This is a genomic window from Calidifontimicrobium sp. SYSU G02091 (assembly GCF_022631395.1).
Taxonomy (GTDB): domain Bacteria; phylum Pseudomonadota; class Gammaproteobacteria; order Burkholderiales; family Burkholderiaceae_C; genus Calidifontimicrobium; species Calidifontimicrobium sediminis.
Window position 1 is genome coordinate 1 of sequence record NZ_JALBGB010000017.1, and the last position, 55,306, is coordinate 55,306.

A 55,306-nucleotide genomic window follows, 5' to 3' on the forward strand; every position below is an offset into this window, starting at 1 on the left:
GAGCCGACTGCCGAGCCGACTGCCGAGCCGACTGCCGAGCCGACTGCCGAGCCGACTGCCGAGCCGACTGCCGAGCCGACTGCCGAGCCGACTGCCGAGCCGATCGCTGAACCGATCGCTGAACCGATCGCTGAACCGATCGCTGAACCGATCGCTGAACCGATCGCTGAACCGATCGCTGAACCGATCGCTGAAGCGATTGCAGAACCGGTCGCAGAGTCCATCGCGGAGCCAATCGGTGAACCGATCGGCGAGCCGGTCCTCGAGGCCGCGCAGCAAGCCCTCCCGGAACCCCCGGCGCAGCCGTTTGCCGAGTGGACGGCGACCGCCGACGCCCGCCCCGCGAACGAAGCGTCGTCGCCGCCGGTCGAAGCGGCGCTGACGTTCGATGTCGACGCCTCCGAGCCGGAGGTCCAAGGGCCCGGCCCTGCGCCCGACGCCGAGCGCGAGGCGATGGACGCCGACGGCGGCACGTCCCGCGAGCCGACGGGCGACGTCGTCGCACACACCGATGTCGCCGGATCCGAAGGCGCCTGCGCCGCGGCCGTGACGACGACGCTGGAGCCAGCGCGATCCGAGCCGCCGGCGCCAGGCGCCCCGGAGGCCGCCGAGACGCCCACCGAGACGCCCACCGAGACGCCCACCGAGACGCCCACCGAGACGCCCACCGAGACGCCCGCCGAGACGCCCGCCTTCGTGCGCGAGGCCGAGCGCGCGGCGCGCTGGCGCGCGCCGGAGGTCCGCGCGGCGCTGGCAGCTGCGGCGTTCCTGCTGACGGCAGCTGCCGTACTGCAGGGCACGCGCGCCTTTCACGAACCGATCGCGCACCTGTGGCCTGCGGCGCGCACGTGGCTCGAGCCGCTGTGCCGCATCGCCGGCTGCGACGACGGGCCAAGGCGGCGCATCGCCGGCCTGAGCGTCGAGAGCAGTTCGCTCGTCAAGGTCGACGACGGCGGGCATGCGATGCGGCTTTCGCTGGTGCTGCGCAACCGCGATCGCCAGCCGCTGGTGCTGCCGGCGATCGAGCTCACGCTCACCGACGTCTACGGCGGCATCGTCGCGCGCAAGGTGCTCGAGCCGCGCGAGCTCGGCGCGCGCGTCGCCAGCCTCGACGCCGGCGCCGAAATCTCGCTGCAGGCCGTGCTCGACACCGGCGAGCCGCGCGTCGTCGGCTACACGATCGAGATCTTCTACCCCTGAGCGGCCGCCGTCGCCGCTGCCGAAACCGGAGTTGCCATGCCCGCGCTGATCTGTGGCTCGCTCGCCTTCGACACCATCACGAATTTCCACGGCCGCTTCGCGCAGCAGATCCTGCCCGAGCAGGTGCACATCCTCAACGTCTCGTTCCTGGTGCCGACGCTGCGGCGCGAGTACGGCGGCTGCGCGGGCAACATCGCCTACACGCTGGCGCAGCTTGGCGGCGAGCCCGTCGTGATGGCTGCACTCGGCAGCGACGGCAGCGACTACCTCGCCCGGCAGAAGGCACTCGGTGTCGACACCTCGTGCGTGCGCGTCGAGCCCGACCACTACACGGCGCAGGCGATCATCATCACCGACGAGGACAACAACCAGATCACCGCCTTCCACCCCGGCGCGATGGCGCAGGCCCACCTGACGCCGGTGCCCGCGCGCGACGACCTGAAGATCGGCATCATCGCCCCCGACGGGCGCGACGCGATGCTGCAGCACGCCGAGCAGATGCACGCTGCGGGCATTCCGTTCGTGTTCGACCCCGGCCAGGGGCTGCCGATGTTCGACGGCGCCGAGCTGCGCCGCTTCGTCGAGCGCGCGACGTGGGTCGCCGTCAACGACTACGAGGCGCGCATGCTGTGCGAGCGCACCGGCGCCGACCTCGCCGGCCTGTCGCGTTCGCACCTGCAGGGCGTGATCGTCACGCTCGGTGCCGACGGCTGCGAGCTGTGGATCCAGGGCGAGCGCACACACGTCCCGGGCGTGCCGGCCCGCGAGGTCGTCGATCCGACGGGCTGCGGTGACGCGTTCCGCGGCGCGCTGCTGTACGGGCTCGAGCGCGGCTGGCCGCTGGCGCGCTGCGTCGAGCTCGGCAACCGCGTCGGCGCGCTGAAGATCGCGTGCCGCGGCGGCCAGAACCACCGCCTCGACCGTGCGATGTTGCCGCTGTGACGCGAGCGCAGCGCCTTCAGACGCGATCCGCCCCGGCCGATAGCGCAAGCATGATGAGTGCTGAAACGCTGATGTGGGCCACCGCGGCGGCGGTGGGATCGGGCCTGCTCGCAGGCGTGGGCGTCGGTGTCTGGGCACGGCGCCAGATCACGGCGCTGCGTGCGCAGGTCGAACACAGCGAAGCGGCCCGCACGGTGGCCGTCGAGCGGGCGCGTCAGGGGCGCCAGCAGATCGCACAGCTGCAAGAAGAGCTCACTGCAGCCAAGGCGGAACTCGGCACGCGCAAGAGCGAACAGTCGCGTCGCGACGAGGTCGCGCGCCGGCTCGACGAAGAGCCGACGATGGTGCTGCCGCGACGCGAATTGCCGTCTACCGGCTTTGCCGACACGATGCCGCTGGCCTGAGCGCGACAGACGCAGCGGGATCCCGAACACGCCGCGCGGCCAGACCGCGCCAACAAAAAGACCCGGCCAAGGCCGGGTCCGTCGCAGGGGCCAGACGGCTTAGGGCTTGTTCCCGGTCGGGAACGGCCAGGCCGCCGCAGGGCTCAACGTCGTCTTCGCCGCAGGCGTCGGCGCAGGGGCAGGCTTGGCCGGGGCCTTCTTCGCCGCCGCCTTTTTCGCGGGGGCCTTCTTCGCGGCCGCCTTCTTCGCCGGGGCCTTCTTCGCGGCCGCCTTCTTCGCCGGGGCCTTCTTCGCGGCGACCTTCTTGGCCGGGGCCTTCTTCGCGGCGACCTTCTTGGCCGGGGCCTTCTTCGCGGCCGCCTTCTTGGCCGGCGCGGCCTTCTTCATCGCCGGCTTCTTCGCCGGGGCCTTCTTGGCCGGCGCCTTCTTCGCGGCCGCCTTCTTCGCGGGGGCCTTCTTGGCCGTGGCGGCCTTCTTCGCAGTTGCCATTTCGATCTCCTTGATCAAGTTGCGAAAGCTCCGCACCCACATGCGGCGCGGAATTCACCCACGGGCTTGTTCGGCGCCGTCCTGCTCGCGCCGCCGACCCGTTGCGGTGAACGGGGTTGCGGGCCACGCCGGCCACTTCTTTGATGGCCGTGCGTCACCCGCAGGTCTTGATCTTTCACCGGCAGCGAAGCGCAGCCCCTGGGCCGCGCCTCACTCCCACGACAGCGCGCCGCCCGTCTGGTACTCGATGACGCGCGTCTCGAAAAAGTTGCGCTCCTTCTTCAGGTCGATCATCTCGCTCATCCACGGGAACGGGTTCTCCTCGTTCGGGAAGAGCTCCTCCAGGCCGATCTGCGTCGCTCGCCGGTTGGCGATATAGCGCAGGTAGCCTTTGAACATGGACGCATTGAGACCGAGCACGCCGCGCGGCATCGTGTCCTCGGCGTAGCGGTACTCGAGGTCGACCGCCTTCAGGAACAGGGCCTTGATCTCGGCCTTGAACTGCGGCGTCCAAAGGTGCGGGTTCTCGAGCTTGATCGCGTTGATCAGGTCGATGCCGAAGTTGCAGTGCATCGACTCGTCGCGCAGGATGTACTGGTACTGCTCGGCCGCGCCGGTCATCTTGTTCTGCCGCCCCAGCGCGAGGATCTGCGTGAAGCCGACGTAGAAGAACAGCCCCTCCATCAGGCACGCGAACACGATCAGGCTCTTGAGCAGCGTCTGGTCGGCCTCGGGGGTGCCGGTGCGGAAGTTCGGGTCCATGATCGCGTCGATGAACGGGATCAGGAACTCGTCCTTGTCGCGGATCGACGGGATCTCGTGGTAGGCGTTGAAGATCTCGCTCTCGTCGAGCCCCAGCGACTCGACGATGTACTGGTAGGCGTGCGTGTGGATCGCCTCCTCGAACGCCTGGCGCAGCAGGAACTGCCGGCATTCGGGCGCCGTGATGTGGCGGTACGTGCCCAGCACGATGTTGTTGGCCGCCAGCGAGTCGGCCGTGACGAAGAAGCCGAGGTTGCGCTTGACGATGCGGCGCTCGTCCTCGGTCAGGCCGTTCGGGTCCTTCCACGTCGCGATGTCGCGCGACATGTTGATCTCCTGCGGCATCCAGTGGTTCGCGCAGGTGGCGAGGTACTTCTCCCACGCCCACTTGTACTTGAACGGCACCAGCTGGTTGACGTCGGTCTGGCCGTTGATGATGCGCTTGTCGGCGACGTTGACGCGGCGCTGGCTCGCGGCCTGCGCGCTCGGCGCCTTGGGCATCACCGGCATTGCCGCCGGCACTGCGGCAGGCCGCGCCGCGACGGCCGAGGCCAGCGCGGGCATCGGCATCGACGAGGGAGTCAGCAGGGGTGACGGGGTCACGGGCCGCGCGTCGCGAGGCAGGTTCGGCGCAGCGGGGTTCGCGGTTGTCGAGGTGGGGCGAACGTCGTCTTCCCAGACCAGCATGTTGTGTACGTCCTGTGGCGTTGAATTATCGGAGTGTTGCGTGCGAACACCAAGCACTTCTTGACATCGACGACCCGAAGTTGTTGCGGTCGCGCATCGACGCAGCGACGAGCGAAGCCGGCGCTCGATCGCTGCATCGTCGATGACTCATGCGCTCGACCTCACTGGCACGCCTCGCACGTCGGGTCGTCGATCGCGCAGAACTTGACGTCGCTCGCCGGCTCGGCCGCAGCCATCGCCGGATCGTGCCCCGCCTGCGGCACCGCGTTGAGCTGGCGCGTGTTGACGGTGCTCATCTCGACGTGCGTCGCGCTCGTCGTGCGCAGGTAGTACGTCGTCTTCAGGCCGCGCAGCCACGCGAGCTTGTAGGTCTCGTCGAGCTTCTTGCCCGACGCGCCGGCCATGTAGATGTTCAGGCTCTGCGCCTGGTCGATCCACTTCTGCCGCCGCGCCGCCGCCTCGACCAGCCACGCGGGCTCGATCTCGAACGCGGTGGCGTAGAGCTGCTTGAGCTCGCCCGGCACGCGGTCGATCGCGCGCAGCGAACCCTTGTAGTGCTTCAGGTCCATCAGCATCACGTTGTCCCACAGCCCCAGGCGCTTGAGGTCGCGCACCAGGTACTCGTTGACGACCGTGAACTCGCCCGACAGGTTCGACTTGACCGCCAGGTTGCCGAAGCTCGGCTCGATCGACGCGTCGACGCCGATGATGTTGGAGATCGTTGCCGTCGGCGCGATCGCGACGCAGTTGGAGTTGCGCATGCCGTGCTGCGCGATGCGCGCGCGCAGCGCGTCCCAGTCCATCGTCGCCGACGTGTCGACCTCGACGTAGCCGCCGCGCTCCTGCGCCAGCAGCTTGAGCGTGTCCAGCGGCAGGATGCCGCGGTCCCACAGGCTGCCGCGGTAGCTCGAGTAGCGCCCGCGCTCCTCGGCGAGCTCGGTCGACGCCCAGTAGGCGTGGTAGCACACCGCCTCCATCGAGCGGTCGGCGAACTCGACCGCCTCGGCGCTGGCGTACGGGATGCGCAGCTGGTACAGGCAGTCCTGGAAGCCCATGATGCCGAGACCCACCGGCCGGTGGCGCAGGTTGCTGTCGCGCGCCTTCTTGACCGCGTAGTAGTTGATGTCGATGACGTTGTCGAGCATGCGCATCGCCGTGGCCACCGTCTTCTTCAGCTTGGCCTGGTCGATGACCTTGCGGCCGTCGGGGCCGTCCGTCAGGTGCTGCGCGAGGTTGACACTGCCGAGGTTGCACACCGCGATCTCGGTATCCGAGGTGTTCAGCGTGATCTCGGTGCACAGGTTCGAGCTGTGCACGACGCCCACGTGCTGCTGCGGCGAACGCACGTTGCAGGCGTCCTTGAACGTGATCCACGGATGCCCGGTCTCGAACAGCATCGTCAGCATCTTGCGCCACAGGTCCAAGGCCCGCATGCGCTTGTACAGCTTGATCTCGCCGCGGTCGACCTTGGCCTCGTAGTCGAGGTAGGCGCGCTCGAAGTCCTGCCCGAATTTGTCGTGCAGGTCGGGGCAGGTCGAGGGCGAGAACAGCGTCCAGTGGCCGCCCTCGATGACGCGCTTCATGAACAGGTCCGGGATCCAGTTGGCGGTGTTCATGTCGTGCGTGCGCCGGCGGTCGTCGCCGGTGTTCTTTCGCAGCTCGAGGAACTCCTCGATGTCGAGGTGCCAGGTCTCGAGGTACGCGCACACGGCGCCCTTGCGCTTGCCGCCCTGGTTGACGGCGACCGCGGTGTCGTTGACGACCTTCAGGAACGGCACCACGCCCTGGCTCTTGCCGTTGGTGCCCTTGATGTAGCTGCCCAGCGCGCGCACGCGCGTCCAGTCGTTGCCCAGGCCGCCGGCGAACTTGGACAGCAGCGCGTTCTCCTTCAGCGCCTCGTAGATGCCCTCGAGGTCGTCCGAGACGGTGGTCAGGTAGCAGCTCGACAGCTGGCTGCGCCGCGTGCCGCTGTTGAACAGCGTCGGCGTCGAGCTCATGAAGTCGAACGTCGACAGCACGTCGTAGAACTCGATCGCGCGCGCCTCGCGGTCGATCTCGTTGAGCGCCAGGCCCATCGCGACACGCATGAAGAAGGCCTGCGGCAGCTCGATGCGCCGCTCGTCGATGTGCAGGAAGTAGCGGTCGTACAGCGTCTGCAGGCCGAGGTAGTCGAACTGCAGGTCGCGCTCGGGCTTGAGCGCGGCACCCAGCCGCGCGAGGTCGAACTGCAGCAGCCGCTCGTCGAGCAGCTCGGCGGCCACGCCCTTCTTGATGAACTGCGGGAAGTACTCGGGGTAGCGCTCGCCCATCTGCGCCTGCGTCGTCTCCTCGCCGAGGATCTCCTGGCGGATCGTGTGCAGCAACAGGCGCGCCGTGGCGCGGGTGTAGGCGGGCTCGCGCTCGATCAGCGTGCGCGCGGCGAGGATCGCGGCCTTGTGCACCTCGGCCATCGGCACGCCGTCGTACAGGTTGCGCCGTGTCTCGGCGAGGATCGGCTCGGCCTTCACCTCGTCACCGAGCCCCTCGCAGGCCGAGGCGATCAGCGCCTGCAGCTTTGCCTCGTCGAGCGGCACGCGCTGGCCGCGCTCGTCGGTGACGTGCAGCGCCGGTGCCGCCGGCGCCGCGGCCTGCGCCTGCTTCGCGCGCTCCTGCGCACGGCGCTCGCGGTACAGCACGTAGGCGCGCGCGACCTCGTGGTGGCCGCCGCGCATCAGGCCGAGCTCGACCTGGTCCTGCACGTCCTCGATGTGGAACGTGCCGCCGCCCGGGCGCGAGCGCAGCAGCGCGCGCACCACCGTCTCGGTCAGCTCGTCGACCGTCTCGCGCACGCTCGCCGACGCCGCGCCCTGCGTGCCGTGCACCGCGAGGAAGGCCTTCATCAGCGCCACCGCGATCTTGTTCGGCTCGAACGCGACCACCGCGCCGTTGCGGCGGATGATCTGGTAGCCCTGGTAGGCGCTCACCGGGGCAGCGGTGGCGGCAGCGGGGCGGGCGGGGTACGCGGCGGCAGGGCTGTGGGTGACGGTTTGCATGGGACTCCTCGGGTTGGGGCACGCCGGTGACGGCACCGGCGTGCCGCCACGGCGCACGGCCGGAGGACGCCCTTCCCAGGACGTCCTGCAGCGGCCGCAGGTGAACAAACTTGTGGACAACCCGTGCAGTGGCCTGGGACAGCACACACTACATCTGGGGTCATTGAACGTATTAGAACACTACCGGTAGTGTACTGCGCGTGCGGGCTTGCCCCGATGGCGTCGCGCCAGAGACGCGGCGCAGCCCCAGTCAGGCCGCGAGTCTCGGCGGCTCGCGATGCGCGAAGGCGCGGTGCCGCGCGAGTGCATCGCGCAGCGCCGCCCAGTCGAAGCCGGGGCCGGGGTCGGCCTTGCGCCCCGGCGCGACGTGCTCGTGGCCGGCGACGTCGGCGATCGGGTAGCGGCGCGCGAGCGCGGCCAGCAGCGTCACGAGCGAGCGGTACTGTGCGCGTGTGAACGTGTCGCCCTCGAGCCCCTCGAGCTCGACGCCGATCGACCAGTCGTTGCACTGCTCGCGCCCGCGCCAGCACGACACGCCGGCGTGCCAAGCGCGGTCGTCGCACGAGACGAACTGCAGGCGCCGGCCGTCGCGGCGGATCAGGAAGTGCGCCGACACCTGCAGCCCGCGGATGCGCTGGTAGTACGGGTGTGCGTCCCAGTCGAGCCGGTTCGTGAACAGGCGCTCGATCGCGTCGCCGCCGTAGTGTCCGGGCGGCAGGCTGATCGAGTGGACCACCACCAGCGTCACCGCCTCGCCGGGCGGGCGCGGACCGAAGTTCGGCGACGGCACGTGGCGCGCGCCGCCCCACCAGCCGCGCGACCAGCCAAGCTCAGCCGTCGCCACGCTCGCCGCCGGGCTCGGGCACGTCGACGCCGAGCCGCGCCATGCGGTAGCGCATCTGGCGCAGCGTGAGGCCGAGGCTCGCGCCGGCGGCCGTGCGGTTGTAGCGGTGGCGCGCCAGCGCACGCTCGAGGATGTCGCGCTCGACCGCGTCGAGGTGCGCGACGAGGTCGCGCGGCAGCGGCGCATCGGCCGCGCCGGGCGGCAGCGCGGCATCGGCCTCGGGCACGGCGGGCGGCTCGTCGGCCACCTCGGCCAGCGCGATGTCGGGCAGCCCGAGGTCGGCGACGTCGATCACGTCGCCGCCGGCGAGCGCGACCGCGCGGTGCAGCAGGTTCTCGAGCTCGCGCACGTTACCCGGGAACGGATAGCGCGCCAGCCGCTGCAGCGCTGCCGGCGACAGCACGAGCGGCGCACCGACGCCGGCGTCGGCGGCCAGCCGCGCGAGCACGGCCTCGCAGATCGCCGGCAGGTCGTCGAGCCGTTCGCGCAGCGGCGGCACGCGGATCTGGATCACGTTGAGGCGGTAGAACAGGTCCTGCCGGAAGCGGCCGGCCTGCACCTCGGCGGCGAGGTCCTTGTGCGTCGCGCTGACCAGGCGCACGTCGACCGGCGTCTCGGCGGTGGCGCCCACCGGCCGCACCGAGCGCTCCTGAATCGCGCGCAGCAGCTTGCTCTGCATCGCCAGCGGCAGGTCGCCGATCTCGTCGAGGAACAGCGTGCCGCCCTGCGCGGCCTGGAAGAAGCCCTCGCGGTCCTCGGTCGCGCCGGTGAACGCGCCCTTGCGGTAGCCGAAGAACTCGGCCTCGAGCAGCGCCTCGGGGATCGCCCCGCAGTTGACGGCGATGAAGGGCCGCCCGGCGCGCGGGCTGACGTCGTGGATCGCGCGCGCGACGAGTTCCTTGCCGGTGCCCGACTCGCCCTGCACGAGCACCGGCGCCATGCTGCGCGCGACCTTCTCGATCAGCGAGCGCACCTGCTGCATCGCCGTCGAGCGACCGACGAGCCGGCGCAGCCCCGCGGCCGGCGCGGTCGGCGCCCCGCCGGCGGCACGCGCGGCCGGCGTCGCCACCGCCGCCGGCGGTGCCGCACCGAGCCCGAGCGCCGACGCGACGACGGTGCGGAACTGGCGCAGGTCCACCGGCTTCGTCAGGTAGTCGAACGCACCAGCCTTCAGTGCTTCGACGGCGTTCTCGGCCGAGCCGTACGCGGTGATCACGACGGCCTTCTCGCCGCGCGCGTTCGACTCGAGCCAGTGCAGCACGTCGAGGCCGCTGCCGTCGGGCAGCCGCATGTCGGTGATGACGGCGCTGTACGCGCCCGCGCGCAGGCGGCCGAGCGCCTCGTCGACGGTGTCGGCGGTGTCGACCTCATAGCCCTCGCGCACCAGCGTCAGCTCGTAGAGCGTGCGCAGGTCGGGCTCGTCGTCGACGACGAGCAGGCGGTGGCTGGACGGCGTCGCGCTCACTGCGGCACTCCGGGGGCCGCCGGCGGTCGGCCGGCGCATCGCGGAGCAGCGGGGCGCATCGCGGGGCTCATGCGCGCTCGGGTGCCGCGGCGGCACGCATCGTGATCACGAACTCGTTGCGGTGGCGGTGGCCCGCGGGCCGTTGGCGGTAGTCGATCGCGGCGCCGTAGCGCTCGCACAGTTCGCGGCAAATATACAGGCCGAGACCGGTGCCGCGGCTGCGCGTCGAGAAGAACGGCTCGAACAGGTGGCGCTCGACGTCGGGCGCGATCGGCTCGCCGTCGCTGGCCACGACGAGCTCGACCTCGCCCGGCGACGCGCGCGCGAGCCGCAGCACGATCGCCCCGGCCTCGGCGCTCGCGTGGCGGCGTGCGTTGTCGAGCAGGTTGACGAGCACGCGGCGCAGGTGGTCGGGGTCGAACCACACGGGCAGCGGGCCCGCGTCGAGTTCGAGCGCCAGCCGCCCGCCCGCGCCGGGTGCGAGGCCGGCCGTCGTCGCCCAGTCGTGCGCGATCGCCGCGACCTCGGCAGCGGCGTCGACCTCGCGCGGCGTCGCCGCGGCGCCGGCGGCGACCTCGAGCACGTCGTCGACGATGCGCTTCAGGCGCTCGACGTTGTCGGCCACCATCGCCGCCAGCCGCTGCTGGCCCGGCGCCGTGAGGTCCTCGCGCAGCAGCGCGTTGGCCTGCGCGATGGCCGCCAGCGGGTTACGGATCTCGTGCGCGATGCCCGCCGACATGCGCCCCATCGCCGCGAGTTTTTCCTGCCGCGTGCGCGCGACGACGGTGCGCACGTCCTCGATGAACAGCACGCACAGCTCCTCGCTCGCCGGCGACTCGGCGTCGCCCGCCTCGTCGGCGGCCCGGCGGCGCGTGAAGCGCACCCGCAAGCGCAGCATGCGGCTCGCGCCGGCACCGAAGTCGAGCTGCACGTCGCGCCCGCCCTCGGGCCACGGCGCCTCGCGAAACGCCTGCTCGACGGCCTGCGTCAGCGCGCGCCATGCCGGCACGCTGCGCAGCGAGAACGGCGGCGTCGGCGCGAGCCCGTCGGCCACCAGCAGCCGGCGCGCAGCCGGGTTGGCCGTGCGCACGCGCGCACGGCGGTCGATCACGAGCACGCCCTCGCCCATCTCGTCGATCACGAGGCGGTTCAGCTGCGCCTGCTGGCGCGCGATCTCGAGGCTGCCGCGCGCGGTCAGCTCCTCGCGTGCGAGGCGGCCCGCGAGCTCGCCGGCCAGCAGCGTGACGATGAACAGCCCGATGCCGGTCAGCCCGGCCGGCGTCATCGCCGCCGTCAGCTCGACGCCGCCGAGCGTCAGGCGCCAGCCGTTGGCCAGCAGCAGCAGCGTCACCGCCGCCGCGGTGCCCAGCGCCGACAGGCGCGGCGTCAGCACGCCGGCCATCAGCACCGGCAGCACGAGCAGCGCGACGTAGTTCAGGTTCGGCGACGGCTCGAGCAGGTACAGCGTGGAGAACGCGAGCAGGTCCACGCCGATCGTCGCCAGCCACTGTCCGCGGCCCAGGCGCGACGCGCTGCCCGCGTGCGCGTCGCCGCCGCGGCGCGGCCACAGCCACACCGCCAGTGCCTGCAGCGCGTAGGCGCTGCTGAGCACCAGCGGCAGCGCCGCAGTGCGCACGCCGAGCAGGTTGCCGACGACGATCGCCGCCAGCAGCGCGACGCCGAGCGCCGCGCGCGCCGCGAGGAAGGTGCGGTAGATGCGCTGGAACGCCGTCGGGCCGCTGCCGACGATGCGGCGCGCCTGGCGCGACAGGAAGCGGCTGTCGGTCGCGTCGGCGGCGCTCCAGCCGGGTGCGAAGCGCGACTCGGCGTCGTCTTGCGGGCGCGAGTCGGCGGCCATCCCGATGGCTGCGAACCACGACGCGTCGAAGTCGGCGCCGGTGCTCGCGCGGCGGTCGCTCTGCCGGCGGTCGCGCTGGCGCCGGTCGCCCTGCCGGCGGTCCGCCGTGCGGCGGTCGCCGCCGCGCCGCCGCTCGCCGCGGCGGCGCTCGGGCGTCTCGGCGTCGCGCCCGCCGTCAGCCATCGACGCGCGGCCCGGCGTCGCGGTGCGCCTCGCTGCAGTACGCGCGGCCGGCAGCGACCAGGGCTTCGCTGCGTGGCAGGTGCACGCCGCAGTGGGCGCAAGTGATCATGTCTTCGGAACCCCGGCGCCTGGGGGTGGACGAAGGCGATCCGGCGCGCCCGCGGCGGCCGAACATCAGCCACAGCACGAGGCCGACGACGAGTGGGACGACGACGAACTTGGCCATCGCGTCAGCGCCCGCGCATCAGCAGCACTTCGAGCACGAAGCGCGAGCCGACGTAGGCCAGCACGAGCAGGCCGGCACCCACGTACAGCCAGCGCGTCGCGCGGCGGCCGCGCCAGCCCTGCAGCCGGCGCCCGGCGATCAGTGCCGCGAACGTCGCCCAGCCGAGCAGCGAGAACACCGTCTTGTGATCCCAGCGCCACAGCCTCGGCGTGCCGAGCGAGGTCGCCACGCCGAGCAGCAGCGCGAGGCTGAGCACGACGAAGCCGGCGTCGACGAAACGGAACGTCAGCCGCTCCAGCCGCAGCAGCGGCAGCCCCAGCGGCCCGGTGCCGCCGCCCAGCGGCGCCGCCTTCGCGCGCAGCCGCCGCTCGGCGGCGTCGAGCATCAGCGCATGCAGCACGGCGGCGCCGAACAGCCCGTACGAGACGATGCCCAGCAGCCAGTGCAGCGGCAGCCAGCCCGATCCGGCCTGCGGCCGCACCTCGCCCGGGAACGCGGCGGCCAGCGGCACGACGAGCAGCGCGGCCACCGCGAGCAGGCGCCGCACGCCGGGCAGCGGCAGCAGGCGGCTCTCGACCTCGTGCACCCCGATGACGAGCCACACGGTGGCCGACATCGCCGGCGCGAAGCCGAAGCGCGCACCGGACCCCTCGGCGCCGACGCCGGCCACGTCGTAGACCAGCGCCAGCGCATGGAACAGCCAGCCGACGACCAGGCCCACGTTGGGCACGCGCTGCGTCGCGCCACCGGGCGCGAGGGCGACGATGTACGCCAGCGTCGCGACGAAGGCCGGCCACCACGTCCAGACGTTGGCCGCCCCGTCGGAGCCGATCGGTAAAATCATCGACTCAGTTTACTTTCGCGGCATCGCGCGCCCTGCATGGCGCCGCGCGCCCGCCGCCCGCGCCCCGATGGCCTCCGCCCTCACCGACCGCCTGTCGCGCCTGGTCAAGACGATGCGCGGCCAGGCGCGCATCACCGAAAGCAACGTGCAGGACATGCTGCGCGAGGTGCGCATGGCGCTGCTCGAGGCCGACGTCGCGCTGCCGGTCGTGCGCGACTTCATCGCGCGCGTCAAGGACAAGGCGCTCGGGCAGAAAGTCGTCGGCTCGCTGAACCCGGGTCAGGCGCTCGTGGGCATCGTCCACAAGGAGCTCGCCGCGACGATGGGCGACGGCGTCGCCGACCTGAACCTCGCGACGCAGCCGCCGGCGGTGATCCTGATGGCGGGCCTGCAGGGCGCCGGCAAGACGACGACGACCGCCAAGCTCGCCAAGCACCTGATCACCAGGCGCAAGAAGAAGGTGCTCACCGTCTCGGCCGACGTCTACCGCCCGGCGGCGATCGAGCAGCTCAAGACGGTCACGCAGCAAGCCGGCGCCGAGTGGTTCCCGAGCCGGCCCGACCAGCAGCCGCGCGACATCGCGCTCGCCGCGCTCGACCATGCGCGCAAGCACCACTTCGACGTGCTGCTCGTCGACACCGCCGGGCGGCTGGCGATCGACGAGGCGCTGATGGCCGAGATCCGCGACCTGCACGCGGCGCTCAAGCCGGTCGAGACGCTGTTCGTCGTCGACGCGATGCAGGGCCAGGACGCGGTCAACACCGCCAAGGCGTTCAAGGAGGCGCTGCCGCTGACCGGCGTGATCCTGACCAAGCTCGACGGCGACGCACGCGGCGGCGCGGCACTGAGCGTGCGGCAGGTCACCGGCGCACCGATCAAGTTCGCCGGCACGAGCGAGAAGCTCGACGGCCTCGAGGTGTTCGACGCCGAGCGCCACGCCGGGCGCGTGCTCGGCATGGGCGACATCGTCGCGCTCGTCGAGCAGGTGCAGGAAAGCGTCGACCTGAAGGCCGCCGAGAAGCTCGCCGCCAAGGTCAAGGCCGGCGACAGCTTCGACCTCGACGACTTCCTGATGCAGCTGCAGCAGATGAAGAAGATGGGTGGCCTGGGCGGCATGCTCGACAAGCTGCCGACCCAGCTCACCGCGAAGGCCGGCGCCGTCGACATGGACCGCGCCGAGCGCGAGGTGCGACGCATGGAGGGCATCATCCACTCGATGACGCCGCTCGAGCGCCGCAAGCCCGAGCTGATCAAGGCCAGCCGCAAGCGCCGCATCGCCGCCGGCGCAGGCGTTCACGTGCAGGAAGTCAACCGCCTGCTCAACCAGTTCGAGCAGATGCAGGCGATGATGAAGAAGATGAAGGGCGGCGGCCTCATGAAGATGCTCAAGCGCATGGGCGGCATGAAGGGACCCGGCGGCTTCATGCCGCCGGGTTTCGGGCGCTGACACCGTCGCGACGCTCGCTTCGCCATTGCGTCGCGTTCCGTCGGCCGCCGCTGGGATCGCGTTCTCGGCCCTTTGCGGCTGCTCGTGAGTGCCTGCTTGCGGCGGTTGAGGCGTGGCGCATGGCCCGGGCGTGCGTTCTCCGGCCCCGGCTCGCGCGTCACCGTTTGCAAACTGCCGTCGTCGTGCGATCGTCACCGTGTCTTCGTGCGTCGGTTGGGGCGAGCGCGAATCGGGCCTGCGCCCGCACGCCCGGGCCACGCGCCATGCCGATGAACGAGTACTGCCACTGCGAGGCGTGCCCAACACGGTGGACCGCAGGGCGATGGCGATGCCTGCGGGCGCAGGCCCGATTCGCGCTCGCCCCAACCTCGTCAGGCTACAAGCCGCGGCGACAGAACAGACGGTCGCGCGGCACGACGGTGAAGCGCGAGCGTGGGCCGGAGCACGCAGGCACCGCCATCGCCCTGCCGCCACGACCTGAGCAGGCCGAGCTCACGCTCAACCGACGTTCAAGGAACGCAACGGGCCGTAAGCGGCCGCCCGCCACCCACGGCCCGAACCCGAGGCCCGCTCAGCCCAAGAGCGCTTGCGCGAACTCGCGCGCGCTGAACGTCTGCAGGTCTTCGAGCTTCTCGCCGACGCCGATGAAGTAGACCGGCACCGGCCGCTCGCGTGCGATCGCCGCGAGCACGCCGCCCTTGGCGGTGCCGTCGAGCTTGGTGACGACGAGCCCGGTGAGCTGCAGCGCGTCGTCGAACGCCTTGACCTGCGCGAGCGCGTTCTGGCCCGTGTTGCCGTCGACGACCAGCAGCACCTCGTGCGGCGCACCGGCCTGCGCCTTGCCGATCGTGCGCTTGATCTTCTTCAGCTCTTCCATCAGGTGCAGCTGCGTCGGCAGACGCCCCGCGGTGTCGGCGATCACGACGTCGCAGCCGCGTGCCTTGCCGGCGACGACGGCGTCGAACGTGACCGCGGCGGGGTCGCCGCTTTGCTGGCTCACGATCTCGACGCGGTTGCGGTCGGCCCACACGGCGAGCTGCTCGCGCGCTGCGGCGCGGAACGTGTCGGCCGCGGCGAGCAGCACCTTCTGCTCGGCGTCGGCGAGGTGGCGCGTGAGCTTGCCGATCGACGTCGTCTTGCCGGCACCGTTGACGCCGACGACCATGATCACGGTCGGGGTGTGCTCGCCGATCGCCAGCGGCTTCTCGAGCGGGCGCAGCAGGTCGGCGATCGCGTCGACCAGCAGCGCCTTGACCTGCGCCGGGTCGGTGGCCTTCGCGTCCTTGACGCGGCGCTTCAGGTCGGCCAGTAGGAACTCGGTGGCCTTGACGCCGGCATCGGCCATCAGCAGCGCGCTCTCGAGCTCCTCGTACAGCGCATCGTCGATCTGCGTGCCGGTGAAGACCTGCGCGATGCTGTTGCCAGTCTTGCGCAGACCGGCACGCAGGCGGTCGAGCCAGCCGGCGCGCGGCGCAGCGGTGGCGGCGGCCGAAGCCTCGTGGGCCGGGGTGGCGACCGGCGCTTCGGCCGCCGGTGCAGGCACGGTCGCGACGGGCACAGGCTCGACGGCGGCGGACGACGCGGTCTCGGGCGCCGCCGGCGGCGGGGCCTTCTTGCGGAAGAAGCTGAACATCGGAAGCAGGCAGGTGGCGCCGTGCGGGGCCCGGCCGCCGGACGTGGCGCCGCTATAATGTGCGGCTCGGGCGCTTTAGCTCAGTCGGTTAGAGCGACGGAATCATAATCCGCAGGTCCGGGGTTCGAGTCCCTGAAGCGCCACCACATCCCCCCGAAGCCCCGCCGGCCGCTTGGCCGCGGGGCTTCGCTGTTTCTGGCGCCGCGTTCGGTGGCAGCATCGCGGGCATGACGACGGCCGGGGCTGCCCACTGGGAGCACTTCGAGCACGGCGCCGATATCGGCGTGCGCGGCGTCGGCACGACCGCGGCGCAGGCCTTCGAGCAGGCGGCGCTCGCGCTGACCGCGGTGATCACCGACCCCGCGCGCGTCGCGTCGCGCGACGCGGTGGACGTCGCGTGCGAGGCCGCCGACCTCGAGCTGCTGCTCGCGCAGTGGCTCAACGCGCTGGTCTACGAGATGGCGGTGCGCCGCATGCTGTTCGCCCGCTTCGACGTCGTCATCGACGACGGCCCGCCACTGCGGCTGCGCGCGCGCGCGTTCGGCGAGCCGGTCGACGTCGCGCGCCACCGCCCGGCGGTCGAGGTCAAGGGCGCCACCTACACCGCGCTGCGCGTCGCGCGCACGGCCGACGGCGGCTGGCTCGCGCAGACGGTGGTCGACGTCTGAGAGGACGAGGCATGGACACGACAGGGCTGATCCGCCACGGCGAGTGCGACTGGGAGATCCCGGCGCGCGGTGCGATGCACGTGCCGGTGCGCATCTTCGCGAGCGAGGCGCTCGTGCGCGCGATGGACGACAAGGTGCGCGAGCAGGCCGTCAACGTCGCGACGCTGCCCGGCATCGTCGGCGCGTCGTACGTGATGCCCGACGCGCACTGGGGCTACGGGTTTCCGATCGGCGGCGTGGCGGCGTTCGACGCCGACGCGGGCGGCGTCGTCTCGGCCGGCGGCGTCGGCTTCGACGTCTCGTGCGGTGTGCGCTGCCTGCACACGGGCCTGACGCGCGACGACGTGATGCCGGTGCAGAAGAAGCTCGCCGACGCGCTGTACGCCGGCATCCCGGCCGGCGTCGGCAGCACCGGCGCGATCCGGCTCAACGCCGCCGAGATGGACGCGATGCTCGCCGGCGGCGCGAAGTGGGCCGTCGCGCAGGGCTGGGGGCACGAGGCCGACCTCGAGCGCGTCGAGGAACACGGCCAGATGCTGCACGCCAAGCCCGGCGAGGTGTCGGAGCAGGCCAAGCGCCGCCAGCGCGACGAGATGGGCACGCTCGGCAGCGGCAACCACTACCTCGAGGTGCAGGAAGTCACCGAGGTCTACGACACCGCGATCGCCGCCGCCTACGGGCTCAAGGCGGGCGACGTCGTCGTGATGATCCACTGCGGCTCGCGCGGCCTCGGCCACCAGATCGGCACCGAGTTCCTGCGCCGCATGGTCGAGCAGGCGCCGGCGCACGGCCTCGTGCTGCCCGACCGCGAGCTCGCGTGCGCGCCACTGAAGTCCGAGCTCGGCCGCGCCTACCTCGGCGCGATGCGCGCGGCGATCAACTGCGCGCTCGCGAACCGCCAGATCCTCACGCACCTGACGCGCGGCGTGTTCGCCGACGTGCTGCCGAAGGCGCGGCTGCCGGTGCTCTACGACGTCTCGCACAACACCTGCAAGGTCGAGCGCCACCGCGTCGACGGCCAGTGGCGCGAGCTGTACGTGCACCGCAAGGGCGCCACGCGCGCGTTCGGCCCCGGCCACCCCGACCTGCCGCCGGCGCTGCGCGACGCCGGCCAGCCGGTGCTGATCGGCGGCTCGATGGGCACCGCCTCCTATGTGCTCGCCGGCACCGCGAAGTCGGAGTCGCTCGCGCTGTCGTCGGCGTGCCACGGCGCCGGGCGCGCGATGAGCCGGCAGCAGGCGCTCAAGCGCTGGCACGGACGGCAGGTCGTCGACGAGCTGGCCGCGCGCGGCATCCTGGTCCGCAGCCCGTCGTCGCGCGGCGTCGCCGAGGAGGCGCCGGGGGCGTACAAGGACGTGGCGGAAGTCGTCGACGCCGCCGACGCCGCGGGGCTCGCGCGCAAGGTCGCCCGCGTCGAGCCGCTCGTGTGCGTGAAAGGCTGAGCGCCGCGGCTCCAGGCCTGCCTGCGCAGGCCTGGACGGCGCGAAGGGCCCGAGCTCTGCGAGGGCCGGGGGCGAGCGCCGCGGCTCCAGGCCTGCCTGCGCAGGCCTGGACGGCGCGAAGGGCCCGAGCTCTGCGAGGGCCAGGGACGAGCGCCGCGTCGACGCCCGTGGCCGGGACCTGATGGCGCACGTGCACATCCGCTTCGACCGCGCGCTCGACGCGTTCCTGCCGCCGGCGCGGCGCGGCGTCGAGTTCGCGTACGACGCGGCGCAGGGCGCCACCGCGAAGCACGCGATCGAGGCGCTCGGCGTGCCGCACACCGAGGTCGGCACGGTGCGCATCGACGGGCGCGTCGCCGGGCTCGACCACCGGTTGCGCGACGGCGAGCACCTGCACGTCGACGCAGTGCCGCCGGCGACGACGCCGGCCGACGACCCGCGCTTCGTCGCCGACGCGCACCTCGCGCGGCTCGCGCGTTACCTGCGCTTCCTCGGCTTCGACACGCTGCAGCGCAACGCGTGGGACGACGCCGCGCTCGTCGCGATCGCGCGCGCCGAGCGGCGTGTCGTGCTGACGCGCGACCGCGCGCTGCTGATGCGCCGCGACGTCGAGCGCGGCTGCTGCGTGCGCGCGACCGCGCCACTGGCGCAACTGCGCGAGGTCTGCCTGCGCTATGGCCTGCGCGAGCACACCGGGCGTGCGCCGCGCTGCCTGCTGTGCAACGCGGTGCTCGAGCCGCTGCACGCACCGCCACCGGACGCCTCGCTGCCGCCGGCCGTGCGCGCGCGGCACGATGCGTTCTGGCGATGTGCGTCGTGCCGGCGCCTGTACTGGCGCGGCTCGCACTGGCAGCGGCTGCGCGGGCGTGTGCAGACCGCCTGTGCGCCACCTCCGGGCGCACCGCGGCCCGCCTAGAATCCGCGCCTCGAATCGCGGCCCCACGCTTCGCGCGGCCGCGCCGTCTTCACAGCCCCTGGATCCACACCATGTTCCGCTGTGTCCTGCCCGTCGCCGTCGCGATCGCGGTGGCGCTGCCCGCCGCCGCACAAGTGAAGCGCGAGTTTCCCCCCACCGCGCTGCGCGGCGAGGTCGTGTTCGTCTCGCCGCCCGACGTGACCCTCAACGGCGCGCCGGCGCGGCTCGCGCCTGGCGCGCGCATCCGCGGCGAGAACAACCTGCTGGTCATGCCAGCGTCACTGGCGGGCCACAAGCGGGTCGTGCACTACACCGTCGAAGCGACCACCGGGCTGCTGATGGACGTGTGGCTGCTGCGCGCCGACGAGCTGGCCAACGAGCCGTGGCCGACGAGCGTGCAGCAGGCGCAGGCGTGGTCGTTCGACCGCGCGGCGCAGAAGTGGACCAGGCCGTGACGGGGCGCGCGATGACGACGAAGAAGGTCTACATCCGCACCTTCGGCTGCCAGATGAACGAGTACGACTCGGACAAGATGGCCGACGTGCTGCGCGCCGCCGAGGGCTACGAGCCGACGAACGACCCCGAGCAGGCCGACCTGATCCTGTTCAACACCTGCTCGGTGCGCGAGAAGGCGCAGGAGAAGGTGTTCAGCGACCTTGGCCGCGTCAAGCACCTGAAGAGCAAGGGCGTGCTGATCGGCGTCGGCGGCTGCGTCGCGAGCCAGGAAGGCGAAGCGATCGTCGCGCGCGCGCCGTACGTCGACCTCGTGTTCGGACCGCAGACGCTGCACCGCCTGCCGCAGATGATCGAGGCGCGGCGGCGCGAGCAGCGAGCGCAGGTCGACATCAGCTTTCCCGAGATCGAGAAGTTCGACCATCTGCCGCCGGCACGCGTCGAAGGGGCCTCGGCCTTCGTCTCGATCATGGAAGGCTGCAGCAAGTACTGCAGCTACTGCGTCGTGCCGTACACGCGCGGCGAGGAAGTCAGCCGCCCGTTCGACGACGTGCTGACCGAAGTCGCCGGCCTCGCCGACCAGGGCGTCAGGGAGGTGACGCTGCTCGGGCAGAACGTCAATGCCTACCGCGGGACGATGGGCGACAGCGGCGAGATCGCCGACTTCGCGCTGCTGCTCGAGTACGTCGCCGAGATTCCCGGCATCGAGCGCATCCGCTACACGACGAGCCACCCCAACGAGTTCACCCAGCGGCTGATCGACGCCTACGCGAAGCTGCCGCAGCTCGTCAACCACGTGCACCTGCCGGTGCAGCACGGCAGCGACCGCATCCTCGCGGCGATGAAGCGCGGCTACACGGCGCTGCAGTACAAGAGCACGATCCGCCGGCTGCGCGCGGTGCGCCCGGACATCAGCGTGTCGAGCGACTTCATCGTCGGTTTCCCCGGCGAGAGCGACGACGACTTCGAGCAGCTGATGAAGCTCGTCGACGACGTCGGCTTCGACGCGAGCTTCAGCTTCGTCTTCAGCCCGCGCCCGGGCACGCCGGCAGCGAACCTGCCCGACGACACGCCGCACGAGGTCAAGCTCGCGCGGCTGCAGCGGCTGCAGGCCGCGCTGGAAGCGAACGTGCAGCGCATCAGCGCGAGCCGCGTCGGCACGGTGCAGCGCATCCTCGTCGAGGGGCCGTCGAAGAAGAACCCGGCCGAACTGATGGGGCGCACCGAGTGCAACCGCATCGTCAACTTCGACGGCGGCCCGCACGCCGGCCGCCTCGTCGGCCGGATGATCGACGTGCGCATCACGCAGGCGTTGCCGCACTCGCTGCGCGGCGAGGTCGCCGTGCGCGACGCCGACGCGCTCGCGGCGTAGGCCGACACGGCCTCAGCGCCGGCGCACGAAGCCCGACCACCACAGCGCGAGCGCGCAAGCGCCGACCATCAGGCCGTACGTCGCCATCTTGCCGTCACGCCCGAAGCCGACCAGCCCGCCGACCAGCACGGCAGCACCGGCGGCGGCCGCCCACAGCGCGAGCCGCGTCCAGCCGACGGCGGCGAGTTCGCGTCGCCACACCAGCTTGGCGACGGCGGCCGCCGTCGCGCCGACGAATAACGCCGGGGCGAAGAAATTGGCCAGGTGCCACAAGGCGTCGAGCGGACCCATCGTGCGACTGTCAAACCGTCAGCCGTCGGACCGTCAGCCGGCCGCTCGCGCTGCGTGGACTTGACGCCGATCAAGCTCGGCGCCCCGGCCGGTCGGCACCATCGGGATTCGCCTGAGGGTCGACGAGCGCCGAATCTTACAATTACGTCATGAGCGTCTTCGCGCTGGGGCTGAACCACACGACCGCGCCGCTGGACTTGCGTGGCCGTTTCGCGTTCGCGCCCGAGCAGCTGCCGCCGGTGCTGCGCGGATTCCGCGAACGGCTGCAGCGCGCGATGCCCGAGGCGGCGCTGGTGTCCACCTGCAACCGCACCGAGCTGTACGTCGCGGCGCGGCCCGACGCCGTGCGCGACCTGGTCACGCCGGCGCTGGGCTGGCTGGCCGAGCAAGGCGGCGTCAGCGCCGCGCAGCTGCAGTCGCACACCTACGTGATGGAAGACCGCGCCGCGGCGCGGCACGCGTTCCGCGTCGCCGCCGGGCTCGACTCGATGGTGCTCGGCGAGCCGCAGATCCTCGGCCAGATGAAGCAGGCCGTGCGCGGCGCCGACGAGGCCGGCACGCTCGGCACGACGCTGCACCAGCTGTTCCAGCGCTCGTTCTCGGTCGCCAAGGAGGTGCGTACGTCGACCGAGATCGGCGCGCACTCGATCAGCATGGCCGCCGCCGCGGTGCGGCTGGCGTCGCAGCTGTTCGAGGACCTGCGCGAGGTCAAGGTGCTGTTCGTCGGCGCCGGCGAGATGATCGAGCTGGTCGCGACGCACTTCGCCGCGCGCGAGCCGAAGCTGATGGCGGTGGCCAACCGCACGCTCGAGCGCGGCGAGAAGCTCGCCGGACGCTTCGGTGCGCAGGCGCTGCGGCTGGCGGACCTGCCGCAGCGGCTGCACGAGTTCGACGCCGTTGTCTCGTGCACCGCGAGCACGCTGCCGATCATCGGACTCGGCGCGGTCGAGCGCGCGCTGAAGGCACGCCGTCACCGCCCGATGTTCATGGTCGACCTCGCGGTGCCGCGCGACATCGAGCCCGAGGTCGGCGGCCTGTCCGACGTCTACCTCTACACCGTCGACGACTTGTCGACGCTGGTGCAGACCGCCGGCGAGAAGCGCCAGGCCGCCGTCGCGCAGGCCGAGGCGATCATCGACGCCGGTGTGCAGAGCTTCGTGCACTGGCTCGACCAGCGCGCCAGCGTGCCGCTGATCCAGGCGATCAACCGCCAGGCCGACGACTGGCGCGAGATCGAACTGGCGCGCGCGCGCCGGATGCTCGCGCGCGGCGAGAGCGTCGACGCCGTCCTCGACGCGCTCAGCCGCGGGCTGACGCACAAGCTGCTGCACGGCGCCTACGCCGAGCTCCACGCCGCCGACGGCGAACAGCGCGAACAGGTCGCCGACACCGTCTCGCGCCTGTTCCTGCGCCACGGCCGGCACGCCGACGGCCACCACCGCTAGCCGCGCCGCTGCGCCCGGGCCGTACCAGCCCGGCGCGGCCGCGCCCGCGCGCTCCGTCGATGAACGAACGCTTCCGTCACCAGTTCGAGCGCCTCGCGATGCGGCTGGTCGAGCTCGACGCCAGCCTTGCCGACCCGCGCGTGACGGCCGACATCGCGCGCTGGCGCGCGCTCAGCCGCGAGCAGGCCGAGGTGGCCGACGTCGTCGCGCGCTTTCGCGCCTATGAACGGCGCGAGCGCGACCTCGCCGCGGCGCGCGAGCTGCTCGCGCAGTCGGCCGACGACGCCGAGATGGCGGCGATGGCACGCGAGGAAATCGACGAGGCGCAGGCTGACCTCGAGCGGCTGCAGGCCGAATTGCAGGCCGCGCTGGTGCCAAAGGACCCCGACGACGCGCGCAACGCCTTCGTCGAGATCCGCGCCGGCACCGGCGGCGACGAGTCGGCGCTGTTCGCCGGCGACCTCGCGCGCATGTACCTGCGCTACTGCGAGCGGCAAGGCTGGCACACCGAGGTGATGAGCGCGAGCCCGTCGGAGCTCGGCGGCTACAAGGAGCTCGTGCTGCGCGTCGAAGGCGAAGGCGCCTACGGCAAGCTGCGCTTCGAGTCGGGCGGCCACCGCGTGCAGCGCGTGCCCGCGACCGAGAGCCAGGGCCGCATCCACACGAGCGCGTGCACGGTGGCCGTGCTGCCCGAGCCCGACGAAGCCGAAGACGTCCAGATCAATCCGGCCGACTTGCGCATCGACACGTTCCGCGCCAGCGGTGCCGGCGGCCAGCACGTCAACAAGACCGACAGCGCGATCCGCATCACGCACCTGCCCACCGGCATCGTCGCCGAGTGCCAGGACGACCGCAGCCAGCACCGCAACAAGGCCAAGGCGATGGCGGTGCTCGCGGCGCGGCTGCGCGAGCGCGAGCGCGCCGAGCGCGACGCGAAGGAAGCCGCGACGCGCAAGAGCCTGGTCGGCAGCGGCGACCGCAGCGACCGCATCCGCACCTACAACTTCCCGCAAGGGCGGCTGACCGACCACCGCATCAACCTGACGCTGTACAAGCTCGGCCAGGTGATGGACGGCGACCTCGACGACGTGATCGGCGCGCTGCGCGCCGCGCGCGCGGCCGAGCAGCTCGCCGCGCTCGAGAGCGGGCAGCGCGACGGACCCCCGTGAGCGAGCCCGCGCTCACCGTCGACGCGATACTGGCGCAGGCGCACGCGCTCGGCGTCGACCGCCTCGACGCGCAGCTGCTGATCGCGCACCGGCTGCAGCAATCGCGCAGCTGGGTGATCGCCCATGGCGACGACGTACTCGACACGGCGACGGCGCAGGCGGTGCGCGCCGACCTGCAGCGGCGTGCCGATGGTGTGCCGCTGGCCTACCTGACCGGCTGGCACGAGTTCCACGGCCTCGCGCTGCGCGTGACGCCGGCCGTTCTCGACCCGCGGCCCGACACCGAGACGCTCGCCGATTGGGCACTCGAGCTGCTGGCCGGCGAGTTGGCGGCGCTGCCCGCGCCGCAGGTGGTCGATCTCGGCACCGGCAGCGGCGCGATCGCGCTGGCCGTCGCGCACGGCTGTCCACGCGCGGTCGTGCGCGCCGTCGACGCGAGCGCCGACGCGCTGGCCGTCGCGCGCGCCAACGGCGAACGGCTCGGGCTGCCGGTGCAGTGGCTGCTCGGCGACTGGTGGCAGCCGGTCGGCGCGCCCGCGGTCGACCTCGCAGTGGCCAACCCGCCCTACATCGCGGCGGCCGACCCGCACCTGCCGGCACTGCGTCACGAGCCGCTGCAGGCGCTGAGCCCCGGCGTCGACGGTCTCGCAGCGCTGCGCGCGATCGTCGAAGGAGCGAGCGCTCACCTGTGCCGCGGCGCCTGGCTGCTGCTGGAACATGGCCACGACCAGGCCGACGCGGTGCGCCGGATGCTCGCGGCGGCGGGCTTCGACGCCGTGGCGACGCGACGCGACCTCGCCGGACACGAGCGTTGCACCGGCGGGCGATGGGGTCATGGCACGGCGTGCGAAATCCCGCAGCCGGCACGCGCCGGTGCGAGCCGGTAACCCGCCGGCGAGTGGGGCGGCGTACAGTGCACCTGACGACGGCGTGGACCCATGGGTGTACGCCACCCCGCGCGAGCAGCCGGGTGGCGAAGGAGTCGACGATGAACATGTTTCGAGTGCTGTGTGCCGCCTTGTGCACGCTGGCCGCCGGCACGGCGGCCGCCCAGAACGGACTCGTGGCCCCCGACGACACGCCTTGGCCGCGCTGGCAGCTGCGCGCCCAGTGGCTCGGCGCACCCGGGCTGTGGCACGACGTGCCGTCCACGTCGGGGCTGCGCATCGTTGGTGACTATTACCTGCTCGGCCTGCGCAGCGCCAGCGGCGAGTTCGCCGGTGGCCTGCGCGCGACCAGCGCGCTGACGTTTGCGCGGGGCGCGGCGCCGGCGGACCGCGCCGGTGCGGGCCTCGCGTGGCCGCCACGCGCGGTGCTGCCGGCTCCGAGTGCCGAGACGGCGTGGGGCGCACTGCCCTACGTCGGCGTGGGCTTCACCGGCGTGTGGCCGCGCGTCGGCTGGGGCGTCACCGCCGACCTGGGCTGGGGCGGTCACGGCAGCGGGTTGCGCTGGAAGGCTGCGGGTGCCGACGGCAGCGCGTACGACGACGTCGTGCGCGAGCTGCGCCTGGCGCCGACACTGCAGCTGGGCGTGACTTATTCGTTCTGACGCGCCGCGTCGACGGCGGCGCGGGCGCTGCTCACGCGATCAGGGCCATCGCGCGCGCCCCGACGGCCGATGCGGCCCGCGGGTAAAGTGCAGCCTTCGCCGATCCACCACACGATTGACCATGAACGACGTCCAGCAGCGCATCGACCAGCTCGTCAAGTCCCACCGCGTCGTGCTGTTCATGAAGGGCACGGCGCAGTTCCCGATGTGCGGTTTCTCGGGCCGCGCGGTGCAGATCCTCAAGGCCTGCGGTGTCGACGATCTGACCACCGTCAACGTGCTCGAGGACGAGGCGATTCGCCAGGGCATCAAGGAATACGCGAACTGGCCGACGATCCCGCAGCTGTACGTCAACGGCGAGTTCATCGGCGGCTCCGACATCATGATGGAGATGTACCAGAGCGGCGAACTGCAGCAGGTGCTCGGCACCGCGCAGTGAGCCGCCCGCCGCGCGAGCCGTCGGCCTGAACAGGCCCGGCGGCACGGCGCCGGCACGCCGCCGCGCGCGCATCGGCAGGCGTGGTGCGATGCGACGGCCGCCTCAGCCTGCGGCGTCGTGCAACCAGCGCTTGCGCGCCGCGAACACGGCGTTCGGGTACTCGGCGCGGCCGCGGCTGCCGTTGTAGCGGCCCAGTGCCATGAACAGGTCGCCGCGCTCGCGGTCGAGGTAGTGGCGCAGGATCACGCAGCCGAAGCGCAGGTTGGTCTGCAGGTGGAACAGGCGCGAGGCGTCGCCGTCGCCGATCAGCCGCGCCCAGAACGGCATCACCTGCATGTAGCCGCGTGCGCCGGCGCTGCTGATCGCGTACTTGCGAAAGCCGCTCTCGACCTGGATCAGACCGAGCACGAGCGCCGTCTCGAGCCCGGCGCGCCGGCTCTCGTACCACACGGTCTCGAGGAAGTCGATGCGGGCGTGGCGGTCCGCCTTGCGGGGCTTGAGCCGCTCGCTCATGTCGGCGAGCCAGCGCAGGTAGTCGAGGCGCTGCTCGATCGTCGCGAAGGTCGGCCGCGGCGGCGCCGATTCGGCCACCGCCGCCGACAGCGCCGAGCGCACCGAGTCGGCCAGCGGCTCCTCGATCTGCGCACCGGCGCGCACCGCGCGCCAGGGTGCGGCCAGCGTGGCGGCGAGCAGCGCGCGGCGCCTCACACCCCGCACCCGCGCGGGCTTCACGCCCGGATGCGGCCCTTCACGAAGGCCGCGATGTCGGCCACCGGCACCTTGGTCGGCTGCGTGTCGCGCCGACCCTGGTACTCGAGCCGGCCGTCCTTCAAACCCCGGTCGGAAATCACGACGCGGTGCGGTACGCCGATCAGCTCCCAGTCGGCGAACATCGCGCCAGGGCGCTCGCCACGGTCGTCGAGCATTACGTCGATGCCGGCGGCGGCCAGTTCGTCGTGCAGGCGGTCGGCGGCCGCCTTGACGTCGGCGTTGCGGTCGTAGCCGATCGGGCAGATCACTACGGTGAACGGCGCGATCGCGTCGGGCCAGACGATGCCGCGCTCGTCGTGGCCCTGCTCGATCGCGGCGCCGAGGATGCGTGTGACGCCGATGCCGTAGCAGCCCATCTCCATCAGCTGCGGCTTGCCGGACTCGTCGAGGTAGGTCGCGCCCATCGCGCGGCTGTACTTGGTGCCGAGGTAGAACACGTGGCCGACCTCGATGCCGCGCTGGATCGCGAGCTTTCCCTTGCCGTCGGGCGACGGGTCACCTTCGACGACGTTGCGGATGTCGGCGACGACGTCGGGCTCGGGCAGGTCGCGGCCCCAGTTGACGCCGGTGTAGTGGAAGTCGGCCTCGTTGGCGCCGCAGACGAAGTCGCTCATCAGCGCGACCGTGCGGTCGGCGACGACCTTGACCGGCTTGACGGTGCCGATCGGGCCGAGGTAGCCCGGCTCGCAGCCGAAGTGCTCCTCGATCTCGGCCACCGTCGCGAAGCGGAACCCGCTTTTCAGGCCCTCGACCTTGCCGGCCTTGACCTCGTTGAGCTGGTGGTCGCCGCGCACGAGCAGCAGCCAGATCGTCGTCTTGACGACGTCACCGTCGGCGTTCTTCTCGTCGGTGGCGAGCACGAGCGACTTCACGGTGTGCGCGAGCGGGATGCCGAGCAGCTCGGCGACGTCCTCGCAGGTGCTGCGGTCGGGCGTGGGCGTCTTGGCGAGTGCGTGCTTCGGCGCCGCGCGGTGTGCGAGCAGCGGCAGGGCCTCGGCGAGCTCGATGTTGGCGGCGTAGTCGCTGTCGGGGCAGTAGACGAGCGCGTCCTCGCCGGTGTCGGCGATGACCTGGAACTCGTGCGACAGGTCGCCGCCGATCGCGCCGGTGTCGGCCGCGACCGCCCGGTACGTCAGCCCGATGCGGTCGAAGATCGCGCAGTAGGCCTTGTACATCGCGTCGTAGCTCTTGGCGGCCGATGCGGCGTCGCGGTCGAACGAGTACGCGTCTTTCATCGTGAACTCGCGCCCGCGCATCACGCCGAAGCGCGGGCGGCGCTCGTCGCGGAACTTGGTCTGGATGTGATAGAAATTCTTCGGCAGCTGCTTGTAGCTGCGCAGCTCCTGCCGCGCGATGTCGGTGATGACTTCCTCGCTGGTGGGCTGGATCACGAAGTCGCGCCCGTGGCGGTCCTTCACACGCAGCAGCTCGGGGCCCATCTTGTCGAAGCGGCCGGTCTCCTGCCATAGCTCGGCCGGCTGCACGACGGGCATCAGCAGTTCGATCGCCCCGGCGCGGTTCATCTCGTCGCGGATGATCGCCTCGATCTTGCGGATCACGCGCAGGCCCATCGGCATGTAGTTGTAGATGCCGGCGCCCAGCCGCTTGATCATGCCGGCACGCACCATCAGCTTGTGGCTGACGACTTCGGCGTCGGCCGGCGCCTCCTTGAGCGTGGCGATGAAGAACTGCGTGGCTTTCATGGTCTTGGCGGGCGAGCGCGCAGGCGGCGCGGCACCGAAAGCTCGGCCGTGCGGGTAAGCGAGCAATGCCGCTTCGCACCGGCCCGGTGCAATAATGGGTTCAATTGGATCTTCGAGGTTGATTATGCTCGACCGGGAAGGCTTCAGGCCCAACGTCGGCATCATCCTGCTCAACTCGCGCAACCAGGTGTTCTGGGGCAAGCGGCTGCGCACGCACTCGTGGCAGTTCCCGCAGGGCGGCATCAAGCACGGCGAAACGCCCGAGCAGGCGATGTACCGCGAACTGCACGAGGAAATCGGGCTGCGGCCCGAGCACGTCAAGATCCTCGCGCGCACGCGCGACTGGCTGCGCTACGAAGTGCCCGAACACTACATCCGCAAGGAGGCGCGCGGTCACTACCGCGGCCAGAAGCAGATCTGGTTCCTGCTCAAACTCATCGGCCGCGACAGCGACATGAACCTGCGCGCCACCGACCACCCGGAATTCGACGCCTGGCGCTGGAACGACTACTGGGTGCCGCTGGACGTCGTGATCGACTTCAAGCGCGACGTCTACCAGATGGCGCTGACCGAACTCGCGCGCTACGTGCCGCGCGGCAACGTCCACAACCGCTACCTGCGCTCGGGCATGCGGGCGGCGCGCCACGGCGACGACGCCGTGGCAGCGACGCCGGCGGCCCCCGACACGCCCACGCGCGGCTGAAGCCGCTCAGCCCATCAGCACGAGGTTCGTGCGGTGCACGAGTTCGGGCTCGTTGGTATAGCCCAGCGCGGCCTCGATCTGCGATGACGGTTTGCGCATGATCAGCCGCGCCTCGGCGCTCGAGTAGTTGGACAGGCCGCGCGCGATCTCGCGCCCCTGACCGTCGCGGATCGCGATGACGTCGCCGCGCTGGAATTCGCCGCTCACGTCGACGACGCCGATCGGCAGCAGGCTCTTGCCGTCGTCGCGCAGTTTGCGCACCGCGCCGTCGTCGACCGTCACCGCGCCGCGCAACTGCAGGTGGTCCACCATCCACTGCTTGCGCGCGGCGTACTTCGCCGTGCCGGCCACCAGCGCGGTGCCGATCGCCTCGCCGGCGGCCAGCCGCAGCAGCACGTCGGGCTCGCGCCCCCACGCGATCACGGTGCTCGCGCCGCTGCCGGCGGCGCGCTTGGCTGCCAGCACCTTGGTCAGCATGCCGCCGCGGCCGATCGCGCTGCCAGCGCCGCCGGCCATGCGCTCGAGTTCGGGGTCGCCAGCGCGCGCCTCGTCGATGAAGCGGGCGTTCGGGTCCCTGCGTGGATCGGCGGAGTACAGGCCGCGCTGGTCGGTCAGGATCACGAGTGCGTCGGCCTCGATCAGGTTGGCTACCAGCGCACCGAGCGTGTCGTTGTCGCCGACCTTGATCTCGTCGGTGACGACGGTGTCGTTCTCGTTGATCACCGGGATCACGCGCAGCTCGAGCAGCGTCAGCAGCGTCGAGCGGGCGTTGAGGTAGCGCTCGCGGTCCGACAGGTCGGCGTGCGTCAGCAGCACCTGCGCGCTGCCCATGCCGTGCGCGCGCAGGTGCGTCTCGTACATCTGCGCCAAGCCCATCTGGCCGACGGCGGCGGCGGCCTGCAGCTCGTGGATCTCCTTCGGCCGCTCACGCCAGCCCAGGCGCTTCATGCCTTCGGCAATCGCGCCGCTGGACACCATGACGACTTCACGGCCCTGCGCAGCCAGCGCCGCGAGCTGGCGGCACCAGTTGCCGATCGCCTGCGCGTCGACGCCGCGACCCTCGTTGGTCACCAGGCTCGAGCCGACCTTGACGACGATGCGTCGTGCGTTCTTGAGCACCTCAGCCACGGTGGACCTCCGGCGCGACGGGCGTGCCGAAACGCGGGTCGCTCGTGTCGACGTCGTCACGCTGCTGGACCGCCAGGTGGGCCCAAACCGCATGCACCAGCGGCTCGAGGCCCTGGCGTGTCAGCGCCGAGATCGCGAACACCGGCCCCTTCCAGCGCAGGCGGCGCACGAACTCCTTGACGCGGCGCTCGCGCTCGTCCTCGGGCACCAGGTCCAGCTTGGTCAGCACGATCCAGCGCGGCTTGGCGGCCAGCGCCGGGTCGTACTTCTTCAGCTCGGCGACGATCGCCCGCGCCTGCGCGACCGGATCGACCGCCTCATCGAACGGCGCGATGTCGACCAGGTGCAGCAGCAGCCGCGTGCGCTGCAGGTGACGCAGGAACTGGTGGCCGAGCCCCGCACCCTCGCTGGCCCCCTCGATCAGGCCGGGGATGTCGGCGACGACGAAACTCTGCTCGGGCCCGACACGCACGACGCCGAGGTTCGGGTACAGCGTCGTGAAGGGGTAGTCGGCGATCTTCGGGCGTGCGTTCGAGATCGCCGCGATCAGCGTCGACTTGCCGGCGTTGGGCATGCCGAGCAGCCCGACGTCGGCGAGCACGCGCAGTTCGAGCCGCAGCCGCTTCGACTCGCCCGGCCAGCCGGGCGTCTTCTGCCGTGGCGCGCGGTTGGTGCTGCTCTTGAAGTGCAGGTTGCCGAAGCCGCCGTCGCCGCCCTTGGCGAGCAGTACCTTCTCGCCGGGCACGAGCAGTTCGGCGATCACTTCGTTGCGGTCGAGATCGGTGATGATCGTGCCGACCGGCATGCGCAGCACGACGTCGTGACCAGCCGCACCGAACTGGTCCGAGCCTCGACCGGGCTCGCCGTTGCCGGCCTCGTGGCGACGCGCATAGCGGTAATCGATCAGCGTATTGAGGTTGCGGTCGGCCACCGCATAGACGCTGCCGCCGCGCCCGCCGTCACCGCCGTTGGGACCGCCGAACGGGATGAACTTCTCGCGCCGGAAGCTCACGCAGCCGGCACCGCCGTGCCCGGCGGCAACCTCGATCGTGGCTTCGTCGACGAACTTCATGGTGATGAGATGGTAGCGGCGCTCGAAAACAAGAAGCCCCGGCGTGCCGGGGCTTCTGGCGCCGCGGTCGAACCCGCGCTCAGAGCGGCGTCACGCTGACGGTGTGCCGGTTGTGCGGGCCCTTGACGGCGAACGACACCTGGCCATCGACGAGGGCGAACAGCGTGTGGTCGCGACCGACGCCGACGTTGTCGCCGGCGTGGAACTTGGTGCCGCGCTGGCGCACGATGATCGAGCCGGCCGGCACGGTCTGCCCGCCGAACACCTTGACGCCGAGCATCTTCGGCTTCGAATCGCGGCCGTTACGGGTCGAGCCGCCACCCTTTTTCTGTGCCATGGTTCAACTTCCCCGCTTCAGACGCTCAGTGCACCGATCTGCAGTTCGGTGTACGTTTGACGGTGACCCTGCCGCTTCTGATAGTGCTTGCGGCGGCGCATCTTGAAGATGCGCACCTTGTCGTGCTTGCCATGGGCGACGACCGTGGCCTTGACGGTGGCACCGCCGACCAGCGGCGTGCCCACCTTCAGGTCGGCACCGTTGCCCACCGCCAGCACCTGGTCGAACACGACTTCCTGCCCCACTTCGGCCGGCAGCTGTTCAACCCTGATCTTGTCGCCGGCTGCCACTTTGTACTGCTTGCCGCCGGTTTTGATGACCGCGTACATATCAGACACCTCTTCGATTACACCGCCCGGGCAGATCGACACCACGCCGCGCACGGCCGGCCCTTTCTGCCACTTCAGCGCCGGCCGCGCCCAGTCGGCGCGCCGCGCGAAGCCCACCGCACCCCACTGCCATGCCCACGCACGCGGGCTTCTGCTGACGTTGTCCACGCCCCTCCAGGAGCGCGAGAACCGGCTATTGTAGCCATGAAAGCGAAGCGCCGGCAAGCCAGTTGCGACGACCGCCGGGTGCCTCCCGGCCCGGTTCCTATAATTCAGGCCATCTGCCGCCGCGATGAGCACTGCCGCACCCTCCACCGTCAACGGGCCCGCCGATGCGGACCTGATCGCGGAGGACATGGCGATCGTCGACGGCGTGATCCGCGAGCGGCTGCGCTCCGACGTCGCACTGGTCAACCAGATCGGGCATTACATCATCGGCGCCGGTGGGAAGCGCATCCGACCCCGGCTGCTGCTGCTGTTCGCGCGCGCGCTCGGCTTCCACGGCCCCGAGCGGCACACGCTGGCCGCGGTCGTCGAGTTCATCCACACCGCGACGCTGCTGCACGACGACGTCGTCGACGAGTCGTCCATGCGCCGCGGGCGCGCGACCGCCAACGAGATGTTCGGCAACGCAGCCAGCGTGCTGGTGGGCGACTTCCTGTACTCGCGCGCGTTCCAGATGATGGTGTCGGTCAACCGCATGCGCGTGCTCGACGTGCTCGCCGACGCCACCAACGTGATCGCCGAAGGCGAAGTGCTGCAGCTGATGAACATGCACGACCCGGACCTCGCGGTCGACGAGTACCTGCGCGTGATCCGGTTCAAGACGGCCAAGCTGTTCGAAGCGAGCGCGCGCCTCGGCGCCGTGCTCGCCGAGGCCCCTGCACAGGTCGAGGACCACTGCGCCGCCTACGGGCGCGCGCTCGGCACGGCGTTCCAGCTCGTCGACGACCTCCTCGACTACGACGGCGACCCGCGCGCGCTCGGCAAGAACGTCGGCGACGACCTGCGCGAGGGCAAGCCCACGCTGCCGCTGCTGGTGGCGATGGAGCGCGCGGCCGACGACGACCGCGCCCTGATCCGCGGCGCCATCGAACGCGGCGAGGTCGAGCGCCTCGACGACATCGTGCGCATCGTGCGCCAGACGGGTGCCGTCGAAGCCACGCGAGACGCGGCCCGCCGCGAGGCACGAGCCGCCGCCGACTGCTTGCGGGTCCTGCCGCCGTCGCCAGAGCGCGAAGCTTTGCTAGAATACGCGGCTCGCTCGGTCGATCGCTCTTCCTGACGGAGAGTCGATCGCGGATGGCGAGCGCGAGCCGGCCGCACTGGTGGCAGGCGCGCGACTCGGGGTGTAGCTTAGCCTGGTAGAGCGCTACGTTCGGGACGTAGAGGCCGGTGGTTCGAATCCACTCACCCCGACCAGAATTTCCTCTCAACGCACCGCGTGAGTGGCGTGCAGCGTCGCGCGGATTCCAGATCCAACCGATTCCGACCGCGATTCACCCTCGCGGTCGGTGCCTTTGCCACCCCCGAAGTCGAGCAAACGGGAAACATGCCGTTAATGGCGCCGTGATTCCCCCCCTTTTCGACCCGCGCTGCCGGCGACGACGTCTATCATCGGCCGCTCGTCGAACCTGATTGCAAGGGGGGGGCATTTGGCCTCGGAGACCGTCGTTGAAGCCGCGTCTTCGACCCTGTCGGGGGTCGCGCGCGTACTGGTGCACGCCGGCAAGCTGAGCGCCAAGTCGGCCGAGGCACTGGCGCAGTCGGCCAAAGAGCGGCGCTCGAGCTTCGTGTCGGCCGTCATCGCCGCCGGCGCCGTCTCGCCACCGGACCTCGCCCACACGCTGGCGTCGGCATTGGCGCTGCCGCTGCTCGACCTCGACGCGGTCGACGCCGAGAAGTTGCCCCGCGGCATCGTCGAGCCCAAGCTCGCCGCGCAGTACCAGATCGCGGTGCTCGGCAAGCGCGGCAACCGCCTGTTCATCGGTGGCGCCGACCCGACGGATCAGGAGGCAGTCGAGCGCATCAAGTTCGCGACCCAGCTGCAGCCCGAGTGGGTGATCGTCGAGTACGACAAGCTCGCGCGACTGCGCGACGCCCAAGGCCAGAGCGCCAACGAGGCGCTCGAGTCGCTGGCGTCGATGGATTTCGAGTTCGACGTCGCCGAGGACACCGGCGCCGAGGCCGAGGGTACCGACGTCGCCGCCGAGGTCGAGGACGCGCCGGTCGTCAAGTTCCTGCAGAAGATGCTGATCGACGCGATCAACATGCGCGCGTCGGACCTGCACTTCGAGCCCTACGAGTACCACTACCGCGTGCGCTTTCGCATCGACGGCGAGCTGCGCGAGATCACGCAGCCGCCGGTGGCGATCAAGGACAAGCTCGCGTCGCGCATCAAGGTCATCAGCCGGCTGGACATCGCCGAGAAGCGCGTGCCGCAGGACGGCCGCATGAAGCTCAAGTTCGGCAACAAGGCGATCGACTTCCGCGTCTCGACGCTGCCGACGCTGTTCGGCGAGAAGATCGTGATCCGCATCCTCGACCCGTCGAGCGCGAAGCTGGGCATCGACGCGCTGGGCTACGAGAAGGTCGAGAAGGAGCGCCTGCTCGCGGCGATCCACCGCCCGTACGGCATGATCCTCGTGACCGGCCCGACGGGCTCGGGCAAGACGGTGTCGCTGTACACGTGCCTGAACATCCTGAACCAGCCCGGCGTCAACATCTCGACGGTCGAGGATCCGGCTGAAATCAACCTGCCGGGCATCAACCAGGTCAACGTCAACGAGAAGGCCGGGCTGACCTTCGCCGCGGCGCTGAAGTCGTTCCTGCGCCAGGACCCGGACGTGATCATGGTCGGCGAGATCCGCGACCTCGAGACGGCCGACATCGCGATCAAGGCCGCGCAGACCGGCCACCTCGTGATGAGCACGCTGCACACCAACGACGCGCCGACGACGTTGACGCGGCTGCTGAACATGGGTGTGGCGCCGTTCAACATCGCGTCGAGCGTGCTGCTGATCACGGCGCAGCGCCTCGCGCGTCGCCTGTGCGAGAACTGCAAGAAACCCGCCGAGTACCCGCGCGAGTCGCTGCTGCGCGCCGGCTTCAAGGACACCGACCTCGACGGCTCGTGGACCCCGTACCGCGCGGTGGGCTGCTCGGCGTGCACCAACGGTTACAAAGGGCGGGTCGGCCTTTACCAGGTGATGCCGATCACGGAGGCGATCCAGCGCATCATCCTGTCGGAGGGCACGGCGCTGGACATCGCGCAGCAGGCGCAGAAGGAAGGCGTGCGCGACCTGCGCCAGGCCGGTCTGGTCAAGGTGCGCGCCGGTGTGACGACACTCGAGGAAGTCATCACGGTGACGAACGAGTGAATCGGCGCGCGCCGGCGCGCGCGTCTCATTCGGTTACAACTGCGCTCAATCGCGGCACCCCGGTGCCGAAAACGAATCGTTGGGGATGCGTCCCGGAGGCTTTATGGCGACTGCGGCAGCCGCGAGACAGAACGTCAAAGAGTTCGTCTTCGAGTGGGAAGGCAAGGACAAGAACGGCAAGATCCTGCGCGGCGAGATCCGCTCGGCCGGCGAGGCCGCGGTCAACGCGATGCTGCGCCGCCAGGGGGTGCTCGTCACCAAGGTGAAGAAGCGCCGCATGAGCGGCGGCAAGGCGATCAAGCAGAAGGACATCGCCGTCTTCACGCGCCAGCTGGCCACGATGATGAAGGCCGGCGTGCCGCTGCTGCAGGCCTTCGACATCGTCGCGCGTGGCAGCCCGAACCCGAAACTGACGCGGCTGCTCAACGACATCCGCGCCGACGTCGAGACCGGCACGAGCCTGTCGGCGGCGTTCCGCAAGCACCCGATGTACTTCAACGCGCTGTACTGCAACCTCGTCGAGGCCGGCGAGGCGGGCGGCATCCTCGAGGCGCTGCTCGAACGGCTGGCGCTGTACGAGGAGAAGACGCTCGCGCTGAAGCAGAAGATCAAGTCGGCGCTGATCTACCCGATCGCGGTGCTGGTGGTGGCCTTCGTCGTGCTGTCGGTGATCATGATCTTCGTGATCCCGGCGTTCAAGGACGTGTTCACGTCGTTCGGCGCCGACCTGCCCGCGCCGACGCTGGCCGTGATCGCGATGAGCGAGTTCTTCGTCGCGTACTGGTACATCATCTTCGGCGTGCTGATCGGCGGCACCTACTTCTTCCTGCAGAGCTGGAAGCGCAGCGAGAAGATGCAGAAGTTCATGGACCGGCTGCTGCTGAAGATCCCGGTGTTCGGCGACCTGATCTACAAGTCGGTCGTCGCGCGCTGGACGCGCACGCTGGCGACGATGTTCGCTGCCGGCGTGCCGCTGGTCGAGGCGCTCGACTCGGTCGGCGGCGCGTCGGGCAACGCGGTGTTCGCCGAGGCCACCGAGAAGATCCAGAAGGACGTGTCCACCGGCTCGGCGCTGACGACGTCGATGCAGGCCACCGGCGTGTTCCCGAACATGGTGCTGCAGATGAGCGCGATCGGCGAGGAGTCGGGCTCGCTCGACCACATGCTGAGCAAGGCCGCCGAGTTCTACGAGGAAGAGGTCGACGAGATGGTCAAGGGCCTGTCGAGCCTGATGGAGCCGTTCATCATCGTCGTGCTCGGCGTGCTGATCGGCGGCATCGTGGTGTCGATGTACCTGCCGATCTTCAAGCTCGGCTCGGTGGTCTGACGCGATGAGCGCCGTCGGCGGCGTGCCGCTGGACCTGCTGCTGCACCCGGCGACGCTCGCCGTCTTCGGGCTCGTCATCGGCAGCTTCCTCAACGTCGTGATCCACCGCCTGCCGCTGATGCTCGAGCGACAGTGGTGGGCCGACGTCGCCCACCAGCTCGCCGACGCCGAGTCGTGGCGCCGCGTGTTCGGGGCGCGCGAGGCGGCCGCCGTGCCGCCGGCGCTGGCGCAGACGGCCAAGACGCTGTCGACGTCGCTCGACGCGCTGCCGCGGCTGGGCATCGCGACGCCGCGCTCGCGCTGCCCGTCGTGCGGGCACGCGATTGCGTGGCACGAGAACATCCCGCTGCTGGGCTGGCTGCGGCTCAAGGGCCGCTGTGCGCAGTGCGGCGCGCGCATCTCGGCGCGCTACCCGCTCGTCGAGCTGCTGACCGCGCTGCTGTTCGCCGGCATCGGCTGGCGCTTCGGGGCGCAGCCGGTCGCCCTGCTGTGGTGCGCCGCCGCCGCGGCGCTGGTCGCGCTGGCGGCCATCGACTGGGACACCACGGTGCTACCCGACGCGCTGACGCTGCCGCTGCTGTGGGCCGGGCTGCTCGCGGCGGCGTTCGGCTGGACGCTGCCGCTGGCCGACGCGCTGTGGGGCGCCGCGGCCGGGTACCTGTCGCTGTGGTCGGTGTACTGGCTGTTCAAGCTGACCACCGGCAAGGAGGGCATGGGCTACGGCGACTTCAAGCTGCTCGCCGCGCTCGGAGCGTGGCTGGGCTGGCAGATGATCGTGCCGATCCTGCTGATGGCCTCGGTGATCGGTGCCGTCGTCGGCGTCGCGATGAAGCTGTCGGCGGCGCTGCGCGAAGGGCGCTACGTGCCGTTCGGCCCCTTCCTGGCCGGTGCCGGCCTGGTCGTGATGCTGGCCGGTGCCGATACGGTGCGCGGCTGGATCGGCTGGGCCTGAGCGCGGCACGCCGCCGGCGATGCGCATCGGACTGACCGGCGGCATCGGCAGCGGCAAGAGCACCGTGGCTGCCCGGCTCGCGGCACTCGGCGCCGCAGTCGTCGACACCGACGCGATCGCCCGCGAGCTGACCGCCGCCGGCGGCGCGGCCATCGAGGCGCTGCGCGACGCCTTCGGCGCGCGGGCGATCGCCGCCGACGGCGCCCTCGACCGCGCCTTCATGCGCGCCCACGTGTTCGCCGACGCCGCCGCCCGACGCCGGCTCGAGGGCATCCTGCACCCGATGATCGCCGTCGAGGCACTGCGCCGCGCCGACGCCGCCGGCGCGGTGCCGGTCGTGTTCGACGTGCCGCTGCTGGCCGAATCGGCGCACTGGCGTGCCCGCGTGCAACGCGTGCTCGTCGTCGACTGCGCGGAGTCGACGCAGGTCGAGCGCGTCGTGCGGCGCTCCGGCTGGAGCGCCGACGAGGTGCGCCGCGTGATCGCGCAGCAGACGCCGCGCGCGTGCCGCCGCGCCATCGCCGACGCCGTGATCCACAACGACGGCCTGCCGCTCGATGCCCTTCACGCCGAGGTCGACGCGCTGTGGGCGCACTGGAGCACGACCGTGCTGTGAAAGAATCCACGGCGTGCGCGGCGCCCGTCGGGCGGCCCGCCGTTGAAGATCCGCCGTGGTCCTTTACGAATACCCGTTCAACGAGGGCATCCGCACGATGCTGCGGCTCGAACATCTGTTCGACCGCCTCGGGCAGCTGGTGGCGCGCGACACGCCGATCGACCACCACTTCGCGCTCGCGACGATGTTCGAGGTGATGGACGTCGCCGCGCGCGCCGACCTGAAGTCCGACCTGCTGAAGGAACTCGACCGCCAGCGCACCCAGCTGCAGGGCTACCGCGGCAATCCGGCGATTTCGGAGGCCGCGCTCGAGGAGGTCATCGCGCGCGTCGACGCGGCCTTCGACGGCCTGAACCGGCTCCCGGGCAAGGCCGGCGCCGCGCTGGCCGGCAACGAGTGGCTGATGAGCATCCGCAGCCGCATCAGCATCCCCGGCGGCACCTGCGAGTTCGACCTGCCGGCGTACTACGCGTGGCAGCAGCTGCCGGCCGAGCGGCGCCGCGCCGACCTGTGGCGCTGGGTCGACACGCTCGGCCCGCTCGCGGCGGCGCTGCACGTCTTGCTCGGTCTGCTGCGCGACAGCGGCGTGCCGCACCGCGTCGTCGCGCCGGCAGGCCAGTTCCAGCAGAGCCTGCCGCAAGGCAAGGTCTATCAGCTGCTGCGCGTGCGGCTCGACGACGCGACGCTCGTGCCCGAGATCACCGGGCACCGGCTGATGGTGTCGGTGCGGCTGATGCGCACCGACGGCGAGGGTCGGCTGCGCCCGGTCGCCGAGGACCACAGCTTCGAGCTGACGCTGTGCGCCTGATGACCCGCCGACGCCCCCGGACCGCGGCGGCCCGGCGCGGTCGCCACGACCCGCGGCGGCACGGCCGCGGCGCGTCGCGATGAGCACGTCGCCCCCGTCGGTGCCGAGGCGGCGCGTGCGTTGCCCTGCCTGCGGCGGACCCGCGTGGTACGACGCCGACAACCCCTGGCGGCCGTTTTGCAGCGAGCGCTGCCGCACGCACGACCTCGGCGCGTGGGCGAGCGAGAGCTACCGCGTCGACGCCGCGCCCGACGACGCCGAGGCGGGCCGCGACGACACCACGGACCCGCCGGCACCCCGCGCAGCACACTGAACCCGTGTGCGCCCGCCGGCGCAGCGGGGCGGCCAGCGGCCATCGCACGAGCACCTTGGCTCTTGAAGGCGGGACGGGCGTCCCTATAATCGTGCGCTGTTAGCACTCGCCGCTATCGAGTGCTAGCGGTTGCGAACCGCAGCCCGATTTGGTGGTGTTAGCGCTCGCCAACTTAGCGCGCACCGATTCTCGCTCATCGATTCCTTCTCAGGAGATGTCATGAAACTTCGTCCGTTGCACGATCGCGTGATCGTCAAGCGTCTGGAGAACGAAACCAAGACCGCGTCGGGCATCGTGATCCCCGACAACGCCGCCGAGAAGCCCGATCAGGGCGAGGTCGTGGCGGTTGGCCCGGGCAAGCGCAACGACAAGGGCGATTTCGTCGCGCTGAACATCAAGGTCGGTGACCGCGTGCTGTTCGGCAAGTACAGCGGCCAGACCGTCAAGGTCGACGGCGAAGAACTGCTGGTGATGCGCGAAGAAGACCTCTTCGCGGTGATCGAGAAGTAATCCCCCCAGAACACGAATCCGGAGAGTCTGCACATGGCTGCTAAAGACGTTGTTTTCGGCGCCGACGCGCGTCATCGCATGGTCGACGGCGTGAACATCCTCGCCAATGCCGTCAAGGTCACGCTGGGTCCGAAGGGCCGCAACGTGGTGCTCGAGCGCAGCTTCGGCGCGCCCACCGTCACGAAGGACGGTGTCTCGGTCGCCAAGGAGATCGAGCTCAAGGACAAGCTGATGAACATGGGCGCGCAAATGGTCAAGGAGGTCGCCTCCAAGACCAGCGACGCCGCCGGTGACGGCACCACCACCGCCACCGTGCTCGCGCAGAGCATCGTGCGCGAGGGCATGAAGTACGTCGCCGCGGGCATGAACCCGATGGACCTCAAGCGCGGCATCGACAAGGCCGTCGAGGCGCTGGTCGACGAGCTGAAGAAGATCAGCAAGCCGACGACGACGAGCAAGGAGATCAGCCAGGTCGGCTCGATCTCGGCCAACAGCGACGAGTCGATCGGCAAGATCATCGCCGACGCGATGGACAAGGTCGGCAAGGAAGGCGTGATCACCGTCGAGGACGGCAAGAGCCTGAACAACGAGCTCGACGTCGTCGAGGGCATGCAGTTCGACCGCGGCTACCTGTCGCCGTACTTCATCAACAACGCCGAGAAGCAGGTCTGCGTCCTCGAGAACCCGTACATCCTGCTGCACGACAAGAAGATCAGCAACATCCGCGACCTGCTGCCCACGCTCGAGCAAGTGGCCAAGAGCGGCAAGCCGCTGCTGATCGTCGCCGAGGAAGTCGAGGGCGAAGCGCTGGCCACGCTGGTCGTCAACACGATCCGCGGCATCCTGAAGGTCTGCGCCGTCAAGGCTCCGGGCTTCGGTGACCGCCGCAAGGCGATGCTCGAAGACATGGCCATCCTCACCGGCGGCAAGGTCATCAGCGAGGAAGTGGGCCTGACGCTCGAGAAGGTGCAGCTCGCCGACCTCGGCCAGGCCAAGCGCGTCGAAGTCGCCAAGGAGAACACGACGATCATCGACGGCGCCGGCAAGGCCGCCGACATCGAGGCGCGCGTCAAGCAGATCCGCGTGCAGATCGAGGAAGCCACCAGCGACTACGACCGCGAGAAGCTGCAGGAGCGCGTGGCCAAGCTCGCCGGCGGCGTCGCGGTGATCAAGGTCGGTGCCGCGACCGAAGTCGAGATGAAGGAGAAGAAAGCCCGCGTTGAGGACGCGCTGCACGCCACGCGCGCCGCGGTCGAGGAAGGCATCGTCGCCGGTGGTGGCGTCGCGCTGCTGCGCGCGCGTCAGGCGATCGCCGACAAGCTCAAGGGTGCCAACCACGACCAGGACGCCGGCATCAAGATCGTGATGCGCGCCGTCGAGCAGCCGCTGCGCGAGATCGTCGCCAACGCCGGCGACGAGCCGAGCGTGGTGATCAACAAGGTGCTCGAGGGCAAGGGCAACTTCGGCTACAACGCCGCCACCGGCCAGTACGGTGACATGATCGAGATGGGCATCCTCGACCCGACCAAGGTCACCCGCACCGCGCTGCAAAACGCCGCGTCGGTCGCCGGCCTGATGCTCACGACCGAGTGCATGGTCGCCGAAGCGCCGAAGGACGAGACCCCGGCCAAGGGTCCCGGCATGGGCGGCATGGGCGACATGGGCATGGACATGTGATGTCCTGACCCCGTCAGCCAGACACACCCCACCCGCCCGCGGCACGCGCCGCGGGCTTTTTTTTGCGTACGCGGACGAGAATCGCGGCGTCCTCCGCCCCGTGACCCCGATGCCCGCTCCACTCCGGCGCCTCGCGCGCACGCTCGCCGCATGGGCGTGGACCGTCGCCGCGGCGACGCTGGTGCCCACACCACCCGCGCAGGCGCAGCCGCTCGACCCCGCGTCGCCAGCGGCGGCGGCAACGCGCCCGCGCGTGGGTCTGGTGCTTTCGGGCGGCGGCGCGCGCGGGCTGGCGCATGTGGGCGTGCTCAAGGTGCTCGAGCGCGAACGCATCCCCATCGACGTGATCGCCGGCACGTCGATGGGCGCCATCATCGGCGGGCTGTACGCCAGCGGCATGAGCGCCGAGCAGCTCGAGCGCGAACTGCTCGCCGTGCGCTGGGACGCGCTGTTCGCCAGCCGCGTCGACCGCCGCGAGCTGCCGCAGCGGCGCAAGGAGGAAGATTTCGACGTCGCGCCCAACCTCGAGTTCGGCGTGCGCGACGGCGAGCTGCGCGCGCCGGTGGCGGCCGTCTCGAGCCGCGGTCTGGAGCTGCTGCTGCGCCGCTACACGCTGCCGGTGCGCGGCGTCACCGAGTTCGACCGCCTGCCGATCCCGTTCCGCGCGGTGGCCACCGACATGGAGACGGGTCAGCCGGTCGTGCTCGACCGCGGCGACCTCGCGCTGGCGCTGCGCTCGAGCATGAGCGTGCCCGGCGTCTTCGCGCCGACCGAGGTGGGCGGGCGTGTGCTCGGCGACGGCGGGCTGGTCAACAACGTGCCGATCGACGTCGCGCGCGCGATGGGTGCCGATGTCGTGATCGTCGTCAACATCGGCACGCCGCTGGCACCGCGCGAGTCGCTCGGCTCGGTCGTCGGGGTGACGGCGCAGATGATCAACATCCTGACCGAGCAGAACGTGCAGCGCAGCCTCGCCACGCTGGGCCCGCGCGACGTGCTGGTGGCGCCGCAGCTCGGCGCGCTGACGGCAGGCGACTTCGAGCGCACGCGCGAGCTGATCGCGCTGGGCGCCAGCGGCGCCGAGGCGGCGCTGGCGCGCCTGGCGGCGCTGTCGGTCCCGGCGGCCGACTATGCCGAGTGGACGCTCGCGCGCACGCGCGGCGCAGCACCGGCGCCGGCGCTCGGCTTCGTCGCGTTCGAGGGCACCCGCACGACGAATCCGGCACGCTACGCCGACGAGCTCGAGACGCAGCCCGGGATGGCTTTCGACCGCGAGCGCGCCGAGCGCGACGCGCGCCGGCTGGCGGCCACCGGCGACTACCTGCGCACCGACTACCGCATCGCCGAGGTCGAGGGCCGCGAGGGGCTGGTGTTCGACCTCGAGGACAAGCCCTGGGGCCCGAACTACCTGCGCGTCGGGCTGACGATGGACACCGATTTCCGCGGCGACAGCGGGTTCAACGTGCGGCTGCTGCACGTGCGGCGCTGGCTCACGCCCGACGGCGCCGAGTGGCGCAACCTGCTGCAGATCGGCGAGGCGCCGACGTTGGCCACCGAGCTGTACCGGCCGCTGGGCGTCGGCCGCGCGCTGCAGGCCGACTGGTTCATCGCCCCGTACGCCGGCGTGCAGCGGCGCCGCGTCGTGCTGTACGACCCCGACGACCTCGGCCTCGAGCTCGCGCAGTACCGGCGCGACATCCTGCAGGCCGGCGTCGACCTCGGCCGCCCGTGGGGACGCGTCGGCGAGCTGCGCCTCGGGCTGTCGTGGCTCAACTACCGCAACGTGCCCGACAGCTTCGGCTTCAACCGCATCGAGCTGGTGTCGCAGCGCTTCGTCGAGCGTGCGCTGCGGGCGCGGCTCGTCGTCGACCAGCTCGACTTCGCGTTCTTCCCGACGCGCGGCTACCGGCTCGAGGCCGTCGCCGCCGCCGGCCTGCGCGACGCGCGCGGGCGCGACGAGCGCTTCCAGCGCGCCGAGGTCGAGGCGATGGCGGTGGGCACGTTCGGCGCGCACACGCTCGACGTGCTCGCGCAGCTGCAGGCCACCAATGCCGACGGTCTCGACGTGTTCGGCCGCTACACGCTCGGCGGCTTCCAGCGCCTGTCGGGCTACCGCACCGACCAGCTCAACGGCAACGCCGTCGTGCTGCTGCGGCTGGGCTGGCGCACGCCGCTGACCGGGCGGCTGCTGTTCGCGCGCAACCTCGTCGTCGGCGCGACGCTGGAGGCCGGCAACGCCTGGCTCGACACCGACGCCGCCCGCCTGTCGGACCTGCGCACCGGCGGCAGCCTGTACCTAGGCACCGACACCGGCGTCGGCCCCGTGCACTTCGGGCTGACGTACGCGCCGGGCGGCTCGCTCGGCATCGCGCTGTTCGTCGGCCGCCCCTGAGGTTCAGGGCAACAGCGCAGCCACCGCGTCGGCCACCCGCTGCGGCTGCTCGTGGACGACCCAGTGCGTCGCCCCCGGCACACGCACGACGCGCAGATCGGGCACGAAGGCGTCGAGTCCGTCGAGCAGCGACGGCAGCAGCGCCGTGTCGGCATCGGCCCACAGCACCGTCGTCGGCACGCGCACCGTGACCGCCTCGGGCGGCAGCGCCAGCGTGGCGAGTGCGTCGTGCGACGCCGCCGGCGGACGCAGCGGCGAGGCCCGGTAGTAATTCAGCGGCCCACTGAGCCCGCTGCGCCAGACCTCGCGGTAGCGCTCGCGCAAGTCGGCCGTGAGCCAGCCGCCGCCGGGGTGCGACGCGTCGTCGGCGCCCATCGACGTGAAGAACCGCCACAGGCGGGCGAAGTCGTTCTCGGCGAGCAGCGCCTCCGCGTCGGGGCGCACGAGGAAGTTCATGTAGGCGCTCGCGCGCTGCTGCGCCGGGTTGTCGCGCAGCTCGCGCAGGAAGGTCGCCGGGTGCGGCGCATTGACGATCAGCAGCCGGCGCACGCGCTGCGGGTGCTGCGCGGCGAATGCCCACGCGACGGCGCCACCCCAGTCGTGCGCGACCAGCACGTCGACGCGACCGCCGAGGTGGTCGATCAGCGCCGCGACGTCGGCGACGAGGTGCTTCGCGCGGTACGCGTCGACGCCGGGCGGCGCCGACGACGGCGCATAGCCGCGCAGGTTCGGCGCGACGCATTGCGCGCGCGGTGCGAGCCGCTGCATCACGCCGTCCCACGCGAACGCGGCCTCGGGAAAGCCGTGCAGCAGCAGCACGCGCGGCGCGCCGACGGCGCCGGCGCGGCGGCACGCGAGCGTGATGCCGTGCGGCAGGCGGGCGTCGAAGGTGTCGATCATGACGATGACGCCGCGGCTGGGTGCGCCCACGCGTGCAGCGTCTGCGCGACGTCGTCGAGCCCGTCGCGCGTGAGTGCCGAGAACAGCGCCACGCCGATGTCCGACGCCTCGCTGGCGAACTCGCCCAGCGCCTGCGAGGTGCTGCGCAGCGCCGCGTCGGCCTCGCGGCGCGAGAGCTTGTCGGCCTTGGTCAGCAGCACGAGCAGGCGGACCTCGCCGGTGCGCACGCGCGGCGCGATGAACTCGAGCAGCCGGCGGTCGAGGTCGGTCAGACCCAGCCGCGCGTCGACCAGCAACACGACGCCCGACAGACTGCGCCGCATCGCCAGGTAATCGGCCATGACCTGCTGCCAGCGCAGCTTGGCCGCACGTTCGACCGCGGCGTAGCCGTAGCCCGGCAGGTCGGCCCACAGCGCATCGGGCGCGTCCTTCGGGCCGAGCGCGAACAGGTTGATGTGCTGCGTGCGTCCCGGCGTCTTCGACGCGAACGCGAGCCGCCGCTGCTGCGCCAGTGTGTTGATCGCGGTCGACTTGCCGGCATTGCTGCGCCCGACGAAGGCGATCTCGGGCAGTTCGGTGACCGGCAGCTGGTCGAGCCGGCTGGCCGTCGTCAGGAAGCGCGCGCCGTGCGCCCAGGCCAGCGCGGTGCGAGCCGGCGAGACGGAAGCAGCGGCAGAGGTGGGCATGGAGCATTGTAAAATTTCAAGGTTTGTTTCTTCCGAGCCGCATGCGATGAACGCCCACCCCGCCTTCCGGCTGGCCGCCGCCGTACTGGCTGCCACCTTGCTCGCGCCGCTGTCGGCCACCGCCGCCGGCGACACCAAGGCAGGGCCCGACCTGGCGAAGGGGCGCACGATTGCCACGCAGGTGTGCGTCGCATGCCACACGGTCGACGGCTCGCGCGGTGCGCCCGCGAACCCGATCCTCGCCGGCCAGCACCCCGAGTACCTGACCAAGCAGCTGCGCGAGTTCAAGGCCGGCAAACGCGTCAACGCCGTCATGCAGGGCATGGTCGCCGCGCTGAGCGACGACGACATGGTCAACGTCGCCGCGTTCTACGCCAGCCTGCCGCCGGTGCCAGGCGCCGCGACCAACGCCGACCTCGTGCTGCTGGGCGAGCGTATCTGGCGCGGGGGCATCGCGAGCAAGAAGGTGCCCGCGTGCGCCGGCTGCCACAGCCCCAACGGGGCCGGCATCCCGGCGCAGTACCCGCGCCTGGCCGGCCAGCACGCCGAGTACGTCGCGTCGTCGCTGAAGGGCTACCGCTCCGGTGAGCGCGCCAACAACGGGCAGATGCTGTCGATCGCGGCGAACCTGAGCGACCGCGAGATCGCTGCGCTGGCCGACTACGCCGCCGGTCTGCGCTGAGTGCGCCCCGGCGGGCGCGGCCGCGGCAATTCCTGCATCGTGCCGGGGCGCCCCGGGGCCTTTCGGCGCCCAGCGGCGCCGGTCACGATAATCGCGCCATGAGCGTCACCACGGCCGGCTTCGAGGTCAGCGCGCGCTCGCGCTGGCTGCGCGAGGGCGTCGAGCTGCTGTCGTCGATGCGGTTCGCGATCTCGCTGCTGACGCTGATCTGCATCGCGTCGGTGATCGGCACCGTCGTCAAGCAGCACGAGCCGTTCAACAACTACGTCAACCAGTTCGGCCCATTCTGGGCCGACGTGTTCGCTGCCGTCGGGCTGTACACGGTGTACAGCGCGTGGTGGTTCCTGCTGATCCTGGCGTTCCTCGTCGTCTCGACGAGCCTGTGCATCGCGCGCAACACGCCCAAGATCATCGCCGACCTCAAGGCCTACAAGGAGCACCTGCGCGAACAGTCGCTGCAGGCGTTCCACCACAAGGCGCAGGGCACGGTCGACGAGCCGCGCGCCGCGGCCTACGACCGCATCGCGGCGACGCTCGGTGCCGCCGGCTGGCGCGCCAAGGTGCAGGTGCGCCCCCACGGCACGATGATCGCCGCGCGCAAGGGCGCGTCGAACAAGCTCGGCTACCTCGCCGCGCACGGCGCGATCGTGCTGATCTGCCTGGGCGGGCTGTTCGATGGTGACCTCGTCGTGCGCGCGCAGATGTGGCTGCAGGACAAGTCGGTCTACCGCGGCGGCGGGCTGATCAGCGAAGTGCCGCCCCAGCACCGCCTCGGGCCGAACAACCCGACCTACCGCGCCAACCTGCTCGTGCCCGAGGGCGCGCGCGCCGGCACGGCGATCCTGTCGATGCCCGACGGCGTCGTGCTGCAGGACCTGCCGTTCGACGTCGAGCTGAAGAAGTTCATCGTCGAGTACTACGAGACCGGCATGCCCAAGCTGTTCGCCAGCGAGATCGTGATCCACGACCACGAGACGGGGCAGTCGCGCGAGGCGCGCGTCGAGGTCAACCACCCCGCGTTCCACCGTGGCGTCGCGATCTACCAGAGCAGCTTCGACGACGGCGGCTCGAGCCTGAAGCTGCGCGCGATTCCGCTGCATGCGGGCGCGCGCGAGTTCGAGGTCCAGGGCGTCGTCGGCAGCAGCACGACGCTGCAGCGCGGCGGCGAGACGCTGCAGCTCGAGTTCACCGGGCTGCGCGTGATCAACGTCGAGAACTTCGGTGCCGGCGGCATGGGCTCGGGCACCGACGTGCGCCGCGTCGACCTGAAGAGCGCGCTCGACGACCACCTCGGCTCGGGCGCCAAGGTGCGCACGCAGAAGCAGCTGCGCAACGTGGGCCCGTCGGTGACGTACAAGCTGCGCGACGCCAGCGGCCAGGCGCGCGAATTCCACAACTACATGCTGCCGATCGAGCTCGACGGGCAGCGCGTCATGCTCGCCGGCGTGCGCGAGAACCCGAACGAGAGCTTCCGCTACCTGCGCATCCCGGTCGACGCCGACGACTCGATCGACACCTGGGTGCGGCTGCGCACGGCGCTCGACGACCCGGCGCTGCGCGACCTCGCCGCGCGGCGCTATGCCGCTGCCGCGACGCCCGCCGACCGCCCCGAGATGGCCGAGCAGCTGCGCGTGACGTCGCTGCGGCTGCTGACGCTGTTCGCGGGCCAGGAGCCGGCCGACCAGCCCCACGCGGCGACGCCCGCGGCCGACACGCCGCCGGTGCGCGGCGGGCTGGCGTCGGTGGCGCGCTTCCTCGAGTCGACGGTGCCCGAGGGCGAGCGCGAGCGGGTGTCCGAGGTGCTGCTGCGCATCCTCAGCGGCAGCCTGTTCGAGCTGCTGAACACGGCGCGCGCCCAGGCCGGGCAACCGGCGCTCGTGCCCGACGCGCAGGTGCAGGACTTCCTGTCGCGCGCGCTGACGTCGCTGTCCGACAGCTTCTTCTACCCCGCGCCGGTGCTGCTGCAGCTCACCGACTTCCAGCAGGTGCAGGCGAGCGTGTTCCAGGTCGCGCGCGCGCCGGGCAAGAACCTCGTCTACCTCGGCGCCGTGCTGCTGATCGTCGGCGTGTTCGTGATGCTGTACGTGCGCGAACGCCGGCTGTGGGTCTGGCTCGAAGACGATGCCGGCGCGCCCGGCGCGCGTACGCGCATCGTCGCCGCGCTGTCGACGACGCGGCGCACGCTCGAGGCCGACGCCGAATTCGACCGCCTGAAGACCGTCCTCGTGCCCGCCGCGACGGCACCCGCCAAGGAGTCCGCATGAACACCGCGACCACGTCCACCCACCGCCTGCCCGTCGCATCGCGTCCGTCGCGGCTCGGCGCCTTCGGCGCCTACGACTGGCTGTTCGCCGCCCTCGTGATCGCCGGCACCGGCTTCGCGTTCTGGCGCTACGGCGCGTCGATGGACGTCTACGAGAAGTGGATCCTCGCCGGCAGCGCGCCGGTGGTCATCGGCCTGGGCTGGTTCTGGGCGCCGCTGCGCACGCTGGCCCTCGGCGTCGGCGCGGCGGTGCTGCTGGCCATCGGCCTGTATGCGCGCACGACCGACGGTTTCGGCGCCGACCTCGCCGCGGCCGACAACGTGTTCCTGCTGAAGTATTTCCTGTCGAGCCAGAGCGCGATCCTGTGGATGAGCGTGCTGTTCTTCATGAGCACGGTCTTCTACTGGATCGGCGTCTTCGCGACCGCGAAGGCGGGCACCGACAACACGGCGCAGCGCATCGGCTCGCGCCTCGCGTGGGCCGCCGTGTTCATGGCGCTCGTCGGCTCGCTCGTGCGCTGGTACGAGAGCCACCAGATCGCGCCCGACATCGGCCACATCCCGGTCAGCAACCTGTACGAGGTGTTCGTGCTGTTCTGCTGGATGACGGCGCTGTTCTACCTGTACTACGAGCAGGTCTACAAGACGAAGGCGCTCGGCGCGTTCGCGATGCTGATCGTCAGCGCCGCCGTCGGCTTCCTGCTGTGGTACACGGTCGACCGCCAGGCGCACGAGATCCAGCCGCTGGTGCCGGCGCTGCAGAGCTGGTGGATGAAGCTGCACGTGCCGGCGAACTTCATCGGCTACGGCACGTTCGCGATCGCGGCGATGGTCGCATTCGCGTACCTGATCAAGCAGCACGCGAGCGAGACGAACTGGTGGAAGCTCGCGCCGCTGTGGGCGCTGGGCGTCGTGCTGTGCTTCGAGCCGCTGCTGTTCCGCAAGTCGGCCGCCGGCGGCATCAGCAACTTCTGGGCAATCTACTTCGGCGCGAGCGCGCTGCTGGTGGGCGGCATCATCGCGATGCGCCGGCGCATCGCCGCCGGGCTGCCGTCGTTCGAGGTGCTCGACGACGTGATGTACAAGGCGATCGCGGTGGGCTTTGCGTTCTTCACGATCGCGACGATCCTCGGCGCGTTCTGGGCCGCCGAGGCCTGGGGCGGCTACTGGAGCTGGGACCCGAAGGAGACGTGGGCGCTGATCGTCTGGCTCAACTACGCGGCCTGGTTGCACATGCGGCTGATGAAGGGGCTGCGCGGCACGATCTCGGCGTGGTGGGCGCTCGTCGGCCTCGCGGTGACGACGTTCGCGTTCCTCGGCGTCAACATGTTCCTGTCGGGGCTGCACTCGTACGGCACGCTGTGACGGCCGGTGCCGCTGGCGCGAATCTGGGCGTGCCGGCCCGATCGGAGCACGCATGAAGTCCCTGAAGGACCGCGGTTTCTTCCACCCGGTACCGTCCGAGATCACGCCGCGGCGCGTGTTCGAGCAGCGCCGCCGCCTGCTGCAGGCCGCGGCGACCGCCGCAGCCGGCACCGCGCTCGGGCTGTGGGCGGCACGCGACGCGCGCGCCGCGATGGCGAAGCCGCCGGGCAGGCTCGCCGCCTTGCCCGGCGCGAAGAGCGAGGTCGCCGGTGCCGTGACGATGGAAAAGCTCACCGCGTACGACGACGTCACGACCTACAACAACTTCTACGAGTTCGGCACCGACAAGTCCGACCCGGCGCGCCACGCGCACCGGCTGAAGACGCGCCCGTGGACCGTGGCCGTCGAGGGCGAGGTCGGCAAGCCGAAGGTCTGGGACCTCGACGAGCTGCTGAAGCTCGCGCCGATGGAAGAGCGCGTCTACCGCCTGCGCTGCGTCGAGGGCTGGTCGATGGTGATCCCGTGGGTCGGCTGGTCGCTGTCGGAGCTGATCCGCCGCGCCGAGCCGACCGGCAATGCGAAGTACGTCGAGTTCGTCACGCTCGCGGACCGCGCGCAGATGCCCGGGCTGCGCTCGTCGGTACTCGACTGGCCTTACGTCGAGGGACTGCGCCTCGACGAGGCGATGCACCCGTTGACGCTGCTCGCGTTCGGCCTGTACGGCGAGGTGCTGCCGAACCAGAACGGCGCGCCGCTGCGGCTGGTCGTGCCGTGGAAGTACGGCTTCAAGAGCGGCAAGAGCCTGGTGAAGATCCGCTTCGTCGAGAAGCAGCCGGCCACGAGCTGGGTCGTCGCCGCACCGCACGAGTACGGCTTCTATTCCAACGTCAACCCGCGCGTCGACCACCCGCGCTGGAGCCAGGCCACCGAGCGGCGCATCGGCGAGGACGGGCTGCTGCAGCGCAAGCGCCCGACGCTGATGTTCAACGGCTACGAGGCCCAGGTCGGGCAGCTCTATGCCGGCATGGACCTGCGCAAATTCTTCTGAACGCGGCCGGCCCACGGCCGCAGCGCGCGTCGACGCCGCGCTGCGCCACGCCGCGGTCAAGCCCGCGCTGCTCGCCGCCGCGCTCGTGCCGCTCGCGCTGCTGCTGCACGGCGCCGTGACGAACACGCTCGGCGCCAACCCGGCCGAGGCGCTGATCCGCGGCACTGGCGACTGGACGCTGCGCTTGCTCGTCCTCGCGCTCGCCGTGACGCCGCTGCGCCAGGCGCTGTCGCTGCCGTCGCTCGCGCGGCTGCGCCGCATGCTCGGGCTCGTCGCCTTCTTCTACGCGCTGCTGCACCTGCTTGCCTACGCGTGGCTCGACATGGGCCTCGTCGTCGCCGACCTCGTGCGCGACATCGGCAAGCGCCCGTTCATCCTCGTCGGCACCGCGGCGCTGCTGCTGATGCTGCCGCTGGCGGCGACCTCGTTCGACCGCGCGATCCGCGCGCTCGGCGCACGGCGCTGGCAGGCGCTGCACCGCACGGTCTACGCCGTCGCGGCCCTCGCGCTGCTGCACTTCTTCTGGATGCGCGCCGGCAAGAACGACTTTGCCGAGGTCGGCGTCTACGCCGCGATCGTCGCCATGCTGCTCGGCTGGCGGCTGGTGCGCGCGCTCGTCGTGCGGGCGCGGCGGCGCGGTGCGGCGGGGTTTGTCCCGGTGCGCTGACGTCCCCGTCGGCGCTACGGTCGGCGCTCTACACTCCGGAGGCTGCCGATGACCGCCCCCGCCTTCACGCCGCTCGCCAGCGGCTTCTCGTTCCTCGAAGCGCCGCGCTGGCACGACGGGCGGCTGTGGCTGTCGGACTTCTACACCCACCGCGTGCTGACCGTCGACCTCGCCGGCCGCGTCGAGACCGTCGCCGAGGTGCCGCAGCAGCCGTCGGGGCTCGGCTGGCTGCCCGACGGGCGGCTGCTCGTCGTCTCGATGCGCGACCGCAGGCTGCTGCGCCGCGAGCCCGACGGCACGCTGGTGTTGCACGCCGACCTCGCGGGCATCGCCGGCGGCCACTGCAACGACATGGTCGTCGACGCGCAGGGGCGCGCGTGGGTCGGCAACTTCGGCTTCGACCTGATGGGCGGCGCGCCGCCGCAGCGCGCGACGCTCGCGCGCGTCGACCCCGACGGCCGCGTGCATGCCGCTGCCGAAGGCCTGTGCTTCCCGAACGGCTCGGCGATCACGCCCGACGGGCGCACGCTGCTCGTCGGCGAGAGCTTCGGCAACCGCGTCTCGGCATTCGACATCGCGCCCGACGGCAGCCTCGGCCCCCGCCGCGACTGGGCGGCGTTCGCGCCGCTGCCCACTGCGACCGACTTCATGGGCGTGCTCGGCCAGCTTGTGATCGCGCCCGACGGCTGCACGCTCGACGCCGAGGGCTGCCTGTGGATCGCCGACGCGATCGGCCAGCGCGTCGTGCGCGTGCGCGAGGGTGGCGAGATCGTGCAGACGCTGTCGACGGCGCCACTGGGCGTGTTCGCCTGCGCGCTCGGCGGCGACGACGGCCGCACGCTGTTCCTGTGCGTCGCGCCCGACTTCGACGAGCACGCGCGCAGCGCGGCGCGCGAGGCACAGCTGTGGAGCGTGCGCGTCGACGTGCCGCACGCCGGCTGGCCCTGAACGCCGCCGCGCTCAGCGCATGAACCCGGGCAGCCAGAGCGCGATCGGCGCGAACTCGAGGACCAGGAACAGCGCGACGATCAGCGCGGCGACGAACATCCACACGCCGCGGTAGATCTGCGTCAGCGGCACGTCGCGCAGCAGCGAGTTCAGCACGAACAGGTTCAGGCCGACCGGCGGGCTGATCAGGCCGATCTGCACGACGAGCACGATCAGCACGCCGAACCACACCGGGTCGAAGCCGAGCCCGACGACGATCGGGAAGAACACCGGTAGCGTCAGCAGCACCATGGCGAGTTCTTCCATGATCATGCCGAGCAGAATGTAGATCACCATCATCGCGCCGACGATCGCCAGCGGCGGCAGCCCGAGGTGAAGGATCCACTCCTTCAGGTCGTACGGCATCGACGTCATGTTGATGAAGTTCGCGAACATCGTCGCCGCGATCAGGATCGTGAACAGCATCGCCGTCGTGCGAGCGCTGTCGACGAGCACCTCGAACAGCACGCGCCACGTCAGCGTGCGCCGCAGCCACGCGAACAAGAAGGCGCCGAAGGCGCCGATGCCCGCGCCCTCGGTGGCGGTGAACACGCCGCCGTAGATGCCGCCGAGCACGATCACGACGAGCAGCGCGACACCCCACACGCCCTTGACGGCACGCAGGCGCTCGCGCCAGCTCGCGCGCTCGCCGGCCGGGCCGGCGGCGGGGTCGCGCCAGACGATGACCATGATCGCGACCATCATCAGCGCCGCGCACAGCAGACCGGGGATCACGCCGGCGGCGAACAGCTTGCCGATGTTGGTCTCGGTGACGATGCCGTAGATCACGAGGATCGTCGACGGCGGAATCATGATCCCCAGCGTCCCGCCGGCGGCGATCACGCCGGCGCTGAGGTAGTCGGCATAGCCGAGCTTCTTCATCGACGGGTACGCGACGCGGCTCATCGTTGCGGCGGTGGCGATCGACGAGCCGCAGATCGCGCCGAACCCGGCGCACGAGATCACGGTGGCATGCGCGAGCCCGCCACGGAAGTGACCGATGAACGAGTAGGCGGCGCGGTACAGCTCGTGCGCGAGCCCGGCGCGCGCGACGAAGTTGCCCATCAGGATGAACAGCGGGATCACGCTGAGGATGTACGCGAACCCGGTCTCGTAGACCACCAGTGCGGTGCTCGACAGCGACGCCGGCCAGCTGCGCACCAGCGCGAGCCCGACGACGCCGACGAGCCCCATCGCGAACGCCAGCGGCACGCGCAGCAGCGCGAGGACGAACACGGCGGCGAATCCGATCAGCGCTTCCGTCATGGTGCGGGGGATTGAAGGCGGTGTCGCGTCACGCCGTGTCGTCGACGCCGGCGTGGTGGTGTGCGACCGGTTTGGCCAGCAGCATCAGGTGCACGAAGGCCGTCACCGCGCACAGCACGCTCATCGCGTAGACGAACGGCGCGAGCGGGATCTTCAGCCGCGCGGTCACGTCGCCGTAGTCGGCGAGCTGGCCGGCCTTGTTCCACATCAGCCACGCGATGAACGCGAGCATCGCCGCGCACAGCAGGTCGACGACAGCCTGCTGCATGCGCCGCACGACCGGCGGCAGCCACGGGTCGAGCGAGTCGAACGTGACGTGCTCGCCGCGCAGCGACACCAGCGGCAGGCCGGCAAAGATCACCAGCACCATCAGGATCTCGGTGAGTTCGAGCGCACCGGGCAGCGAGGTGCTCAGGAACTTGCGCCCGCCGACGTCGGCGAACGTCAGCAGCATGATCGCGAACAGCGCGACGGCAGCCAGCAGGCCGCACAGGGTGTGGAGCAGCGGTCTCACAGAAGGGCAGCAACGAAGAGCCGGCCCGCGGGCCGGCTCGCATCAGGCGGTGCCGGGTCGGCTCCCGGCAGTATCGCTCACTGCAGCTTCTTGATTTCGGCGCGGAAGTCGGCCAGCGCCTTCTTCGGGTCCTTCATGCCCTTGGCTTCGGCAGCCTTGGCCCACGCGTCCTCGAGACCGGCGGTGCGCTGCTTGACGGCGTTGACGAACGCGGCGTCGGCCATCGTGAACTGCACGCCGGCGGCCTGCATGAACGCCATGCCGCGCGTGTCGACCTTGTCCCAGCCGCGGCCGATCATGCGCGCGGCGAACTCGCCCGACATCTCGTCGACGATCTTCTTCACGTCGGCCGGCAGGTTGTTGTACGTGTTCTCGTTCATCATGAACACGAAGCTGGTGTTGTACAGCCCGCCCGGGAAGCGCGTCGCGTACTTGACGACCTTGTCGAGCTTGAATCCCTCGATCGACTCGGCCGGGAACAGCGTGCCGTCCATCACGCCGGTCGACAGCAGCTCGTAGCTCTCGGGCGCGGGCTTGAGCGTCACGTTCATCCCCAGCGCCTTGCTGATCTCGTTGACCATGCCGCCGCCGACGCGGAACTTCAGGCCCGACAGGTCCTCGACTTTGGTGATCGGCCGCTTGGTGTTGAACACGATGCCCGGCCCGTGCGTGAACACGGCGATCACCTTGACGCCCTTGTGCTCTTCCTGCATCGCCGGGGTCTTCTGGTAGATGCGCTGGAACGCGACCGAGTTGGCCTCGGCCGAGTCGCCGAGGAAGGGGAACTCGGCCAGCTGCGTCGTCACGAAACGCCCGGGCGTGTAGCCGTGGACCGTGAACGACAGGTCGACGAGGCCGTTGCGCACGGCGTCGAACGTGCCCGGTGCCGCGACGACGGCGCGCGGCAGCTGGTTGCAGCGCACCTTGCCGGCGGCCTTCTGCGCCAGCATCTCGCACCACGCCTTCTGCGTCTCGGTGAGCGTGTGTGTCGGCGGCACCCACGACGACATCGTCAGCGTGACTTGCGCCGACGCCTGACCGGCGACAGCGACGAGGCCGGCCAGGGCCAGCGAGCGAAGGGCGTGCGACAAAGGCATGGCAGTCTCCTGAATCTCGCGGTACAGGGGGATCGGAACCGAACGGTGGCCGG

Annotated in this window: 53 protein-coding genes and 2 tRNA genes; 33 read left to right on the forward strand and 22 right to left on the reverse strand. The window is 71.0% G+C overall.

The window, feature by feature from the left end:
* On the reverse strand, nt 1-417 hold a 417-nt coding region (locus MOJ79_RS11465; RefSeq protein WP_241924278.1), incomplete at its 3' end, for a hypothetical protein.
* Between the two features lie 36 nt (nt 418-453).
* On the opposite strand from MOJ79_RS11465, the gene MOJ79_RS11470 reads away from it, so the two are divergent.
* The 3 genes from MOJ79_RS11470 (at nt 454) to MOJ79_RS11480 (ending at nt 2,546) form a co-directional block, all read left to right on the forward strand.
* Entirely contained in the window at nt 454-1,200 is a 747-nt protein-coding gene (locus MOJ79_RS11470) for a DUF3426 domain-containing protein (protein ID WP_241924279.1), read from the forward strand.
* A 36-nt stretch (nt 1,201-1,236) separates the two neighbouring features.
* On the forward strand, nt 1,237-2,142 hold the full coding sequence (locus MOJ79_RS11475) for a carbohydrate kinase family protein (protein WP_241924280.1): 906 nt from the start codon (nt 1,237-1,239) through the stop codon (nt 2,140-2,142).
* Between the two features lie 71 nt (nt 2,143-2,213).
* Complete coding sequence (locus MOJ79_RS11480) at nt 2,214-2,546, forward strand: hypothetical protein (protein WP_241924281.1); 333 nt, start codon at nt 2,214-2,216, stop codon at nt 2,544-2,546.
* 99 nt (nt 2,547-2,645) lie between these two features.
* On the opposite strand, the gene MOJ79_RS11485 is transcribed toward MOJ79_RS11480, so the two are convergent.
* From MOJ79_RS11485 to MOJ79_RS11520, 8 genes are all read right to left on the reverse strand, one after another.
* Nucleotides 2,646-3,035 (reverse strand): histone H1-like repetitive region-containing protein, encoded by a 390-nt coding sequence (locus tag MOJ79_RS11485; RefSeq protein WP_241924282.1) that lies wholly within the window; start codon nt 3,033-3,035, stop codon nt 2,646-2,648.
* Nucleotides 3,036-3,245: 210 nt separating this feature from the next.
* Nucleotides 3,246-4,484 (reverse strand): ribonucleotide-diphosphate reductase subunit beta, encoded by a 1,239-nt coding sequence (locus MOJ79_RS11490; protein ID WP_241924283.1) that lies wholly within the window; start codon nt 4,482-4,484, stop codon nt 3,246-3,248.
* 161 nt (nt 4,485-4,645) lie between these two features.
* Nucleotides 4,646-7,516, reverse strand: coding sequence for a ribonucleoside-diphosphate reductase subunit alpha (locus MOJ79_RS11495; RefSeq protein WP_241924284.1), 2,871 nt, complete (start codon nt 7,514-7,516; stop codon nt 4,646-4,648).
* 250 nt (nt 7,517-7,766) lie between these two features.
* The gene (gene ampD / locus MOJ79_RS11500) at nt 7,767-8,360 is read right to left on the reverse strand and encodes a 1,6-anhydro-N-acetylmuramyl-L-alanine amidase AmpD (RefSeq protein ID WP_241924285.1); all 594 of its coding nucleotides are present in this window, start codon (nt 8,358-8,360) and stop codon (nt 7,767-7,769) included.
* Nucleotides 8,347-9,825 carry a sigma-54-dependent transcriptional regulator gene (locus tag MOJ79_RS11505; protein WP_241924286.1) on the reverse strand — a complete coding sequence of 493 codons (1,479 nt, stop codon included), beginning with the start codon at nt 9,823-9,825 and terminating at the stop codon, nt 8,347-8,349. The genes ampD and MOJ79_RS11505 overlap by 14 nt, the downstream gene beginning before the upstream one ends.
* 67 nt (nt 9,826-9,892) lie before the next feature.
* Complete coding sequence (locus MOJ79_RS11510; protein ID WP_241924287.1) at nt 9,893-11,866, reverse strand: sensor histidine kinase; 1,974 nt, start codon at nt 11,864-11,866, stop codon at nt 9,893-9,895.
* Nucleotides 11,859-12,092, reverse strand: a complete 234-nt coding sequence (locus MOJ79_RS11515) for a PP0621 family protein (RefSeq protein ID WP_241924288.1) — start codon at nt 12,090-12,092, stop codon at nt 11,859-11,861. Before MOJ79_RS11515 ends, MOJ79_RS11510 begins: the two co-directional genes overlap by 8 nt.
* Before the next feature lie 4 nt (nt 12,093-12,096).
* Nucleotides 12,097-12,936 (reverse strand): cytochrome C assembly family protein, encoded by an 840-nt coding sequence (locus MOJ79_RS11520; RefSeq protein WP_241924289.1) that lies wholly within the window; start codon nt 12,934-12,936, stop codon nt 12,097-12,099.
* Nucleotides 12,937-13,003: 67 nt separating this feature from the next.
* On the opposite strand from MOJ79_RS11520, the gene ffh reads away from it, so the two are divergent.
* On the forward strand, nt 13,004-14,383 hold the full coding sequence (gene ffh, locus MOJ79_RS11525; RefSeq protein ID WP_241924290.1) for a signal recognition particle protein: 1,380 nt from the start codon (nt 13,004-13,006) through the stop codon (nt 14,381-14,383).
* A gap of 571 nt (nt 14,384-14,954) precedes the next feature.
* Here the strand turns inward: ffh and ftsY are convergent.
* Entirely contained in the window at nt 14,955-16,016 is a 1,062-nt protein-coding gene (gene ftsY, locus MOJ79_RS11530; protein WP_241924291.1) for a signal recognition particle-docking protein FtsY, read from the reverse strand.
* Nucleotides 16,017-16,085: 69 nt separating this feature from the next.
* Between ftsY and MOJ79_RS11535 the strand changes: the two genes are divergently transcribed.
* From MOJ79_RS11535 to miaB, 6 genes are all read left to right on the forward strand, one after another.
* Nucleotides 16,086-16,162: transfer RNA gene (locus MOJ79_RS11535), tRNA-Met, on the forward strand.
* 81 nt (nt 16,163-16,243) lie between these two features.
* Nucleotides 16,244-16,684: an archease gene (locus tag MOJ79_RS11540; protein ID WP_241924292.1), complete on the forward strand. Its 441-nt coding sequence runs from the start codon at nt 16,244-16,246 to the stop codon at nt 16,682-16,684.
* Between the two features lie 11 nt (nt 16,685-16,695).
* Entirely contained in the window at nt 16,696-18,126 is a 1,431-nt protein-coding gene (locus MOJ79_RS11545; protein WP_241924293.1) for an RtcB family protein, read from the forward strand.
* 181 nt (nt 18,127-18,307) lie between these two features.
* Nucleotides 18,308-19,042, forward strand: a complete 735-nt coding sequence (locus tag MOJ79_RS11550) for a Mut7-C ubiquitin/RNAse domain-containing protein (protein WP_241924294.1) — start codon at nt 18,308-18,310, stop codon at nt 19,040-19,042.
* Between the two features lie 71 nt (nt 19,043-19,113).
* The gene (locus MOJ79_RS11555; protein ID WP_241924295.1) at nt 19,114-19,497 is read left to right on the forward strand and encodes a hypothetical protein; all 384 of its coding nucleotides are present in this window, start codon (nt 19,114-19,116) and stop codon (nt 19,495-19,497) included.
* A gap of 11 nt (nt 19,498-19,508) precedes the next feature.
* Nucleotides 19,509-20,867, forward strand: coding sequence for a tRNA (N6-isopentenyl adenosine(37)-C2)-methylthiotransferase MiaB (gene miaB / locus MOJ79_RS11560; protein WP_241924296.1), 1,359 nt, complete (start codon nt 19,509-19,511; stop codon nt 20,865-20,867).
* Between the two features lie 12 nt (nt 20,868-20,879).
* On the opposite strand, the gene MOJ79_RS11565 is transcribed toward miaB, so the two are convergent.
* On the reverse strand, nt 20,880-21,158 hold the full coding sequence (locus MOJ79_RS11565) for a hypothetical protein (protein ID WP_241924297.1): 279 nt from the start codon (nt 21,156-21,158) through the stop codon (nt 20,880-20,882).
* A gap of 149 nt (nt 21,159-21,307) precedes the next feature.
* Here MOJ79_RS11565 and hemA point away from each other — a divergent pair, with 149 nt between their 5' ends.
* From hemA to grxD, 5 genes are all read left to right on the forward strand, one after another.
* Nucleotides 21,308-22,603 (forward strand): glutamyl-tRNA reductase, encoded by a 1,296-nt coding sequence (gene hemA / locus MOJ79_RS11570; RefSeq protein ID WP_119352533.1) that lies wholly within the window; start codon nt 21,308-21,310, stop codon nt 22,601-22,603.
* Between the two features lie 59 nt (nt 22,604-22,662).
* Nucleotides 22,663-23,772, forward strand: coding sequence for a peptide chain release factor 1 (prfA, locus tag MOJ79_RS11575; protein WP_241924298.1), 1,110 nt, complete (start codon nt 22,663-22,665; stop codon nt 23,770-23,772).
* Nucleotides 23,769-24,659 (forward strand): peptide chain release factor N(5)-glutamine methyltransferase, encoded by an 891-nt coding sequence (gene prmC / locus MOJ79_RS11580; protein WP_241924299.1) that lies wholly within the window; start codon nt 23,769-23,771, stop codon nt 24,657-24,659. Before prfA ends, prmC begins: the two co-directional genes overlap by 4 nt.
* A 101-nt stretch (nt 24,660-24,760) precedes the next feature.
* Nucleotides 24,761-25,321 carry a hypothetical protein gene (locus MOJ79_RS11585; protein WP_241924300.1) on the forward strand — a complete coding sequence of 187 codons (561 nt, stop codon included), beginning with the start codon at nt 24,761-24,763 and terminating at the stop codon, nt 25,319-25,321.
* 121 nt (nt 25,322-25,442) lie between these two features.
* Complete coding sequence (gene grxD / locus MOJ79_RS11590; protein WP_119292343.1) at nt 25,443-25,760, forward strand: Grx4 family monothiol glutaredoxin; 318 nt, start codon at nt 25,443-25,445, stop codon at nt 25,758-25,760.
* Nucleotides 25,761-25,862: 102 nt separating this feature from the next.
* Here grxD and MOJ79_RS11595 read toward each other — a convergent pair whose 3' ends face one another.
* Both MOJ79_RS11595 and MOJ79_RS11600 read right to left on the reverse strand, forming a co-directional pair.
* Nucleotides 25,863-26,492, reverse strand: a complete 630-nt coding sequence (locus MOJ79_RS11595) for a lytic transglycosylase domain-containing protein (protein WP_442863117.1) — start codon at nt 26,490-26,492, stop codon at nt 25,863-25,865.
* A complete protein-coding gene (locus MOJ79_RS11600) occupies nt 26,489-28,234 on the reverse strand; it encodes a proline--tRNA ligase (protein WP_241924301.1) in 1,746 nt (581 codons plus the stop codon). The genes MOJ79_RS11595 and MOJ79_RS11600 overlap by 4 nt, the downstream gene beginning before the upstream one ends.
* A 124-nt stretch (nt 28,235-28,358) precedes the next feature.
* On the opposite strand from MOJ79_RS11600, the gene MOJ79_RS11605 reads away from it, so the two are divergent.
* The gene (locus MOJ79_RS11605) at nt 28,359-28,937 is read left to right on the forward strand and encodes an RNA pyrophosphohydrolase (protein WP_241924302.1); all 579 of its coding nucleotides are present in this window, start codon (nt 28,359-28,361) and stop codon (nt 28,935-28,937) included.
* Between the two features lie 6 nt (nt 28,938-28,943).
* Here the strand turns inward: MOJ79_RS11605 and proB are convergent, their stop codons facing one another.
* The 4 genes from proB to rplU form a co-directional block, all read right to left on the reverse strand.
* Nucleotides 28,944-30,065, reverse strand: coding sequence for a glutamate 5-kinase (gene proB / locus MOJ79_RS11610; protein WP_241924303.1), 1,122 nt, complete (start codon nt 30,063-30,065; stop codon nt 28,944-28,946).
* Nucleotides 30,058-31,137 (reverse strand): GTPase ObgE, encoded by a 1,080-nt coding sequence (obgE, locus tag MOJ79_RS11615; protein ID WP_241924304.1) that lies wholly within the window; start codon nt 31,135-31,137, stop codon nt 30,058-30,060. Before obgE ends, proB begins: the two co-directional genes overlap by 8 nt.
* Before the next feature lie 79 nt (nt 31,138-31,216).
* Complete coding sequence (rpmA, locus tag MOJ79_RS11620) at nt 31,217-31,474, reverse strand: 50S ribosomal protein L27 (RefSeq protein ID WP_119352526.1); 258 nt, start codon at nt 31,472-31,474, stop codon at nt 31,217-31,219.
* A gap of 17 nt (nt 31,475-31,491) precedes the next feature.
* Complete coding sequence (rplU, locus tag MOJ79_RS11625) at nt 31,492-31,803, reverse strand: 50S ribosomal protein L21 (protein WP_241924340.1); 312 nt, start codon at nt 31,801-31,803, stop codon at nt 31,492-31,494.
* Between the two features lie 292 nt (nt 31,804-32,095).
* Between rplU and ispB the strand changes: the two genes are divergently transcribed.
* The 11 genes from ispB to MOJ79_RS11680 all read left to right on the forward strand — a co-directional run bounded on the left by ispB (nt 32,096) and on the right by MOJ79_RS11680 (nt 43,778).
* Nucleotides 32,096-33,088, forward strand: coding sequence for an octaprenyl diphosphate synthase (gene ispB, locus MOJ79_RS11630; protein ID WP_241924305.1), 993 nt, complete (start codon nt 32,096-32,098; stop codon nt 33,086-33,088).
* A gap of 60 nt (nt 33,089-33,148) precedes the next feature.
* Nucleotides 33,149-33,225, forward strand: a tRNA-Pro gene (locus MOJ79_RS11635).
* Between the two features lie 233 nt (nt 33,226-33,458).
* The gene (gene pilB, locus MOJ79_RS11640; protein WP_119290173.1) at nt 33,459-35,183 is read left to right on the forward strand and encodes a type IV-A pilus assembly ATPase PilB; all 1,725 of its coding nucleotides are present in this window, start codon (nt 33,459-33,461) and stop codon (nt 35,181-35,183) included.
* A 103-nt stretch (nt 35,184-35,286) separates the two neighbouring features.
* Nucleotides 35,287-36,510 (forward strand): type II secretion system F family protein, encoded by a 1,224-nt coding sequence (locus MOJ79_RS11645; RefSeq protein ID WP_119290170.1) that lies wholly within the window; start codon nt 35,287-35,289, stop codon nt 36,508-36,510.
* A 4-nt stretch (nt 36,511-36,514) separates the two neighbouring features.
* Nucleotides 36,515-37,462, forward strand: coding sequence for a prepilin peptidase (locus MOJ79_RS11650; RefSeq protein WP_241924306.1), 948 nt, complete (start codon nt 36,515-36,517; stop codon nt 37,460-37,462).
* 19 nt (nt 37,463-37,481) lie between these two features.
* A complete protein-coding gene (coaE, locus tag MOJ79_RS11655; RefSeq protein WP_241924307.1) occupies nt 37,482-38,078 on the forward strand; it encodes a dephospho-CoA kinase in 597 nt (198 codons plus the stop codon).
* Between the two features lie 55 nt (nt 38,079-38,133).
* Entirely contained in the window at nt 38,134-38,886 is a 753-nt protein-coding gene (gene zapD / locus MOJ79_RS11660; protein WP_241924308.1) for a cell division protein ZapD, read from the forward strand.
* Between the two features lie 79 nt (nt 38,887-38,965).
* The gene (locus tag MOJ79_RS11665) at nt 38,966-39,199 is read left to right on the forward strand and encodes a DNA gyrase inhibitor YacG (RefSeq protein ID WP_241924309.1); all 234 of its coding nucleotides are present in this window, start codon (nt 38,966-38,968) and stop codon (nt 39,197-39,199) included.
* Nucleotides 39,200-39,418: 219 nt separating this feature from the next.
* Nucleotides 39,419-39,709 carry a co-chaperone GroES gene (gene groES, locus MOJ79_RS11670; RefSeq protein WP_119290159.1) on the forward strand — a complete coding sequence of 97 codons (291 nt, stop codon included), beginning with the start codon at nt 39,419-39,421 and terminating at the stop codon, nt 39,707-39,709.
* A gap of 33 nt (nt 39,710-39,742) precedes the next feature.
* Nucleotides 39,743-41,386, forward strand: coding sequence for a chaperonin GroEL (gene groL, locus MOJ79_RS11675; protein WP_119354773.1), 1,644 nt, complete (start codon nt 39,743-39,745; stop codon nt 41,384-41,386).
* Between the two features lie 109 nt (nt 41,387-41,495).
* Nucleotides 41,496-43,778: a patatin-like phospholipase family protein gene (locus tag MOJ79_RS11680; protein WP_241924310.1), complete on the forward strand. Its 2,283-nt coding sequence runs from the start codon at nt 41,496-41,498 to the stop codon at nt 43,776-43,778.
* A 3-nt stretch (nt 43,779-43,781) separates the two neighbouring features.
* Here the strand turns inward: MOJ79_RS11680 and MOJ79_RS11685 are convergent, their stop codons facing one another.
* Together MOJ79_RS11685 and yihA are read right to left on the reverse strand one after the other, a co-directional pair.
* The gene (locus tag MOJ79_RS11685) at nt 43,782-44,678 is read right to left on the reverse strand and encodes an alpha/beta fold hydrolase (RefSeq protein ID WP_241924341.1); all 897 of its coding nucleotides are present in this window, start codon (nt 44,676-44,678) and stop codon (nt 43,782-43,784) included.
* Nucleotides 44,675-45,364: a ribosome biogenesis GTP-binding protein YihA/YsxC gene (gene yihA / locus MOJ79_RS11690; RefSeq protein ID WP_241924311.1), complete on the reverse strand. Its 690-nt coding sequence runs from the start codon at nt 45,362-45,364 to the stop codon at nt 44,675-44,677. The genes MOJ79_RS11685 and yihA overlap by 4 nt, the downstream gene beginning before the upstream one ends.
* Nucleotides 45,365-45,410: 46 nt before the next feature.
* Here yihA and MOJ79_RS11695 point away from each other — a divergent pair, with 46 nt between their 5' ends.
* The 6 genes from MOJ79_RS11695 (at nt 45,411) to MOJ79_RS11720 (ending at nt 52,337) form a co-directional block, all read left to right on the forward strand.
* A complete protein-coding gene (locus MOJ79_RS11695; RefSeq protein WP_241924312.1) occupies nt 45,411-46,046 on the forward strand; it encodes a c-type cytochrome in 636 nt (211 codons plus the stop codon).
* A 98-nt stretch (nt 46,047-46,144) separates the two neighbouring features.
* Entirely contained in the window at nt 46,145-48,310 is a 2,166-nt protein-coding gene (locus MOJ79_RS11700; protein WP_241924313.1) for a cytochrome c biogenesis protein ResB, read from the forward strand.
* On the forward strand, nt 48,307-49,674 hold the full coding sequence (gene ccsB, locus MOJ79_RS11705; RefSeq protein ID WP_241924314.1) for a c-type cytochrome biogenesis protein CcsB: 1,368 nt from the start codon (nt 48,307-48,309) through the stop codon (nt 49,672-49,674). Before MOJ79_RS11700 ends, ccsB begins: the two co-directional genes overlap by 4 nt.
* A 52-nt stretch (nt 49,675-49,726) precedes the next feature.
* On the forward strand, nt 49,727-50,722 hold the full coding sequence (msrP, locus tag MOJ79_RS11710; protein ID WP_241924315.1) for a protein-methionine-sulfoxide reductase catalytic subunit MsrP: 996 nt from the start codon (nt 49,727-49,729) through the stop codon (nt 50,720-50,722).
* On the forward strand, nt 50,691-51,389 hold the full coding sequence (locus MOJ79_RS11715; protein WP_241924316.1) for a sulfite oxidase heme-binding subunit YedZ: 699 nt from the start codon (nt 50,691-50,693) through the stop codon (nt 51,387-51,389). The genes msrP and MOJ79_RS11715 overlap by 32 nt, the downstream gene beginning before the upstream one ends.
* 48 nt (nt 51,390-51,437) lie before the next feature.
* Nucleotides 51,438-52,337 (forward strand): SMP-30/gluconolactonase/LRE family protein, encoded by a 900-nt coding sequence (locus MOJ79_RS11720; RefSeq protein WP_241924317.1) that lies wholly within the window; start codon nt 51,438-51,440, stop codon nt 52,335-52,337.
* Between the two features lie 12 nt (nt 52,338-52,349).
* Here MOJ79_RS11720 and MOJ79_RS11725 read toward each other — a convergent pair whose 3' ends face one another.
* From MOJ79_RS11725 to MOJ79_RS11735, 3 genes are all read right to left on the reverse strand, one after another.
* Nucleotides 52,350-53,642 carry a TRAP transporter large permease gene (locus tag MOJ79_RS11725; protein ID WP_241924318.1) on the reverse strand — a complete coding sequence of 431 codons (1,293 nt, stop codon included), beginning with the start codon at nt 53,640-53,642 and terminating at the stop codon, nt 52,350-52,352.
* Between the two features lie 28 nt (nt 53,643-53,670).
* Nucleotides 53,671-54,156, reverse strand: coding sequence for a TRAP transporter small permease (locus tag MOJ79_RS11730; protein ID WP_241924319.1), 486 nt, complete (start codon nt 54,154-54,156; stop codon nt 53,671-53,673).
* A gap of 77 nt (nt 54,157-54,233) precedes the next feature.
* The gene (locus MOJ79_RS11735; RefSeq protein WP_119290136.1) at nt 54,234-55,253 is read right to left on the reverse strand and encodes a TRAP transporter substrate-binding protein; all 1,020 of its coding nucleotides are present in this window, start codon (nt 55,251-55,253) and stop codon (nt 54,234-54,236) included.
* Nucleotides 55,254-55,306 lie beyond the last annotated feature (53 nt).

What these genes read in the sequence shown, in the direction of transcription:
- MOJ79_RS11470 (WP_241924279.1), top strand. Translation starts at nt 454, where the DNA reads ATGGACGCCGACGGCGGCACGTCCCGCGAGCCGACGGGCGACGTCGTC.
- MOJ79_RS11475 (WP_241924280.1), top strand. Translation starts at nt 1,237, where the DNA reads ATGCCCGCGCTGATCTGTGGCTCGCTCGCCTTCGACACCATCACGAAT.
- MOJ79_RS11480 (WP_241924281.1), top strand. Translation starts at nt 2,214, where the DNA reads ATGTGGGCCACCGCGGCGGCGGTGGGATCGGGCCTGCTCGCAGGCGTG.
- MOJ79_RS11485 (WP_241924282.1), bottom strand. Translation starts at nt 3,035, where the DNA reads ATGGCAACTGCGAAGAAGGCCGCCACGGCCAAGAAGGCCCCCGCGAAG.
- MOJ79_RS11490 (WP_241924283.1), bottom strand. Translation starts at nt 4,484, where the DNA reads ATGCTGGTCTGGGAAGACGACGTTCGCCCCACCTCGACAACCGCGAAC.
- MOJ79_RS11495 (WP_241924284.1), bottom strand. Translation starts at nt 7,516, where the DNA reads ATGCAAACCGTCACCCACAGCCCTGCCGCCGCGTACCCCGCCCGCCCC.
- MOJ79_RS11510 (WP_241924287.1), bottom strand. Translation starts at nt 11,866, where the DNA reads ATGGCTGACGGCGGGCGCGACGCCGAGACGCCCGAGCGCCGCCGCGGC.
- MOJ79_RS11515 (WP_241924288.1), bottom strand. Translation starts at nt 12,092, where the DNA reads ATGGCCAAGTTCGTCGTCGTCCCACTCGTCGTCGGCCTCGTGCTGTGG.
- MOJ79_RS11520 (WP_241924289.1), bottom strand. Translation starts at nt 12,936, where the DNA reads ATGATTTTACCGATCGGCTCCGACGGGGCGGCCAACGTCTGGACGTGG.
- ffh (WP_241924290.1), top strand. Translation starts at nt 13,004, where the DNA reads ATGGCCTCCGCCCTCACCGACCGCCTGTCGCGCCTGGTCAAGACGATG.
- ftsY (WP_241924291.1), bottom strand. Translation starts at nt 16,016, where the DNA reads ATGTTCAGCTTCTTCCGCAAGAAGGCCCCGCCGCCGGCGGCGCCCGAG.
- MOJ79_RS11540 (WP_241924292.1), top strand. Translation starts at nt 16,244, where the DNA reads ATGACGACGGCCGGGGCTGCCCACTGGGAGCACTTCGAGCACGGCGCC.
- MOJ79_RS11545 (WP_241924293.1), top strand. Translation starts at nt 16,696, where the DNA reads ATGGACACGACAGGGCTGATCCGCCACGGCGAGTGCGACTGGGAGATC.
- MOJ79_RS11550 (WP_241924294.1), top strand. Translation starts at nt 18,308, where the DNA reads ATGGCGCACGTGCACATCCGCTTCGACCGCGCGCTCGACGCGTTCCTG.
- MOJ79_RS11555 (WP_241924295.1), top strand. Translation starts at nt 19,114, where the DNA reads ATGTTCCGCTGTGTCCTGCCCGTCGCCGTCGCGATCGCGGTGGCGCTG.
- miaB (WP_241924296.1), top strand. Translation starts at nt 19,509, where the DNA reads ATGACGACGAAGAAGGTCTACATCCGCACCTTCGGCTGCCAGATGAAC.
- MOJ79_RS11565 (WP_241924297.1), bottom strand. Translation starts at nt 21,158, where the DNA reads ATGGGTCCGCTCGACGCCTTGTGGCACCTGGCCAATTTCTTCGCCCCG.
- hemA (WP_119352533.1), top strand. Translation starts at nt 21,308, where the DNA reads ATGAGCGTCTTCGCGCTGGGGCTGAACCACACGACCGCGCCGCTGGAC.
- prfA (WP_241924298.1), top strand. Translation starts at nt 22,663, where the DNA reads ATGAACGAACGCTTCCGTCACCAGTTCGAGCGCCTCGCGATGCGGCTG.
- MOJ79_RS11585 (WP_241924300.1), top strand. Translation starts at nt 24,761, where the DNA reads ATGAACATGTTTCGAGTGCTGTGTGCCGCCTTGTGCACGCTGGCCGCC.
- grxD (WP_119292343.1), top strand. Translation starts at nt 25,443, where the DNA reads ATGAACGACGTCCAGCAGCGCATCGACCAGCTCGTCAAGTCCCACCGC.
- MOJ79_RS11600 (WP_241924301.1), bottom strand. Translation starts at nt 28,234, where the DNA reads ATGAAAGCCACGCAGTTCTTCATCGCCACGCTCAAGGAGGCGCCGGCC.
- MOJ79_RS11605 (WP_241924302.1), top strand. Translation starts at nt 28,359, where the DNA reads ATGCTCGACCGGGAAGGCTTCAGGCCCAACGTCGGCATCATCCTGCTC.
- obgE (WP_241924304.1), bottom strand. Translation starts at nt 31,137, where the DNA reads ATGAAGTTCGTCGACGAAGCCACGATCGAGGTTGCCGCCGGGCACGGC.
- rpmA (WP_119352526.1), bottom strand. Translation starts at nt 31,474, where the DNA reads ATGGCACAGAAAAAGGGTGGCGGCTCGACCCGTAACGGCCGCGATTCG.
- rplU (WP_241924340.1), bottom strand. Translation starts at nt 31,803, where the DNA reads ATGTACGCGGTCATCAAAACCGGCGGCAAGCAGTACAAAGTGGCAGCC.
- ispB (WP_241924305.1), top strand. Translation starts at nt 32,096, where the DNA reads ATGAGCACTGCCGCACCCTCCACCGTCAACGGGCCCGCCGATGCGGAC.
- MOJ79_RS11645 (WP_119290170.1), top strand. Translation starts at nt 35,287, where the DNA reads ATGGCGACTGCGGCAGCCGCGAGACAGAACGTCAAAGAGTTCGTCTTC.
- MOJ79_RS11650 (WP_241924306.1), top strand. Translation starts at nt 36,515, where the DNA reads ATGAGCGCCGTCGGCGGCGTGCCGCTGGACCTGCTGCTGCACCCGGCG.
- coaE (WP_241924307.1), top strand. Translation starts at nt 37,482, where the DNA reads ATGCGCATCGGACTGACCGGCGGCATCGGCAGCGGCAAGAGCACCGTG.
- MOJ79_RS11665 (WP_241924309.1), top strand. Translation starts at nt 38,966, where the DNA reads ATGAGCACGTCGCCCCCGTCGGTGCCGAGGCGGCGCGTGCGTTGCCCT.
- groES (WP_119290159.1), top strand. Translation starts at nt 39,419, where the DNA reads ATGAAACTTCGTCCGTTGCACGATCGCGTGATCGTCAAGCGTCTGGAG.
- groL (WP_119354773.1), top strand. Translation starts at nt 39,743, where the DNA reads ATGGCTGCTAAAGACGTTGTTTTCGGCGCCGACGCGCGTCATCGCATG.
- MOJ79_RS11680 (WP_241924310.1), top strand. Translation starts at nt 41,496, where the DNA reads ATGCCCGCTCCACTCCGGCGCCTCGCGCGCACGCTCGCCGCATGGGCG.
- MOJ79_RS11685 (WP_241924341.1), bottom strand. Translation starts at nt 44,678, where the DNA reads ATGATCGACACCTTCGACGCCCGCCTGCCGCACGGCATCACGCTCGCG.
- yihA (WP_241924311.1), bottom strand. Translation starts at nt 45,364, where the DNA reads ATGCCCACCTCTGCCGCTGCTTCCGTCTCGCCGGCTCGCACCGCGCTG.
- MOJ79_RS11695 (WP_241924312.1), top strand. Translation starts at nt 45,411, where the DNA reads ATGAACGCCCACCCCGCCTTCCGGCTGGCCGCCGCCGTACTGGCTGCC.
- MOJ79_RS11700 (WP_241924313.1), top strand. Translation starts at nt 46,145, where the DNA reads ATGAGCGTCACCACGGCCGGCTTCGAGGTCAGCGCGCGCTCGCGCTGG.
- ccsB (WP_241924314.1), top strand. Translation starts at nt 48,307, where the DNA reads ATGAACACCGCGACCACGTCCACCCACCGCCTGCCCGTCGCATCGCGT.
- msrP (WP_241924315.1), top strand. Translation starts at nt 49,727, where the DNA reads ATGAAGTCCCTGAAGGACCGCGGTTTCTTCCACCCGGTACCGTCCGAG.
- MOJ79_RS11715 (WP_241924316.1), top strand. Translation starts at nt 50,691, where the DNA reads ATGCCGGCATGGACCTGCGCAAATTCTTCTGAACGCGGCCGGCCCACG.
- MOJ79_RS11720 (WP_241924317.1), top strand. Translation starts at nt 51,438, where the DNA reads ATGACCGCCCCCGCCTTCACGCCGCTCGCCAGCGGCTTCTCGTTCCTC.
- MOJ79_RS11725 (WP_241924318.1), bottom strand. Translation starts at nt 53,642, where the DNA reads ATGACGGAAGCGCTGATCGGATTCGCCGCCGTGTTCGTCCTCGCGCTG.
- MOJ79_RS11735 (WP_119290136.1), bottom strand. Translation starts at nt 55,253, where the DNA reads ATGCCTTTGTCGCACGCCCTTCGCTCGCTGGCCCTGGCCGGCCTCGTC.